The sequence below is a fragment of the Chryseobacterium sp. JV274 genome (assembly GCF_903969135.1).
In the GTDB taxonomy this organism is placed as follows: domain Bacteria; phylum Bacteroidota; class Bacteroidia; order Flavobacteriales; family Weeksellaceae; genus Chryseobacterium.
This window is the reverse complement of the sequence record NZ_LR824569.1, coordinates 2,131,873-2,189,543: the sequence shown is the minus strand read 5'-3', so window position 1 is coordinate 2,189,543 and position 57,671 is coordinate 2,131,873. Positions and strand designations below refer to the sequence as shown.

Sequence of the window (57,671 nt, the reverse complement as noted above, 5' to 3'; positions counted from 1 at the left end):
TTTCGAAAATATAGGTTCACCAATTCCTACGGGAACATTTTTAATCACACAAGTGATTGTTCCTCCGATAGTGTTACCTTCTTTTTTGATTTCTTTGATTCTTGAAATCATCTTTTCAGCCGTTTCAGCATCAGGACAACGAACATCATTGCTTTCTGTTTGGGAAAAATCTAAAGCCTGATATGGTTTTTCACAGAAAATATCACCTACAGAAGAAACGTAAGCATTGATCTCAATGTTTGGTAAAAGCTGCTTGGCAAGTGCTCCGGCAACCACCCAGTTCATGGTTTCCCTTGCAGAAGATTTTCCGCCACCACGATGGTCTCTGAAACCAAATTTCTGGTCATAGGTAAAATCAGCATGGCTTGGACGATATGCCCCTGCGATGTGATCATAATCTTTCGATTTCTGATTTTCGTTTTCAATGATAAAACCAATTGGGGTACCTGTTGTTTTTCCATCAAAGATTCCTGAAAGAAACTTTACTGTGTCACTTTCTTTTCTTTGAGTAACAATTGCTGACTGGCCAGGTTTTCTTCGGTTCAGTTCGTATTGAACCTTATCGAGATCTACCGTTAAACCTGCCGGAAAATTATTGATGATACCGCCATAAGCCACTCCGTGACTTTCTCCAAATGTTGTAAGACTAAGAAGATTACCTAATGTGTTGAACATAGTACAAAATTACCTTTTTTTCTTCAGATAATAAAGTTTCTGGATTTGTTCTATTTATCACTGTTTTTGATATTATTGATAACCTTTTGGGCTTCTTTTTTTTCTTCCGAAGTCATTTTTTTCCATATAAATCCTTTTTTGACGTCATTTTTGTCTGAAAGCTGAGGGAAAATACCTGCTTTTACATCATCAAAAATATAGAATGGGGTAACGGCTGGAAGAGGAGTGTCAAAACTGTAAGGGTAATTGTGAGAAACATTAAATTTAAAATTGCCGATTTTAAATGTATTAAACTGATGGTATGCATAGCTTGAAGGCTTGTAAAGCTGTTCTGTTTTAAATCCTGTCATAAAGCTTCCTACCCTGAAACTCGGAATGTATTTTTGAATAAATGCCGGAAAGGATAACATTGAAATGAAAAATAAGCTTAAAACTGAAAAAACAATAATGGATTTCTTCTGATTAAAATATTCATGAAACAGAACAAAAAATACCACAAAGAAAACATCGATAAAAAATCTGTATTGAGCGGAAAACGCAAGGATCAATATACTTTTTACCAACAAAGAAATACAGATCAGCGTGATGAGTTTTTTCTTTTTTATCCAGGCAAATACAGAAAAAATAATTAAACTCAGGACAAAAAGAATATTAATCTTTGATTTGATTCCTTCCAGAGAAACCCAGTTTTTAATATGATCTGCTGTTGAAAATTTTTGAATTTCTTCATAGGTATACTGCATATCATAGGTCTTCATGATGGCAAACTGTGACGAAATTTTTAGTACTTCCGGATTGGGTTTCCAGGATACACCCAAATCACCCATTGCTACAGGAAAAACAGGAAAACCGAATGTCCATATATTTTTAATAAAGAACAGTAAAAGAATCAGAATTCCTAAAAGTAATTGTCTGAAATTGTTTTTGAAAATAAAAACAGAGCTTGAAAATACTAATAGGGGCAGCCATATCATGGTAGGTTTTATAGCAAAAACAAAAACTGAAAAGGCAAAAAGAAGAGTTGTATTTCTGTTTCCGGCTATGAGCTCATTTAAGATAATCAGTGAAAAAATAATAACAGGAAGGTCCGGGCTTGGAGATTGCGTAAACAATAATAAGACCGGCAGGAAACAAAGGTGTATCCAGTTTTTCCGTTCGATGATATAAAGGGTGTAAATAATCAGTAATACAGCATTGATTCTTAAAAACGGGTCAGAGAAATTGGAAAATCCAGCCTGGAAAATATGCCAGACAGACATTTGTCCCAGCGTGAGATCAACGTTTGAAATTCCTTTTACCAGCCCATATTCTGTAAGCCACTGAAGAGTTGGGATGTAATAGCCAAAATGATCTAGTATATAAGGATAATAAGAGCCTGCGAGTATGATAATAAGAGTTGCAGCACTCATTAATGTGAAATCTTTTTTTGAAAACTGATAAAACTCCCTGTAGAGTCTGTTTCTAAAGAAAAAGAATAATCCCAAAAGTATTGAAATTGTTTCTATATAAATATTTAAAGGGAAAAAAAATGAAATAAGTGTCCATATCAGGCTTATTCCCAAGATTCCGGATAGGATTTTTCCTGAGATTCCCTGGAATAAAACCCCTGAGATATTTTCCATGATTTTCCCCCAACCCATTAAGACAGGAATGATGAGAATTGAAGAAAACAGAATCAATAGCATAAAAAAAGATTGCTTAAAAATAAGCAATCTTTATATTTATTGTGAAAATATTTATTAACGGGGTTGTACCCTTCCGTCTTTTCTATCTTGCGATCTACCGATGGTATAACCTGTGGCACCACCTACAACACCACCAATTACAGCTCCGAGTCCTCTGTTTTTCTTAGCGATGAGTGCTCCTGCCGCAGCTCCACCTACAGTACCAATTACGGTTCCTTTGGCTGCTTTACTCCATCCTTTTTTCTGGGTAGTTCCCTGTGAAGCTCCACTTCCGTTATTGGCATAACTTCCGTTACTTCCTGATGAGCCGGAATTTGAGTTTCTGTCTCTATATATTGTTCTTGTTTCTCTGATTACCTGTGGTCTTGAATTATTTTCAGCAGCAGCTCTTGCTTTTTTGGTTTCAGATATGCTGTCTGCTTTTTTCTGAGCTTCATAGACCATCTTTTCTTTTTCAATAGCCAGTTTTTGTTTTTCTATTTCAAGTTGTCTGGCCTGAAATTCAAGTTTCTGTGCTTCCAGTGATTTCTCAGCAACGCTGTCATCTTTCTTGCAGGCCGTCATTAAAAAGACGGATAAAAAACCTGCTAATACTATCTTTCTCATAATTCAAATTTTAATAAGGTAAAGCCAAAATGACTTTGATTTAAATGTATTTTCAATTATGAAGCCAAAATTTAGTTAAGGAGTGTTAAAATTGATCAGAGAAAAGTGAATTAATTTTAAATACTGTTCACTTTTGTATTATTGATGGGGATTTTATGCGTTTACTATTGAAATTTTATTTTATGTTAAAAATTTCTTCAGAAAAGGGAAATTGATTCTTTAAGTAAATCTATCATTAGTATTTCAGACCGTTCCGGAATTTGGATTTGTAAATTTTAGTTCATTGATTGTTTTTACTCAATTCATATAAGTTGATTACTTTTGAGAACCAAATTACTTTTTAATATGAAAAAATCAATTTTTACAGTATCAGCATGTATCGGACTGCTGGCTGTTGCAACCTCATTTTCCTCTAATGAAATAACAGAGAACAATAAAAACTGTTCAGAAATAGCGGATACCACACCAAAGACCCAGACGTATAAGATCCGTTATGGTCTTCTTTCAAAAAGCGGGGCGAAAATTCTTTCCGGAAATTATGATGTAGGAAGTTTCCTTGCAGAAAACATGGTTACCGGAGAAGTTTATGATACCTATTACAGTGGTGGATTTCAGTCTGTGCCACAATATTATAATGGTCTTCCTGCAGGAACTTATACTTTTTCTGCTATGCAGGGACAAGGTGGTTGGGTAGGTTATGGAACGGTAATTGCTACGGTTTCGGACGCACAGGTAGATTCTGATGGATATATTACGGTGTATATTCCGATCATTTGGGAGGAGTAGACCTTGTGAGCAAGAAATTATTTAACTAAATTTACCCTTTTCGAAAATGAATGTTTTTTAATTATTTAAATAATTAATTGCATTTTTTATTTTGTTTTTATCAATTTTATATTGAATAAAAACTAATAAATTGCTATAATTGTGTAAAATATTATTAATACAATTTTCAGGATGCTGTTAGGTTTCTATAGAAGTATTCATTCTCTATTTCTATGTTGTATTATATTTTTCTGAAGAAATGTAATAGTAATAGTTGTATTGAACGATTCTACGATATTCTGTTTGGATTTTTCTAAATAGATTTTTTTCATCATTTGTGTTTTTTAGGCCTCCGTCAGGAGGCCGTTTCTATGTATTAAGTTTTATCAAAGCTTTATGATTCTGCTCATATAATAATTGGAAGGGAGATGGTATTTTTGAGTATAAGAATATTTTCATTCCATATTTTATCAAAAAGACTCTTCGAAACGAAGAGTCTTTTGTATTATATATTATCTAAGGTGACTTTTATTTTACTGATTAATCGGTGAATTTTTTTAGTCTGATACCCAATAAGGCTATAGATTTCCTGTGAACTGGTGAAAACCTCAGGAACAGTCTGGTTATTGATGGTTTTGATTCCCCGTCTTTTCATTGTATCATGTATTACTCTGGCAAACGATTCTTTTGCGCTTTGTTTTGCTTTGTCCTGGGAAATTCCATCAGAATGAAGCCTGTACAAGTATAAGGGTTCTTTGATAAATTTAGCTTCTCCCTGTTCCAGTATTTTTAAATACAGATCCTGATCTACTGCATTTTTCAAATTAGGATTAATTCCTGTTGTTCTTGAGTAAGTTTCTTTTTTAAATGCAAAGAAATGTGCAAACTGAATGGGACAGTTGAAAAAATGGCGGTTGTTGTAAATTTGCTTGGTGCCGGCATATACTCTTTCAGGAGTGAGATTTTCATCACATAGCATCATTTGGGAATAAACAGCTGCAAGATCATCTCTATCAACGAATTCCTGGGCTGTTTTTTCCAATGCTTCCGGATAAAGTGCATCATCAGGATCCAGGTAGGCACACAAATCTCCCTGGGCATATTTCATACAGGCAGCTTTTGTAAAGCCACAACCTTTATTTGTTGCATTACGATAGAGTTTGAAGCGGGAATCATCCTGGATAAGAGACTGTATAATTTCTACTGAATCATCTGTAGAGGCATCATCAACAATAATCACTTCCCAGTTTCTATAGGTTTGATTGATTAATGAATCATAGCATTCCTTGAAATACTTTCCATTATTATAGTTGGCTATAAGTATAGAAAAAATTATCACGTTATTTTGAATTAATTACGCGAAATTATAAAATAAGATATGTGAAGAATATTACTATGATCATAAGATATCTGATATTTTTTATTATATTTTGAAATCTATGCGTGTGAATTATATCTTAACTACTATTTTTTCAGTGAATCAGTTTTGGAATATTTGAGAATAGCCGAAGAATAGGAATTAAAACAGTATTGTTTATTGTCTTTTTTTGAGAAATATTGTGTGCTGGCTGGATAGCTTACTATTTAAAAGAAATAATAATTTTATGATTGTACTCATAAAATAAAAAAAAAGACTGGTATACCTTTGGTTAAGAATTAATAGATAAAATAATTTTTATCTCTGATATAAAATTTTTTTTCATCATTTGTGTTTTTTGAGGCCTCCATTTTTTTGGGGGCTTTTTTCATATAATAATCTCAAAATGTTTTAAAGATCAAAGAGTATTCTACCGTAAAAAGGAGTATCCCAAATGATGAATATTTTGTCATTTGATTTTTGCAGGGGAGCCTGAATGATTTCATAGTCTCCTTTTTCGGTTAATCTTTCTACAATGAGGTCAGAACCTTTGCCTATTTCATTTACGTTATACTCCAACTGATATTCTTTTTCATTTCTTTTCGTAAAATCTTCTTTACTAAAAATTATTTGTGCCATGACTATTTAAATTTATTGGATTGATTTATATGAAGAATAAATTATGCCAATTTGGTGTTGATTTAGGTTTTTTTTGATCTCTGACTAAATATTTGACAATTTTATTTCCTGAATATGAATTGTATTTTATCAAAATGTAAATTATTTTATTTTTAATGTTTTTATCGGCATGCTGGATTTATTTTAATTAATTATAATTAATTATGAAGTGGTTTTTAAAACATTAGTAAAAACGGTCTAAAATGCTAAAATTTCAAAATGAATAATACCAGAGTAAAATGCTTTTTTTTCTCAAAACTGGCATTCTTGGCACGATTTTTCAATATAGAAATGTAACTCATGTTTAATTTGAGTTTTCATGGTTATTAGTTTTTATCCTCGGAATTTCCGAGGATTTTTTGTTCTAATATGATGATGCTCATAAACGTAAATTGATCAACCTTCTATTTTTGAGTAAGATAATTTTCTATCCATCATCTTTTTACATTATTTATCAAACTCTTCTTTGATCTGAAAGAGCTTATTTTCTATTGTTAAAAGGAAAAGTCTAATGCAATAAAAAGATATTCATTCAAAAAGATAAGAGCGAATGAAGTGAAGAATAAGTTACTGATGTTGATAAAGTAATTTTGATGATAAAAGAATGGAATATTTGAAAAGATTAAAGGTATAAAAACAAAAAAACCTCTAAATAGCTTAGAGGTTTTTTCTGAGGTACCTAGCGGATTCGAACCGCTGTAGATGGTGTTGCAGACCACTGCCTAGCCGCTCGGCCAAAGTACCATTTTTACCATTTTTGAGGTGTGCAAATATAGCAAAATTTCTTTATGAACAAAAGTTTTTAAGCAATTTCTTTCTTTCCAAGAGCGTCGATTTCGCTTTTTGCTTGAATTTCAGCCTGATAATTTTTGATGTTGATAACTCTTGTTTCACTCCATTTGTCATGCCAGCCGTTTTCTCCTAAAAAAGAAAGACCGTCAAAGGGAACGAACCTGGAAATATTCCGGATAAGATAATCATTGAAAGTAGGCTCTGTACCATCAATACAAATAACTTTAGTTCCTGTGATATACTTGCCAATAGATCTACCTTTTGTAAAATATTCTATGAGAAAAGTGTACATAAAATAGATTAAAGAGGTGATCAGTATATCCAGGAATTTATTTATTTCTGACATTTTATACACAATTTTGAGAAGAAAATCATTACTGGTAAGATTATATGTCAGGGCTGCAATAACTCCAAAAGCAAAAAAGATAATGGTGATAATAGCTCTGTCAATTATAAGATTAGCAAGTCTTATCCCCTTTTGGGCTCTGTTTCTGTCTACAACGACTAAATATTTTCTCATGAATCGGTTATTAGTTTTTAGTTTAGTTTTTTATTGAAATTTTAAAATCCGTTGACCAGTAATTTTAATGAGGCATTCGTGTCAATCACTGCTGTAATTCCGGTATTGTTGAGTAGAATTTTACTGGGTTTCAGATTGAAAACTTTCCCGTTCATCTTTAAACCTTTATAGTATTCTTTATTAAAAGCTTCTTCAATACTCTTTCTTGATGCTTCTTCCAGCTCCTGGGTTGGAATACCATATTCATCTTCAATCATTTTTACAATTTTTCCCTGGAAAAGGAGAGAAGCTGTTTTCTGAAGGATATTGGTAGTTTTCAGTTTAAATTTGGTCTCTGATAAAACAATTTTTCTTTTTGTATCATCATACACAGGAATTCCGGAAATAATGGCCGTACCTTTTATATAGCCGTCGGTCTGAGCTTCGATAACCACTCTGTTATCAACTCCATATACTCTGATATCAGTGACTTTCACTTTAGAGTCACGAATATCAAATTCCTTATTCAGGAATGTTTTTCTTGCCATACTGCTTGCCTCTGTAAAAGGGATATTGGCTGTAGTCTGTAAAATAAACTTATCCGCAACAGTAGGAGTGGAGTTAAAATTGGCAACACTGGTTACCGGTGAAGAAGCTGCAGGTTTATTTCCTGTAAAAGTTTCGGAATAAATATCAACACCAAGCGTAGCATTGATCTGGTTACCATAAAATTTCAAAGGAGTAATATTGACTCCCACCGGGCTAACCTTCAGCCATGTATTATATTCTTCGGAGATATTGAAAGGCTGCAGAAATGTATTCCAGGCCATTAAGGCATATTGTTGGAAATTCAGCTGTGTAGCCATTTGCTGATCTATCGTCTTACAGAATTTTTCCTGCTGTTCTTTTAAGCTTTTTTCAACAATAGAGGTAATGGGAATCTGTATTCTTCCGTAATCAAGAACGGGTTTTGTTACCCACCTGAATCCATTGGGCTGTGTATTGGTAGTAATGGTCCAGTTATTCTTAAAAGTAACGGTTGTATTGAATGACATTACCGTTTCAAAAGTTGTATTCTGATATGTGTATACTCCCAAAGTTCCGATTCCTTTTTCTGCCCATATTTTTAAAGGAACTTCAATCAGTAAATTCTGACTGGTTCCGCCAACAAGACGAATAGGCCTGGTTTTCCATACTTTTACTTTAAACTGATCATTGTTATTGTCAGTATAAGAGTCATCCTGGTAAACAAGCTCTTTCACAGAAGCATTGATCATATTGCTCAGTTCCGAAAGAGGAATTGTCACAGGCATCGTAATACTGGACTTTATCTTTGGAAAATTATAAGCTGCCAACTGATTATCAACGCCGGCCTGACCAAAAACGCTGATACCTGCTACTAAAAATAATATTTTAACGAATTTCAATTTGTATGTTTTTTTAATGAACGAAAATAAGAATTTTAATTTTCCGGTTTAAAGCTTTTTTCCAGCTCAATGCTGGCACCTGTCATTTCTCCCTGCATAGGGGGAGCTGTTTTGGTAATTTTTAATTTAATATAATCAACCTGTGGAAAGCTGTTGTGGATGGTTGAGATTATTCTTCCGGCTACATGTTCCAGTAATCTGGATTTTATTTTCATTTCCTTGTGAAGAATATCATTGATATCCGCATAGCTTATGGTATCATGCAAATCGTCAGATGCTGCTGCTTTCCACAGATCAGTATGAAGTTCTACATTCAGAATATAATACGTCCCGATAATGTTTTCCTCAGGAAGTACGCCATGGTACGCATATATTCGTACATCTTCAAGATATATTTTGCTCATTGCCTCATATTTTATGAAGCAAAAATCGTCTTAATTCTTCAAAATCTGAATTTATTTCTACAGTTTTTTTCTCCTTTTTCATCAGTTCACTCAATGACTCAGGAGTTTCAATCTGAGTATGGATTGCTTTTTCCACAGCATCGGGGAATTTTACAGGGTGTGCAGTTCCGATGATAAACCCTTTTTGACCAGGATTTTTTTGCAGATACTGTTCCATAGCAGCAAATGCTACGGCACTGTGAGGCTCCAGAATATAGGCGTATTTCTTATACACTTCTGTGATGATATTCATTGTTTTATCATCATCAATGGAATATGCAGATATTTTATTTTTTAAAACATCAAACCGATGTCCGAAAAGCTCTAAAATCCTTACAAAATTGCTCGGATCTCCCACATCCATGGCATTAGATAAAGTAGCAACTGCTTTTTGTGGCTGGTAGTTCTGAGTTTTAAAATAATCAGGAATTACCTGATTAGCATTACAGGCTGCAATAAAATGACTGGCAGGAAGACCTCTGAAATGAGCAAGAAGCCCGGCGCAGATATTTCCGAAATTTCCACTCGGAACACAGATTACCGGTTCTTCTTTATGATGTTGGATCCATTGTTTTAAAGCTATTAAATAATAAATCTGCTGAGGAAGCCATCTCGCAACGTTAATAGAATTGGCTGAGGTCAGAAATAACTGATTATTAATTTCTTCATCAGAAAAAGCCTGCTTGACAAGATTCTGACAGTCATCGAAACTGCCATTTACTTCCAATGCTGAAATATTTTCTCCTAGTGCTGTCAATTGTTTCTCCTGAACCGGGCTTACTCTGTTTTTAGGGTACAGTATGACCACATTGATTTGTGGAATCTTATAAAACCCATGGGCAACAGCACCTCCTGTATCTCCAGAAGTTGCCACAAGAACAGTAACTTTTTTCTGCTGATCTTTCAGGAAATAAGACAGACAACGACTCATAAATCTCGCACCGATATCTTTAAAGGCAAGAGTGGGACCATGAAACAATTCCAAAATAGAGATCTGCTCATTGATCTTTACCAGAGGAATTTCAAAACTGACCGTTTCTGCCACAATTTCTTTCAGGACTTCTGAAGGAATTTCATCTCCCACAAAATCTTTCATGCATTGATAAGCAATTTCTTCATTAGAATACTGATGAAGATTTTGAATAAATCTGTCGTCAAACTGAGGAATACTTTCAGGGAAAAACAATCCTTTTTCTTTTCCCTGACCTTTTATTGTTGCTTCTCTGAAGTTAATTTTTTCCAGAGTATCTTTTAAGTTATAATATTTCATTTCTGTTTTTTAGGTTAAACTTCTTCAACGATTTGAATGCCTGTTGGATTTATTTTTGAAACATATATAAGATTTTCTATTTCAATCTCATCATATACTGATTTCATCATCTGAGCAATTTTTTCTGCCGTTTCTTTTTGTTCAGACAGCATAAAAATAGAAGGTCCTGATCCGGAAATTCCTCCTCCCAGAGCTCCCAATTGCAAGCTTTTGGCTTTAATTTCGCCAAATTTCGGAATCAGAATACTACGGATTGGTTCTATAATGACATCGTGAAGACTCCTGCCAATCAATGGAAAATCATTTTTCTGAATTCCTGCTACAAGACCAGCTATATTTCCCCATTGTTCTACAGCGCTTTTTAAACTGATATTTTTCTTTAATATCTGCCTTGCATCTGAAGTTTTGACTTCCACCTGCGGATGTACTGCCGTTACAAATAAATCTGGACTGTTCAGCGGAATGATATCAATGGGATTGGTAGATTTTACCAGAGTAATTCCCCCATAGATACACGGAGCAATATTATCTGCATGACGTACTCCTGAAGCCAGTTCTTCTCCAAACATGGCAAAATGAATCATCTCTTCTTGTGACAATTTGTTTCCTAATAATGAATTAGCTCCAAAGGCGGCTCCGGCGGCACTTGCCGCACTGGAGCCGAGCCCGCTTCCAGGTTTTATATGTTTACGGATAATCACCTCAAAACCATTCTTCAGATTAAAATATTCCTGAATTTTTAAAAGGACAATACCCGCAACATTACTGGAAGGTTCTTCGGGAAGTCCAAAAGAATCGGTATGTTTTATAATGATTTCAGGAGTTTCCAACAATCTGAATTCCATCTCATCATATGGATCATGGACAGCCATTCCCAGAATATCAAATCCGCAAACCAGATTGGCAACAGTAGCCGGGACTTTTAGTTTTACTTTTTTCATAATTGTATTTTAAATAGAACGGATAATATCTGCAAAAACTCCGCTTGCCGTTACATCAGCTCCGGCACCGGCTCCTTTTACGACCAAAGGCTGCTCGGAATATCTAAGGGTTTTAAAAATGACAATATTGTCTTTGCCATAAAGATGAAACAGATCACTGTCCGAAGCGATATGCTGTAAACCTACTTTTGCTTTTCCCTCTTCAAACTTTGCAACGTATTTTAATATTTTGCCTTCGTTTTTAGCTTCGTTAAATAAGTTTTTAAAGTGATTTTCATACACTGAGAGTTTTTCGTAAAAACTGTCAACGCTTCCCTGCATGCATTCTTCAGGCAGAAAACCGATGTTTTCAATTTCGTCAAACTGAAGGGGATATCCGGCTTCTCTTGCCAGAATTAAAATTTTTCTTGCTACATCAGTTCCCGACAAATCGAGTCTCGGATCCGGTTCTGTATATCCTTCTTTCTGAGCCTGAGCTACTACTTCAGAGAATGTTCTGCTGCCATCATATTCATTAAAGACAAAATTCAATGTTCCACTCAGAACGGCCTGGATGGATTGGATTTTATCTCCGCTTTTGATGAGGTCGTTAATCGTTCCTATCACAGGAAGCCCAGCTCCTACATTGGTTTCAAAATAGAAATTACAGCTGTGGTTTCTCGCCGTATTTTTTAAGGTTTTATACTTTTTATAATCTGAAGAAGCCGCAATTTTATTACATGCAACGATATTCACACTTCTTTTCAATAGGCTTTCATACACTTCAGGAACGTCAGGGCTTGCAGTTATATCAACAAAAACGGAATTTCTAAGGTTTCTGTGGATAATTTCATTTGCAAATTCATTGGCAGAGGCTTTTTCTCCCTGTTGATTCCAGTTAAGGTAGTTTTCCTTTGATATTCCCTGATCTGAAAACAGCATATAACGGCTATTGGAAATCCCTGCAATTCTCAAGTTGATCAAAAAGTTTTCCTTTAAATATTCGTTTTGTTCATAAATCTGCTGAATCAGTTTTGAGCCTACATTTCCTGTTCCACAGATATAGATGTGGATCTGTTTTATTTCAGACTCAAAAAATTCTTCATGAAGTACATTCACAGCTTTCTTACTGTCCTTTTCTGAAATAACAATACTGATATTTCTTTCCGAAGAACCCTGTGCGATCGCTCTTATATTGATTCCGTTATTTCCCAGGCATCCGAACATTTTTGCACTTACACCGCTTCTGCTTTTCATGCTTTCTCCTACAAGTGCTACAATGGAAAGTCCTGTTTCAATTTTTACGGCATAAACCCTTTTAAGATTGATATCATCTTCGAAAGAAGAATTGATCGCGTGTTCAGCACGTAAAGCTTCTTTTTCTTCAATAGCTATGGTGATAGAATGTTCTGATGATCCTTGTGTAATAAGGATTACATTTATTTTTTCGTTACTTAAACACTGGAAAAGTTTTGCAGAAATACCCGGAATTCCTACCATACCGCTTCCTTCCAATGTAAGCAGAGCAATATTATTCATATTTGAAATACCTACTGCAATCTGTTTTTCATTGTCTGAAGATTTCTGTTGATGAGAAATTAAAGTTCCCGGTGATTCAGGATCAAAAGTGTTCTTGATGATCAGGTCTATATTTTTTATCATTACAGGCTGAATGGAAGGTGGATAAAGTACTTTTGCCCCAAAATGAGAAAGTTCCATGGCTTCATGATAAGATATTTCTGAAATAGGTTTAGCATTGGAAGCAAGACGAGGGTCAGCAGTCATCATTCCGCTTACATCGGTCCAGATCTGGAGTTCTTCTGCATGAGCGGAAGCAGCAATAATAGAAGCAGTATAATCCGAACCGCCTCTTCCTAATGTTGTTGGGTTGTTCTTTTCATCATGAGCTACAAACCCCGGACCTATAATAATACGGTTTTGATTTTCATTCAGAAAATGAATAATATTTTTTTCGGTAGCGTCGAAATTTACTTTTGCATGGGTGAAATTGCTGTCTGTTCTGATCAGTTCCGCGGAATTCATCCACACAGAGTCCAATTCTTTATGTTGAAGTCTTGCTGCAATAATTTTTGAAGACAGAAGCTCTCCATAAGAAGCTATTCTATCTTTTATTCTGTTTGTCAGCTCACCAAGAACGGCAATTCCGTTGCAAAGATCTTCAATATCATTGAAATGCTTTTTTACAAAGCTTAGCCATGAACTTTGTTCTGTGATTGGAAAAAGATCTTTGACCAGACTGATATGTTTTTCTTCCAGATTCTGAATAATCTGAACATAGTTTTCATCTTTCACAGAAGCATATTCTGCTGCCCTGATCAGTTGGTCGGTAACGCCATGAAGTGCTGATACAATAACAACTATTTTGTTTTTTAAAGATTCATCTTTTATGATTTTTTCCACCAGTAGAATATTCTGAGAATGGGCGACTGATGTTCCGCCGAATTTTAAAACTTTCATCAATTATTTTTTTAAAGTTGGGTAAAAAGAAATGGTTACTCTTTAAAAAAAGAGTACGGTGACGGAAATAATATGTGAAAATTTACCCCGTTATGGGGTAGTTGTTGTAGTTGTGAATGTAGAAACGGAAGATATGCCTGAAATAGGTAATCTCAGGTCAGAAATATCAGATATGTTTCTTAACAAATTCATTGTAACAGAACAAATGTACAAATTATTTTGAAACAGCCAAGTTTTTAATATAATAAAATATATTTCCTTTTTTAGAGATATATTTGTTGTAATTGATTAAAAATGTTATATTTATAAGATTAACTAATAACGACATAACCATGAAAAATTTAAAGAAAATTTCTCGGAAAGGGTTAGGGCAAATCAGTGGAGCGGCATTCAGATGTGACGGATGTCCTACAGGTGGAGGATACGGCCCAGGCCCTGAATTTGCACATTCCTGTGAAGAATATGATGCATTACCGGGACGCTGCAAATCCTGTGTATTCGTAAGTTCATTATGTATCTATCCTGAAATCTAATCAAAAAAATAAATATGAAAAATTTAAAGAAAATCAATCGAAATGATTTAAAATCTGTCAACGGTGGAATAGGCCCTTGTAATGCGAACTGTCCTGCCGGACCCTACGGACCAGGTGAACCAAGGTCATGTGCTGATTATCATGCCTTACCAGAATGTTGTAAAGGAAGAGTATTAGTGAGTTTTGAATGCTTTGGTCCTTATTAATTTTTAATGACAAAAAGTTTGTTGTTTTTTATTACAGAATACTAAAATTATTACAATATGAAAACAATTAAGAAATTATCACGCGAAGAAAAGAAAAACATCGCTGGAGGATTTACCGATATCCAGATTGAAGCCTGTGGTGGTGAACAATTTGTATGTTTCCGAGGAGGGGGGAAATGGGGATGCTGGCTGAAACCGGGAGGAACCTGTTATGCACCAATGCTGTAAGTATTGCTGCTTATACAATCCAATGAAAAAAATTAAAACTTAATTTTAAAATTAAACTACCATGAAAAATTCAAAAAAATTAAACAGAGAAAGCTTAAGAGCTATTATTGGAGGTGGAGGAGATACCTGTGCTGTAGATCTTGATTGCGGACCGAAAGGTTGTGCGGTATGTACAGATTTTAGAGGGCGTAAAGTTTGTCTTTATCTTTTCCCTTATGATCCATCTATTCCAGGAAGCTGTATGGTTCTGGAGGGTTAGAAAATATATTATTTAAAAACCATCAATTTGTTGTAAAACATATAATCAACATTTAATTTAAAACTACTATGAAAAATTTAAAGAAATTAAACAGAAAAGAGCTTGGACAATTAAATGGAGCAGCAGGCCCTTCAAGATGTGCAGGATGCCCACAACATGCTACATTCGGAGATGGTCCTGAATATCAGTATCCATGTTCTGCTTATCAGGGGCTTCCCGACTACTGCAAGATGTGTGTTCTGGTAAGTATGGAATGTGTGGACGGAGGAGTTTCTTAAAAGATAATCAGACTTTTATGAAAGATTTAAAGAAATTGAACAGAAGAGATTTGGAACAGATGATAGGGGCTGGTGTATCAAAATGTGACGGCTGTCCTACCCATCTGGTTTTTGGCCCAGGCTCTTCCAGTGATCCTTCATGCGAGGCATATTGGAGATTGTCTGAGAATTGCAGAATGTGCGTTGTTGTAAGTGCAGATTGTTTTGTTGCAATTACTGCGGACTAAAAATAAAAAGGGCTGTCTCAAAAGTAAATTCTTTCAGAGACAGCCTCTTTGTTTATTTTATGCTTTTTGAAAGATCAAGCATTGCTTCAATAGGTTTCAATGCTTTTAATCTTAATTCTTCGTCGATAAGAATTTCCGGAAGTTCATACTTCATACATAAGTACAATTTTTCCATTGTATTACGTTTCATATAGAAACATTCCGAGCAGTTACAGCTTTCATCAAAAACCAATGCTGGAATCAGTTCCTTGTGAGGAGCACGTTTTCTCATTTCGTGAAGAATACCTTCTTCTGTAGCAATGATGAATTTCTGACAGTCATCTTTTTCCACATAATTCAACAGGGCAGAAGTAGAACCGATAAAGTGAGCCAGTTTCAAAACAGCTTCTTCACTTTCAGGGTGTGCAATCAGCTTGGCATCTGGATTATCTGCCAGCTGCTGGGCAATTCTTTCCATTGAAAATGCTTCGTGTACTATACAGCTTCCATCCCAAAGGATCATATCACGACCTGTTTTCTTAGATAAATATCTTCCCAGATTTTTGTCTGGTGCGAAAATAATAGGTCTGTCTTTCGGAAGTGCTTCTATTACGGTTTCAGCATTTGAACTGGTTACGATGATATCACTTTCTGCTTTAGTTTCTGCGTTACAGTTGATGTAAGTTGCAATTAAAGCATTCGGGTGCTGTTCACGCATTTTTCTTAACCCTTCTCCAGAACAACCGTCTGCCAGAGAGCATCCGGCCATGGTATCAGGAAGAACTACTTTTTTAGTTGGGTTCAGAATTTTAGCCGCTTCCGCCATGAAATGTACACCGCAGAATACAATCATGTCTGCATTCGTGTCTTTTGCCTGTCTTGCCAGTTGTAAGGAATCTCCCAGGAAATCAGCGATATCCTGAATCTCTCCCGGCTGGTAGTAATGGGCAAGAATAACAGCATTTTTCTCCTCTTTAAGTTTAAGAATGGCTTTTACCAACTCTTCTCCCTGAGGAATAGCTATATCTTTTATATCCAGAAATCCTCTGACAGGAATTGCAGATTTAGCTTTTTCTAATGTTTCGGTACTCATATCAACCTCAATTTTTTAGTATCAGAAGTTAGAGGTTAGAAATTGGAAGTTAGATTTTGAGAGTATTTCGGTTGCTCCCATCTTCCTGCTTCCATCTTTCAGCCATTAATTACTGATAAAACTTTTTATTAAACTTTCTATTTCTTTTTTAGCTACATCAAGATCGGTATTAATCACGATCTTATCAAACTCGCTGGCGTAGGACATTTCTTCTTCTGCCTTTGCTATGCGGGTTTTTATGGTTTCTGCATCATCTGTATTTCTTGAAATCAATCTTCGTTCCAATTCTTCAATGGAAGGCGGTTCTATAAAAATAGACAGGGCTTTTTCACCGAAATATTTTTTTAATGAAATACCTCCTTTTACATCTACATCAAAAATAACTACTTTTCCCTGATTCCAGATTTTTTCTACTTCAGATTTTAAAGTACCGTAATATTTGTCAGTATATACTTCTTCATATTCTACAAAAGCACCTTCAGAAATTTTCTGTCTGAATTCATCAGGCGTCAGAAAATGATAATCCACCTGATGAACTTCGCTTCCTCTCGGCTGTCTTGTGGTACATGAGATTGAAAAATTCAGTTCCGGAAATGTTTCCAGAGAATGTTTTACCAATGTAGTTTTTCCGCTCCCTGATGGTGCTGAAAATATAATTACTTTATCCATTTTTTACAATTTCGGGTTACGGGTTTTGAGTTCCGGGGCATTCTTACAAGTAATAACCACAATCTCATACCTCGTACCTACAATACGTTTAACGTTTGTTCTTTAATTTTTTCCAGATCATCTTTCATCATCACTACCAGTTTCTGGATTTCTGCGTGATTAGCTTTAGAACCTAATGTATTGATCTCTCTTCCGATTTCCTGAGAAATAAAGCCCAGTTTTTTCCCGTTGAAAGATTCATTGTCCATTACTTCTTTATAATATTTCAAGTGCTGGGTAAGTCTTACCTTTTCTTCAGAGATATCAAGCTTTTCAGTAAAATAGGCCATTTCCTGGTAAAAACGTGTTTCATCAACATTTTCAAATTCTTTCAAAGATTTCTGATAACGTTCTTTCACGCTTACAATTCTTTCTTCTTCAAAAGGAATCACTTCTCCAAGATATTTGTCAATATTCTGAATATTCCTGTTTAATTCTTCATGGAGAATGCTGCCTTCAGTTCTTCTGAATTCTTCAAATCTGTCTACGGCATTATTGACAATTTTTGCCAATGATTCCCATTCACCTTCTGTAAGTTCATCAGGTCTTGATGAGATGGCATCAGGAAGTCTTACCGCCATTTTAAGGTATTCGAAATCGGGACCGTCAGAAGCTATGCCTTTAAGTTCTTTGATATAAGCGTCAATTAAATTTTTATTAATCTTTACATCATTTGACTCTTCAAGGTTCTCAATATTAACGTAGCAGTCTACTTTTCCACGGATAATTCTATCATTAAGAATTTTTCTGATTTCAAATTCTTTTTCTTTATAGCGTAAAGGAATTTTGATATTCAAATCAAAGCTCTTGCTGTTCAATGATTTAATATCTATTGTAATTTTTTTTCCTTCAAAAACATCTTCGGCTCTACCGAATCCGGTCATTGATAAAATCATAGTTTTTTATTGTTCTACAAAGATAAACATTTAAGTGTATAATGTAATAAGATGAAACTTTAACGTAAACAATCTGATTATTCATTCTAAATTTATTTTTGAACCATTAAGAAGATTTAAGCCGTTCCGTTTAATTAAAAAAAAATCTAATAGATTTTGATAAGCGTTATACTAAAAGCGAAGCTCATCTTAATATTCTTAACTTCTTCATAAAATCTTAATGGTTCAAAATAACAGCAGCTTTCTTTTGCAGAATAAAAATTCAAATGAATGCATTTTCGTAAATTAGCGCGGTGAAAAAGAAAAATTTGATTTCTGTAGTAGGACCCACCGGAATTGGTAAAACGAGATTGGCAGTTGATTTGGCTCAACATTTCAGTACTGAGATTATTTCCTGTGATTCCCGCCAGTTTTTTAAGGAAATGAAAATAGGAACCGCTGCACCCTCAGAAGAAGAACTGGCTGGGGCACCTCATCATTTTATCGGAAATCTTTCAGTTGAAGAATATTATTCTATAGGGCAATACGAAGAAGATGTCCTTCAGAAACTCAATGAACTTTTTGCAACTCATGATACCGTTATTCTTGTCGGTGGAAGTATGATGTATGAAAAAGCAGTGATAGAAGGTTTGCATGATCTTCCTGAAGCCAATACTGAAAATCAGGAAAAGCTTCAGATGATTATGGAGCAGGAGGGGATAGAAAAACTTCAGGAAATTCTACAGAAACTCGATCCCGAATATTTCAATGTGGTGGATATTCACAACCACCGCAGGCTTCTACGGGCCATAGATGTGATCTGGCAAACGGAAACAAAATATTCTGAATTGATTGCAGTATCCCAGGATTCAAGGGATTTTAATGTCATCAGAATCGGAATAGAAGCTCCAAGAGAAGAACTGTATGACAGAATCAATCGTAGAGTAGACGTTATGATGGAGAACGGCTTGCTGGATGAGGTGAAAGGTCTTGAACAATTCAAAGAGCTGACTGCTTTAAATACAGTAGGCTATGCAGAATTATTCAAATATATTGATGGAGAATGGGATCTTGATTTTGCGGTTTCAGAAATTAAAAAGAACAGCCGCAGGTATGCCAAACGTCAGCTGACATGGTACAGAAAGGCGGATGATATTCATTATTTGCAGTTGGGGTATGCTCAAAATGATTTTGAAAATTTACTAAAATGGATTGCTGAGCAGTTTCAGAAATAAATACTTTTTAAATTATCAGACAGCCTTTCTTATACAAACTTAATAAGCTTTGAAAATATAGATTCCTACGGAATGACACAGTGTATGGATAAATTAAGCATCCAGTTTGTCATTCCGTAGGAATCTAAGTTTAAATTCATATTGTAATAAACAGAAACAATACAAAAAAATGCGGTTCTAAAAAGAACCGCATCTTAAAACAAATATAATTTAATTTACTACTTCCAACCGCCGCCTAAAGCTCTGTATAAATCTACAATGCTGCTTAATCTCTGTCTTTTAATGGAAGCCAGATTCAACTCTGCCTGTAGGGAATTTCCCTGTGCTGTAATCACTTCCAGGTAATTGGCTGAACCTCCTTTGTAAAGAAGCTGTGCACTTTTTATTCCGTCTTTCAAAGTCGTTGCCTGTTCAGTAGCTTTTTGTTCCTGAGCTTTTAAGTTTTCATTGGATACCAAAGCATCTGAAACCTCACCTACAGCATTTAATACTGACTGACGGAATGCCAGAACATTTTTCTCTCTTTGAATTTTAGCTACTTCCAAATCTGTTTTCAACTGTCTTTTCTGAAAAATAGGCTGGGTAAGTCCTCCTAAAACTGATCCGAATAAAGAAGCCGGAATTTGGAACCAGTTATCAAACTTGAATGAATTTACTCCTCCATTAGCTGTAATTTTCAGTGCCGGATACATATTGGCCTGAGCAATTCCTACGGTAGCATTCGATTCCAGTAAAACAAGTTCCTGCTGGCGTACATCAGGTCTACGGCTTACCATAGCTGCCGGAAGTCCTGCAGTAATATTCTGAGGTAAAGAAGTATCAGACATTTCAATTGTTCTGTTTACTTTATTAGGCAGTTCTCCCACCAAAATGCTCAATGCATTTTCCTGAATAGCAATATTCTGTTCCAGTTGAGTAATCAGAAGTTCTGTTGCCTGTTTCTGTGCTGCGGCCTGCTGTACGCCTAAAGAGGTATTATCACCACTTTCCCACATTTTTTGTGTGATCATTAGGGTATTGCTGCTTAGCTCCAGATTCGATTTTGCAATAGCTAGTTGTCTGTCAAGCATCAACAGGTTATAATATCCCTGAGCAATAGCTGCTACTACCTGAGTCTGAACTGCTTTTGATCCTTCATAAGTCTGAAGATACTGCATTCTTGAAACTTCCTGCTGGTTTTTAATTTTCCCCCAGATGTCAGCTTCCCATGAAAGGTTGAAGGCTGCATTGTAATCTTCAACATGGTTTTGTCCTAAAAATGAATTTAAGCTTTTTCCGTTCATGCTGTTTTCTGAAGGTTTTGAAATTTGTGCAGAAACAGCGAATCCTACATCGGGATATTGCAGATATTTTGCCTGTTTCAGTTTTTCCTGTGAAGAGGCAACCTGTTTTAATGCAATCTGAAGGTCATAATTATTTTTGATTCCTTTTTCAATCAATCCCTGTAAAATAGGATCGCTGAAGAACTGTTTCCACTCCAGATTGGCTATGCTGGCAGTATCTGCAGTTGCGGTGTACTGAAATTTTTCCGGAAGTGGAAGCTCCGGCTCCGTGTATGCCAGTTTTGACACACACGAAACAGAGCCTATGGCCACCGCAAATGTTAGAATAATATTTTTTACTCTTTTCATAGTTTTTTAACTTTTAATTGAATACAAAACTTAGAGAGGTTTTCTGTTATGCAAAAATTGTCTTTAGTAGGAGAAAATATTTAGCTTTCCAAACCATTAAGAACAAATAAGAGACTCGTTAATCTTTTGTGATCTTAAAGTTTTCTCTAAGTTTTTGTAATTCATTTTTTTATTAGTGAGTAGCAGTTAAAAGTTCTTCCTCCATTTGTTTTTTCAGAAGTCTTTTCTGTTTTCTGCTTGGCATTTTTTCATGCAGGTACTGGAAGATCACATACATTACCGGAATAATAAAAATTCCGAATACTACTCCTGTAAGCATTCCTCCTACGGTACTGTACCCGATAGAGTGATTTCCTTTTGAAGAGGCACCTTGTGTCCATACCAGCGGAAGCATCCCCACGATGAAGGCAAAAGAGGTCATTAAGATTGGTCTTAAACGTAATCTTGATGCCTGAAGGGCAGATTCAATTAATGTTTTCCCTGCTTTTCTTCTCTGTACGGCAAATTCTACAATCAGGATGGCATTTTTCGCCAATAATCCTACCAACATGATTAATCCTACCTGAACGTAGATGTTGTTATCAATTCCTGCCAGTCCTGTGAAGGCAAATACTCCGAAAATACCTGTAGGAATCGTAAGAATAATAGCAAATGGAAGAATATAACTTTCATACTGAGCTGCGAGTAAGAAATAGACAAACAAAATACTTAAGAAGAAAATAAATGCAGTCTGCCCGCTTGTTTTGATCTCCTCACGGGTAATCCCTGTCCATTCGTATCCATAACCTCTTGGTAATGATTGCTGTGCAACTTCTTCTACCGCTTTGATGGCATCTCCGGTACTGTAGCCAGGTTTTGGAGTTCCGTTAATTGTTACTGCGTTGAAAAGGTTATTTCTTGTTACTGTTTCAGGACCGAAAGATCTTTTTAACGTTACCAGTGTTTTTGCAGGTACCATTTCTCCCGATTTATTTTTTACATAAATCTCCTCCAGAGAGTTGACGTCAGTACGATAAGGAATATCTGCCTGTGCCATTACTCTGTAATACTTTCCGAATCTGTTGAAATCTGATACAAAGCTACTTCCGAAATAGATCTGCATCGTCTGCATCAGCTCTGTTACAGAAACACCCAGCTGATTGGCTTTATCAGTATCTACATCAATGGTATACTGAGGGTTTCCTGCAGCATATGTCGTAAAGGCAAATGCAATTTCAGGTCTTTTCATCAATTCACCAATGAACTGCTGGGTGGTTGTTCCAAGCTGTTCAAAGGAACCATTTGTTTTATCCTGAAGCATGAATTCAAATCCGGAAACGTTACCGAATCCCTGAACAGTAGGGAAGTTGAAGAAGAATGCATTGGCATCTTTCACCTGGCTTACCTTTCCTGTTAAAGTTCCTGCGATCTGATCAGGATCTTTCATTTCACCACGTTTGTCATAATCTTTAAGCTTAATGAAACCTGCAGAATATGGAGAAGCATTGGCATTACTGATGAAGTTCATCCCATCGGCTACCCAAAGGTGGTTGGTTGCTTTCTCACCATTGATAATTTTATCAATTTGTGCTGTCGCTCTGTGCGTTCTTTCCAGTGAACTTCCCGGAGGAGTATTTACTGCATACAATACGAATCCCTGGTCTTCCGTAGGAATAAATCCTGACGGTGCTTTTTTAATCAGGAATATACTTGCTGCTGTAATGACTACAAGTCCTCCTATCGCAACCCATTTATTTTTAATTAAAAACTTAAGGCTATAGATATATTTTCTGGTCATGTTGTTGAAGCTTGCATTGAATGCATTGAAAAATCTTGCTCCAAAACCTGTTTTATGACCGTGTTCTCCATGTTCTCCCTGAGGGTCATTTAAGAACATTGCACACAACGCCGGACTTAATGTCAATGCGTTTACTGCTGAAATTAAAATCGCAATTGCTAAGGTAAACGCAAACTGTCTGTAGAAAACTCCTGCAGGTCCCTGCATGAAACCAACCGGAATAAATACCGCACACATTACGAGTGTAATGGAGATAATAGCTCCTGAGATTTCACTCATCGAGTTCATTGTAGCATGTTCTACAGGCATTCCCGTTTGTTCCATTTTAGAATGGACGGCTTCCACCACTACAATGGCATCATCCACTACAATACCAATGGCCAGAACCAATGCAAACAGCGTAAGCATGTTGATGCTGAAACCAAAGAGCTGAAGGAAGAAGAATGTTCCGATGATCGCAACTGGTACTGCAATAGCCGGAATTAATGTAGACCTGAAATCCTGAAGGAAAATATATACTACAATAAATACCAGAATGAAGGCAATGACTAAAGTTTCCACAACCTGATGGATAGATGCATCCAGGAAGTCTTTGGAATTATACATGATAATTGGCTTTACTCCTTTTGGAAGGGTAGTTTCCATTACTTTCACCTGACTTTCAATTTCAGTAAGGATTTCATTCGCATTGGAACCTGCAGTCTGTAAAATTGCAAATCCGGCAACCGGTTTCCCGTCTACTCTGTTTGTTGCCGTATAAGTATAAGAACCGAATTCTACTCTTGCTACGTCTTTTAATCTTAAGAATGAACCGTCACTATTGGCTTTAATAGCAATATTTTCATAGTCTTCATTCTTATTCAATTTTCCTTTGTATTTAAGGATATACTCATAAGTTTCCTTACTTCCCTGTCCCAAACGGCCCGGAGCGGCTTCAAGATTGTGATCTTTGATAGCTCCAAGAACTTCCTGAGGAGAAAGGTTGTTGGCAGCCAGTCTGTCCGGTTTCAGCCAGATTCTCATCGAGTAATCTCTTGTACCGAATACCTGAGCCTGTGCTACCCCTGGAATACGCTGTATCTGAGGAATAACATTAATCTTCAGGTAGTTTTGAAGGAATAGTTCGTCATATTGTTTTTCATTTTCACTGGTCAAACCCATGAACATGATCATACTGTTCTGTACTTTCTGGGTAGAAATCCCGGCCTGTACTACCTCCTGAGGTAATTGGCTCATCGCTTTCGATACACGGTTTTGTACGTTTACAGCTGCATTATCAGCGTCAGCACCCTGCTTGAAGAAGACACTCAGTGTCATTGTACCGTCGTTACTGGAATTTGAGGTCATATACGTCATGTTCTCAACTCCGTTCACGGCTTCCTCAATTGGGGTAGCAACCGAACGTGCTACAACCTCCGCGTTGGCTCCCGGATAGAATGCAGTTACCTGTACACTTGGTGGGGCGATGTCCGGAAAGAGGGCAATCGGTAAATTAAAGAGAGACAAGGCTCCCAATAATAAGAGTATTATGGAGATGACCGTTGAAAGGACCGGTCTTTCTATAAATTGTTTTAACATAAGAAGTTTATTTTTTAAAGTCTTCTGTATTCGGAATGGACTATAATGGTTTTGCTTTTAGTAAGCTGTCAGAAGAAATATTTTTCGGTCTGATAGATGCCCCGTCTTTCAAGCTTCCAATTCCTGTGAATACGATTTTTTCTCCAGGTGCAAGCCCTTCAGAAATAAAATAATAGCTATCTGTTTTTCCAGATATTTTGATAGGTCTTCCGGTTACTTTCTTGTCTTTACCCATTACATACACATATGTTTTATCCTGAATTTCGAAAGTAGATTCCTGTGGAATCACTACAGCATTCGAGATCAGTTGCGGCATGCGTACTCTTCCCGTGTTTCCGGTTCTTAAAGCTCCGTTGGCATTAGGGAAAACGGCACGTACACTGATGGCTCCGGTAGTTTTATCAAACTGCCCGTCTACGATACTCAGTTTTCCTTTTTCAGGATATGTACTGTTATCAGCGATCACCAATTCTACCATTGGCATATTTTTCAGTTTTTCTTCCAAAGTAGCGCCAGGATATTTATTCTGAAAAGCAATAAAGTCCAGTTCACTCAAAGAGAAATAAGCATAAATTTCACTGATGTCAGATAATAATGTCAATGGACTTGCATCTGTTCTGGAGATCAGACTTCCTTTTTTGAAAGGGATTCTTCCGATATAACCACTTACAGGAGCTGTAATGGTTGTAAATCCTACATTGATTCTTGCGCTCCCTACAGAAGCTTTAGCCTGTGAGGCAGCAGCAACAGCGGCTTCATAATTGGCTTTTGCTGTTTTTAGCTGTACATCAGAAACTACTTTAGCGGCAACCAATGGCTGAAGTCTGTCTACTTCTACTCTTGCCTTTTGGATGTTAGCATTGGCAACCTGTAGATTAGCTTGTGCCATATTCATTTGCTCACCATAGCTTCTGGAGTCTATTTTAAATAATGGCTGTCCGGCTCTTACGTAAGATCCTTCCTCTACATAGATTCTATCAAGATAGCCATCTACCTGAGATCTGATTTCAACATTATTTTTCCCTTCTAAGGCAGTAGGGAATTCCTGATATGTAGTAGCGGGTGATGTGAGAACGGTATAAACCGGAAGTTCTGGAGCTGGCGGCGCGGCATTGGATCCTTCTGCAGCCTTGGTACAGCTCTGTAAAAGAATTATACTTGCAATAAGTACAATAAACCTTGTTTTTCCAGGTATTTTCATTGTGGTTTAATTTTTTTAATGAAGTGTTAGATTTAAGTAAAGTTCTTTTTAATAAATGCTGTTTTTTTTCCTAACAGTGTTAATGATTAGTTCAAAAAAAATTACAGAATTTTTAATGTCCGATGAAGTCGATTGTTTCCATAATTGAAAATTGTTTTTAATGTATTTAAGTGTATAATGATGGTGTAAGGTGTGTTAATTTTACTAACAGTGTTAATTAATAAGCAAAAAAATGACTAATTTTAGCAGCTGAATACTATGAATTGCTTCATAAATGGTTTCATTTTTAATCAGGAATTACAGAATCATCTAAATTAATTAGGCGTTAAGTTTCCTAACGATGTTAATTTTAAATTCAAAAAAAATTTACAAAGACTTAATAAAAGCCGAAACAGTTTCGTCCAATGTCGTCTTGTTCATTGTGGAAGGGATATCAGCAGTACGCATCATCATAATAGAGATCATTCCGTGAACGGCAGAAAACAGAGCATGAGACATATGACATGCATTGTCAGGATTGGATCCGTTTTTCTTAATAATCTCATAGGTACATTCATAGATCAGTTCCTGGAATGATGAGAATTCTTTTTTCATCTGCCCTTTTCCACAGCATTGCATTCCAAGACCAAACATAAGCTGGTAATATTCCTTGTTTTTAAAAGCAAAGTTCCAGTATGCATCCACAATAGCAACCATTTGCTCTTCCGGAGTATCATGCTTCTGCTGAGCTTTTAATAATTCTATGTGTAACTTATGAAAGCCATCTAAAGAAATCTCAAATAGAATAGCTTCTTTATTTTCAAAATAATCATAGACTACAGGAGCACTATACTCAATAGCATCAGCTATCTTACGCATAGACAGTGAACCCCAGCCTTCAGTTTTAGCCAAAGTAAAAGCAGCCTGCAAAATATTTGCACGGATGGATTCTTTTTCTCGTTGACGGCGTTCATGTAGACCCATGATATTTATTTACTAACAGCGTTAGCAAAACTACAAACTTTTTAATATAACTTCCAAAGGATATTATACATTTAACTTCAAAAGAGGACGTATTGAAGATTTCATTCAATGGCTGGAAGCTGGAAGAATGGGAGCTGGAAGTTGATTTGTGGTAAAAAAAAATATTAATAGAATTTGACTATAACTATTTTTGAGACCTTAAAATCTTCCCTCCTCCAGCTTCAATCTTCTTTACTAAAGTTAAAATAGAAATGTCTTCTTCATAATTAATAAAAGAAATATCTATCTTTGCCGGTAAAGAAAAAGGATATGAATACTCCATCAAATATGCTGGCATTAGGAACAAAGGCTCCGTTTTTTGAACTTCCTAACCCGTCAAAAACGAACGAACTTCAGTCTTTGGAAGAACTGAAAGGAGAAAATGGTACTTTGGTGATCTTTATGTGCAACCACTGTCCATTTGTTCTTCATGTGATTGATAAGATCAATGAATTATACGAAGATTATAACGAGCGAGGAATAGAATTCATCGCTATCAATGCTAATAATATTGAGAAATATCCGGCAGATTCTCCTGAGAAAATGATCGAATTTCAGATTGAAAGAAATTTTGATTTCCCTTATTTATTTGATGAAAGCCAGGCGGTAGCAAAAGCTTACGATGCGGCTTGTACCCCGGATTTTTATTTCTTTGATGATAAACTGGATCTTGTGTACAGAGGTCAGATGGATGATTCAAGACCGGGAAATAATAAAGATGTTACAGGTGAGGATCTGATTATTGCTTTTGAAAATCTTTTGGCTGGAGAAGCGCAGGAAGAAATTCAAAGACCAAGTATGGGATGCAATATTAAATGGAAATAAGTAATGATCAGTTGCTGGTTATTCAGTTACTGGTTCTTATTCATACTAATATAAAGCTGCTCTTTTTGAGTGGCTTTTTTTGTTTCTTGTTTATTTATAGATCTGGTCTTTCCTTCGTGGATTTGGCAGATGTTTAATTCATAGCATATTTCTTCATCCACTTTGTCACTCCGTAGAAGTCTCAGAAAAGTTTGTTGACAGAGGAATTTCAACATGTCATTATCAAAAACTTACCTTAGCTTTAGTCTCTTTTTCAACTTTCAAATCTACATTGATGTTGTTGTGAGAATAATTCTTAATAAATTCTGAAGGCGTTTTCCCGGTATATTTTTTAAACATCCTATTGAAATAGGTCACATTATTGAAGCCGCAATGATAGCTGCATTCTGAAATCGACTTATCCTGTGCCATCAGCAGGCAAGCTTTATTGATTCTGTATCTATTGACAAATTCTGTAAAAGTGATCTGGGTTGCTTTCTTAAAGAAATTACAGAAAGCTGGCAATGTCAGGTTGGCGAGTCTGGCGACTTCTTCAATTTCAATTTCCCTGTCATAATGATGTTCTACATACGTGAAGATATTTTCAAGACGGGTTTTATTTTTGGAAATAATGGTGTAGGGCATGATTTCTTTGTTCAAAAGATCATAATCTTCACATTTTGAAAGCTCGAAAAGAATCTCAAGCAATAGCAAATACCTTTTGTAACCTTCCGATTCCAGCATAAGCTTCAATTTTGGAAGCATTACTTTTTTTACTTTATGATGAAAATGAATCCCGTATTTTGAAAGTTCCAACAGATTTTTGATAGATCTGGCTTCTACTTCCTGTTGGGGAAACTGCAGAATTTCTTCTTTGAATTGAAGTACAATTTCTTCATGAGGATCAATAGAATTCAGTCCAAATCCGGAGTGCGGAATATTGGACCCGATTAATACCAGATCTCCATTGGTGTAATTACTTTTATGATAACCCACATGGCGGGTTCCGTTCCCGGAAATGACACATACCAGTTCAATTTCGGGATGATAATGATACTCCCATTTGAATTCTGAAATAGGAGAGTTGTTATGAATCGTGCGGAACGAGCTCTTTTCATTAGGGATTACCCTTTCAAAAGTAACTTTCATTTAATTAATCATATTTAATTACTAAAAATACTAATTATATTAATATAGTTCAAATATTGATTTACTGTGTTAAATTATCGTTAACACAAATGCTTCTATCTTAGCCGACAAGAAATAACCTGAATGAAAAATATTAACATCAAGGCCGTTTTATTTTTAAATTATTTTGTCTTTGCCATTCTTCTGAATTCTGTAGGAACAGTCATTCTACAGGTACAGCAGAATTTTGGGATTTCAAAATCTTCGGCCAGTGTTTTGGAAGGGTTCAAAGATCTTCCCATTGCAATATGTTCATTCATTCTTGCTTCATTTCTTCCCAAAATAGGAATCAAAAAATCCATGTTGATTGCTTTATTTCTGGTAAGCTGTATGTGTTTTATAATGCCGTTTACCAATACCTTTTGGGTTTTCAAACTATTATTTGCAACAGTAGGAGTTTCCTTTGCTTTAATTAAAATCTCGGTTTTTACCTCTATTGGATTGGTAACGGAAACAGATAAAGAACATTCCAGTTTTATGGGATTTCTGGAAGGATTTTTCATGATTGGAGTTCTGGCAGGAAATGTATTATTCAGTTTATATATTGATGATCATAACCCGGAATCTACAAGATGGCTGGATGTCTATTGGATTCTGGGCGGGCTTTCCACTTTATCTTTTTTATTCCTGTTCTTTTCAAAACTGAATGAGCAGGAAGCCAAAAGTGAGAAAACAGACTTATTGGGAGATTTAAGAAATAGCGTCAGCCTGTTCAGTTATAAAAAAGTATTGTTCTTTTTATTATGTGCTTTCCTTTTTGTACTGGTAGAGCAGAGTTTTCAAACATGGACACCTACTTTTTATAAAGAAATTTTAAAAGTGCCTACCTCAATGAGTATTCAGGCGGGAGCCGTTTTGGCGGGAGCTTTTGCGTTGGGAAGATTTTTGTCGGGATTCTTTTCTAAGAAGTTCAACTGGATCTATGTAGTTTCTTTTTGTGTGATAGGCTTTGCTATCAGTTTATTGTTGGTTTTACCCCTTACCCATAATATTCATATAGATACAAATACCAGTTGGATGAATGCACCTTTGGTCGTTTATTTATTTCCTTTGATGGGAGGTTTGCTGGCACCGATTTATCCAAGCATTAATTCTGTAATTCTGGCATCTATCCCGAAATATTTGCACAGTGCAATGTCAGGTTTAATTGTTGTTTTCTCAGCAATTGGAGGAACGATAGGTTCTATTATTACCGGTTTTGTATTTCAGGAATTCAGCGGTCAGCAGGCATTTTATCTTTCCCTGATTCCGCTTTCATTACTGATCACTTCGGCAGTTTTCATGAATAAATTAAAAATTAATCCTAAAAAATAACAATGAGTAATCAGCTTTACATAAACGAAATTCAAACTCTTTTTGATGATGTACAGAGGTCTGAAATTTTTGAAGATCAGAAAATGATGACGGATGCAGTTCCATTATTTCCCATTGCAAAAATCAATGAGAAGTATGAAAAAGCAAAAGATATCCCTGGTTTTGATCTTAAAGATTTTGTGATGACCCATTTTGATTTTTTAGGGGCCAGAGTTTCTGTTCAGAGAAAAGAGCACCTTCCTATCAAAGAGCATATTGAAAAATTATGGGATGAATTGACCCGTACAGCTTCTGAAGAAAAAGGAACCCTTTTAAAATTACCAAAACCTTATATCGTTCCGGGAGGTCGTTTTAATGAATTTTTCTATTGGGACAGCTATTTTATTATGCTGGGATTAAAAGCTTCCGGCAGAATAGAAATGATGGAAAATATTATTGAAAACTGTTCTTACCTGATTCAGAATGTAGGATTTGTTCCAAATGCCAGCAGAACTCATTTCCTGAGCAGATCGCAGCCTCCTTATTTTTCATTAATGCTGGACCTGCTTTTTGAAACGACGAATGACGAAGGAATTTATACACAATATCACGACACTCTGGAAAAAGAATATGCTTTCTGGATGAATGGCGAAGAATGGCTGGGAAATAATTCCAGTGTAAAAAGAGTGGTTAAAACAATAGACGGAGATATTCTGAACCGTTACTACGATGCAGAAAATGCACCACGCCCTGAAAGTTATCTGATCGACATTGAAGATCATGAAAAAACTTCAGGAGATGAATTTTACAGAAATATAAGAAGTGCCTGTGAATCAGGCTGGGATTTTTCCAGCAGATGGTTTGCAGATGGAGAAAATATACAGACGATAGAAACACTGAATCTTGCCCAAATAGACCTGAATTGCCTTTTGTGGCATCTGGAAACGACTTTGGCAAAATCTTCAGCGCTTCAGAATCTGAGTGAAAAAGAAAATTATTTTTCAGAAAGAGCAGCAAGCCGAAGACAGATGATCAATAAATATTTCTGGGATAGAAATACTAACAATTATAAAGATTATCACACAAAAAAAAACACAAAAACACCGTCTGAACATATTGCTGCTCTTTACCCTTTATTCCTTGGAATTGCAGATCAGGAACAAGCGGAGGCTGTTGCTAAAGCTGTTGCCGAAAAATTTCTTTATAAAGGCGGGTTGGTTACCACCACTAAAAACTCAGGCCAGCAGTGGGATCTTCCCAATGCATGGGCCCCTTATCAGTGGCTGGGCTTTAAAGCAATGAAAAATTATGGCTTTGATGAACTGGCTGAGAAGATAAAAAACAATTGGTGTTCCAATGTAGAAAGAGTCTACAAGAATACCGGAAAACTAATGGAAAAATACAATGCATTAGACACAGAAACAATAGCAGGCGGCGGGGAATACCCTAATCAGGATGGGTTCGGTTGGACCAATGGAGTGTATTTACAATTACAACAAAACTGAAACTAACAATAAAAATAAGGCTATGAAAAAAAAATCAATCTTTTTAATCGCCGCAACAGCTACGTTATATTTTAATAATGCTTATGCCCAGGAAACTCCGCAGGATTCTGCAAAAATTTCCTCTATCGATCAGATTGTCATCACAGGAAATTCAAATCCAAAGAAAAAAATAGAATCCAGTACAGCGATTTCCACATTTAGTTCCAAAGAAATTCAAAAGCAGAATCCAATCAGTGCAGCTGCTTTATTACAAAGAGTTCCCGGGTTTGCGGTAGAAACTTCAGGAGGTGAAGTAGGAAACAACCTTTTTGCAAGAGGGATTCCTTCTGCTGGAGCTTATGAGTTTGTGCAGGTACAGGAAGATGGTCTTCCGGTTTTTGAAGACGGTGCCCTTCAGTTTGCCAATGCAGACAACTTTTTTCGTGTAGATAATTCGGTAAACCGTATGGAAGCTTTGAGAGGAGGTTCCGGATCTATTTTTGCAACCAATTCTCCCGGTGGTTTAATCAACTTTATTACCAGAGAAGGAACCAATGATTTCAGAGGTACAGCAAAACTGGAAACAAGTACATATGGATTAATGCGTACTGATGTGAATGTGGGTGGAGCTTTGGTTCAGGATAAACTATTTTTTAATGTAGGAGGTTTTTACAGAACTGATGACGGAATCAGAAAAACAGGTTTCAAAGCCAATAATGGCGGACAAATCAGAATGAATCTGAAATATGTATTTGATAAAGGCTATGTAAAAGTATATTATAAAAAACTGGATGACAGAAATACATTTTTCCTTCCTATTCCTTTGGTTCAAAATGGCAATAAGCTGAAAGGATTCCAGAATTTTGATCCTAATTACGGAACATACAGTTACAGAGCAATCAGCCAGCTGAATATACCACAGGCAGGAGGTGGATTTTTCAACAGAAATCTTGAAGACGGGATTCATCCGAAAGTAGATGCACTGGGAGCAGAGTTTAAATATGATCTTGGAAATAATTTCAGTGTTTTAAACAAGACCAGATACACCAATATCAACATGAATTATACAGGGATTTTCCCTGCAGGAGGTCCACAGACGATGGGGGAATTTGCTAAGAGCAACGGAATTGCCGGCAGCAATTATCAATATTCATTGGTGAGCAACGGAGCTGTGGTTAATCCTGAATATGTACAGAAACTGGGATTCTGGGCAATTGACAAACAAATGAATAACTTCGTTAATGATCTGCAGTTCAATTATAAATTTGACCAGGGAAATGTTACGGCAGGTTTTTATAAATCCAACTGGAAATCGCACCAATACTGGAACTGGAGTAATATCCTCACTACAGCCACAGACAGACCAGAATTATTGAATCTCGTAGATACTTCCCTTAGTCCATCAGATACCGGATATTCTAAAACTTATAATGGAGTTACCAATATGACGTTTTTACAGAGAGATACTCAAACTCAGGGAAGTTTAAACGATCTTTATGTAAACCTTGATTATAATATTACTGATGCTTTAAGTGTGAATGGAGGTCTTCGCTACAGCCATGATTATTACAAAGGGAATTTTGCCAATACAACCTCTTCCAATTTAAATAATTCAGGGTTAACAACTGATGGAACTCATGGTTTCAACACGACTACAGCCGATGATAATATGAGTGTACTTGGAAATAAATATACCTACTGGAATTATAATGTAGATAAGGTATCTTTCACATTAGCTACAAATTATAAGATCAATAGAGAGAATGCAGTGTATGCCCGTTTTTCCAATGGTTTCAGATCACCGAATGAAGAAGCATATTACAATTATTTCTCCAATCCGAACCCTGATAAACCTTTAAAATCAGTAACAACCAATCAGCTGGAAGTAGGATATAAATATTACTCGCGTACGTTTGATATAGCAGTAATTCCGTTCTATTCTACTTTGAAGAACCTGTCATTTACAGATGTTTTCTCTGATGGTAAATCCGAAAATACCTTCGCCAATACACAAAACTATGGAGTTGAATTAGAAGGTTTCGCCCGTTTATTCAATAATATTTTAGAAGTAACATTCAACGGGACAATCCAAAGTCCTAAATATAAAAACCTTGAGGCTGGAAGTGTTCTCGAAGGAAATGTGGTCAGAAGAATGCCTAAATTTTTCTTCAATATTTCTCCGGCAGTCAATATTACAAAAGCATGGAGAACCTATGTAAGTATGAATTACTATGGAAAGCGTTTCCAGGATGAGAAGAATGTACAGACTTTACCTTCTTTCACCGAATTTGGAGCCGGAATGTCTTATCAATTGGGGAGAATACGCTTTGCTGTGGATGGAACGAATATCTTTAATACAATCGGAATCACAGAAGGTGATCCAAGAGCGGGTTCTCCAAACGGAGATGGAATCATTATGGCCAGACCTATTATGGGAGCTGCCGCCAGAGCTTCAATCACGCTGGATTTCTAAATTCTATTTCTTTATAACAACAAAACCGTCGAACATACTGACGGTTTTGTATTTTTATGTTCTCCCAAAAGCAAATTTCACCAATTTAATGCTAAGTGTTACTCTCTGTTTAATCTGCGGGAGTTTTTATTTTTACTTATTTCAAGAACGGATTATACTGTTTCTCAAAACCAATCGAGGTAGGGTTTCCATGTCCTGAGAAAACCTGAGTATCATTATCTAAAATGAAAAGTTTCGATTTAATACCATCAATCAGCTGTTCATAATTACCTTTATATAAATCTGTTCTTCCGATACTGCCTTCAAAAAGGACATCTCCTGAAATCATGAATTTCTGATTTTCATGGTGATACACTACACTGCCCGGAGAATGCCCTGGAACATGGTAAATTTTAAACTTTTCACCATCCAGATCCAGTTCATCCCCTTCTTTTATATATTCCACATCTACTTTTACAGGATCTACCTGCATTCCGAATCTCATTCCGCTTGCCTGAAGCATATCCAGAACCTCCTGATCTTCCTGGTGCATCGTTACAGGTACTTTGAACGTATCAAAAGCCCATTGAAGCCCCAATACATGATCAATATGTGCGTGGGTAAGAAGAATTCTCTGAATCTTCAGTCCGTTTTCTGAAATGAAACTGTCAATAGCCTGAGTTTCCTGCCCTTTCATATTTCCCGGATCAATTAACCAAGCGTTTTTATTCTCGTTATAAATGATGTAAGTATTTTCGCTTGCAAAGTTGAATACGAAACCTTGAATCTGAAGCATATCTGAATATTTTTTATTCAAAAATACAATATTATTAAGAAAATGGCTATTTTTCGTTATCTTCGTCATAATGAAAACTTTGCGAATACTCTTACTTACTTTGAGCGGACTGGTTTTTGGACAAAATATCCAAAGTGTTCAGTTGTTCAACCCTCAGACCAATGATGAAACTCCGGTAATTAGAATTGGCGAACAGCTGGTTCTGGGCTTTGACGATCTTACAAACGGCAGCCAGATCTACAGATATACATTCAAGCATTATGACAGAAACTGGAATGATGATAATCTTTTTTTTACAGAATTTGCTGCGGGAAGTATGAATGCGCTTTTGGATCAGTTTCAGTATTCATTCAATACCTTACAGGCTTATACTCACTATAAACTTGTTTTTCCCAATGATAAAATCCAGCTGAAGATTTCAGGGAATTATGAACTGATTGTTTACAAAGATTCTGCAGATCAGCCTCTTTTCAAAAAAAGATTTTATCTGGTTGAAGATGCAACATCTGTGGGTTTAAATATTTCAAGATTTGCAGATGCAAAAAATCCTAACCTTAACCAGAGGGTAGAGGTGAATGTTTCTCCGAAAGGAGGAGATATTTCTTCCAATGTCAATTCAATCACAATGAATGTGATGCAGAATAACAACCCGAATATGGTGATTGCTAATCTGAAGCCAAGCAGTGTTTTAGGAAACCAGGTGCTTTTCCAGCAGATGAATCTTACGTTTCCGGGAGACAATGAGTTTTATTATTTCGATAATAAAAATATGAATATGGCAGCAGATATGGTGCGTACAACCGAAATAAAAGAAGATGTCAACCAGACCTATCTTCATCCGGTATGGGCGTTTCCTTTAAATTATCAATATCAGCCGGATGTCAACGGAGCATGGTATTACAGAAGAAATGATTTGGGTAGAGAAAGAGATGCAGAAAGAGAAGCTGACTATTCATGGGTGCATTTTTACCTTGAATCGGATCCGGTAGATAAAGAGATTTATGTTTTGGGTGGATTTAATAATTATAAACCAAGCAAAGAAAATCAGATGCAGTATGATGCAGCTACCAAACAGTATGTGGCTAAAATATTCCTTAAACAAGGTTTCTATAATTACGTTTTGGTGACCAAAGAAGGAAATGGAACATTGAATTTCGGTGAAGTAAACGGTAATTTCTGGCAGACGGAAAACCTTTACCAGGCATTTCTTTATTATGCACCTTTCGGAAGAAATTATGATGGTTTGATGGGATATGGTGAATTCAGGACACCAATTGCCAATAAACGATAAATCATGACCTGATATAATTTTACATAAAAATATACCCTATAATTTTGGACTGTCTTTTAAGATAGTCCTTATTTTTTGCCATTTTAAAAATATCAGACCTTAAAATATCAGATTAGAATTATTTTTTTTTGATTATAATGCACTATTTGGTGAAAAAAAATAATTCACAAAATTTTGATTTTAATTAAATATTTTAATTCAAAAATTATATTGCAAAAAAATTATATTTAAATATTTTTCTTTTTTTTAAAATCATTATTGTGTTTTATTTATTGATCTATAATATCTATTGAATTTTATTTATAATTTATGATGTTTTATTGAGAAAAGTTTATAAATTCGTCAACACAATCAACCAAATATTATTATGAATACGAAATTTATTTTAGTGGCAAGTGTTGCTGCCTGCTCTTTTGTTTTTGGACAAAACACACCATCAAAACTAAATCCGGGTAAAAGTGGATTACACGCAGACTTTATGCGATTCGAAAAAAATGCACCTGCTTTTCAGGGAAGTCCTGTTTTATTTGACGAAGCTACAGAGAGACTTTCTCAGGGGCAAGGGCTCAAGTTAGGACTGGAAAGAGATGCTTTAGGTTTTGAAACTCACAGATTTCAACAGACTGTAAATGGTATTCCGGTAGAATACGGAATGATGGCTGTACAGACAAAAGGAGGAAAAATTGTGGGACAGTCAGGAAAATGGGTTCTTAATATTCCAAAAGGAGCTGAAAAGAAAGCCAATATTTCTGAGACTATCGCTCTTCAGAGTGCTTTATCATTCGTAGGGGCAGAATCCTATAAATGGCAGAATAAAGAAGAGGAAGATTTTATCAAAAGAGACTCCAATGATGCCAATGCAAGTTTTGCTCCTAAAGGTGAATTAGTGTATTATTCAGATCCTACGGATGAAAAAATGAATGATTTAACGCTGGCTTATAAATTCGATATTTACTCAGACAAACCATTAAGCAGACAATATGTTTTTGTAGATGCTAAAAACGGGAAAGTACTAGGAGTAGATGCAATTATTCATGAAGTAAATACTCCGGGAACGGCTACAACCGTTTACAGTGGAAGTCAAAACATAGTAACTGATTCTTATAACGGAAGTTACAGACTGAGAGAAACGGGAAGAAATGCAGGAACATCTGTAGAGACCTATAATCTTAAGAAAACGACCAATTTTGCATCTGCTGTTGATTTTACAGATACAGATAATGCCTGGAATAATGTAAATACCAATAAAGATCAATATGCTACAGATGCTCATTGGGGTGCTGAAAAAACCTTAGATTATTATTATACAAAATACGGAAGAAAAAGTATTGATAATAATAATTTTACCATAAAATCATATGTTCATTATGGAAACAATATCTTCAATGCTTATTGGGATGGCTCGAGAATGCTTTATGGTGACGGAAGTTCTACAACAAATGGTGGTAAACCTTTAACAGCTATAGATGTCTGCGGACACGAAATTACCCATGGGCTTACTTCCAAAACGGCTAACCTTGTGTATCAGAGAGAGCCGGGAGCATTGAACGAAGGGTTTTCTGATATTTTCGGAAATTCAATAGAACGTTGGGCAAGACCAACCAAAGCAAGCTGGACTTTGGGAGAAGATTTCAATTATGTCATCAGAGATATGGCAAACCCTAATGCCTACCGCCAACCGGATACTTATAAAGGTACATACTGGAAAGATGCAACTACCACAGGATGTGCAGTGCCGGGCCAAAATACTAATGACTATTGTGGAGTTCATACCAATTCAGGAGTCCTTAATTTCTGGTATTATTTATTGGTAACAGGAGGTTCTGGTACGAATGATAACGGTTTCGCTTATAATGTTTCCGGAATTGGACTGGATAAAGCAGGAGCTATTGCTTACAGAACATTAACTACTTACCTGACTTCATCATCCAACTATGCAAATACAAGAACCTATTCTCTTCAGGCGGCAGCAGACCTATATGGAGCTGGCAGTAATGAAGTGACACAGGTTACCAATGCATGGAATGCAGTAGGTGTAGGAGGAGGAACTTCTTCTGCGGGACTTGTTGCAGCAGCTTCAAATGTTTCAGCTTATACAATCAGCCCGAATCCTGCAACTGACAGATTCACTGTGAACTTTGAAGGTAAAGCCGGAAAAGGAATTGTAGAAGTGGTAAGTCTTACAGGTAAGAAAGAAATTTCTGAAAAAGTTGAAATTACAGAAGGTGCAAATAAACTGAATGTTCAGCTTCCTTCCAATATGCTTCCTGGAGTATATATTGTAACGGTAAACGGACAGAAAGCAGGAAACCTGATTAAAAAATAGACCAAATCAAATTTTAATATATTCAACGAAAAGGCTGCAAGTTAATTCTTGCAGCCTTTTTTATATTTTGAGTAAAGTGATTATACCAGATAGAAATCATTCAGCTTTTCTTCGCAAAGTGTTTTTACGACATCAATCCATCGGTCTTCATCATTCAGACAGGGAATATAATGGAAATTCTCTCCACCTCCGTGCATAAACTGTTCTTTTCCTTCTACAGAAATTTCCTCCAAAGTCTCAAGACAGTCAGAGACAAATGCAGGACAAACTATGGCCAGATTTTTTATTCCCTTTTTACCAATGGTTTCCAGTGTTTCATCAGTATAAGGCTCGATCCACTTGTCTTTTCCTAATCGTGACTGGAAAGAAACAATAGTTTTTTCTTTTGGTAAATCCAGTTTTTCAATAACACGCTGTGTCGTTTTATAACATTGGTGACGATAGCAGAACTGATGGCTTGGATTGTCATCTCTGGAACAGCAGTCATTAAGATTACAGGTTTTTGTAGGATCTGTCTTATAAATATGTCTTTCCGGAACTCCATGATAAGAAAACTGAAGGGCATCAAAATTTTCTGGAAGTTTCTCTCTAATGCTTTCTGCCAGACAGTTGATATAAATATCTCTGTTGTAAAAAGGTTGAATATAATTGATCTTTACCTTTGGAAACTTCTTTTTTCTTACTTCTTCAGCCTTTTCAATTACCGTTTCCGTAGTACTCATGGCATATTGAGGATATAAAGGGAAAAGAACGATTTCAGTGATTCCCTGGTCTACCAGTTTCTGAATACCCGTTTCAATACTTGGTTGTGCATATCTCATTCCTATTTCCACAGGAACGTCTACCACTTTCTGAAGTTTTTTCTGAATTTGTTCAGTAATGACAATCAGTGGAGAACCTTTATCTGTCCACACCGTTTTATAGGCTTCAGCAGATTTGGCAGGTCTTGTTTTCAGGATAATTCCCTGTACAAGCAGAGCACGAAAGATCCAACGGTAATCAATCACTCTTTCATCCATCAAAAATTCGTCAAGATATTCCTTTACGTCGCTTACAGAGGTTGATCTCGGTGATCCAAGATTGACCAGTAAAATTCCTTTATTATTCAATATTCTAATTTTTAATTATGAAACAGACGTTGTAAAATCTGCTACTAATTTTGATACTTTAGCAAAGGTATTACTTTCCAGTAAGCCATTGCTGTCAAATTTGCCTTTTATCCCCTTTATTAATGCCTGATGTTTATCATCTGTTACCGCTCCAAGAGTCTTTAAAATCATTAATAACTCTTCGTGGCCTTTTTCTCCACTGGCTGATGCGGTAATTACTGACACTGGCTTTTCAGAAAAGATTGTTGTGGAAACACACCATTCCAACAAATTTTTTAATCTGCCGGGAATACTGAAAATATATTCCGGAGTGGAAAATATAACACCTGCTGAGTTTTTAATATCCTTTCTGATCTTCTGAACTTCATCAGGAATATTGTCATCCGTTATTGCAGTATCAAAATGAGGAAGAACAGAAAGATTATCATACATCTGAAAATCTGTATTTCCTATCTTTTCCAGGACCTGTTCCATAAGTTTCTGGTTGCTGGAATTCTCCGACGCACTTCCAATGATAACCACAATTTTCTTTTCGGGAGGCATTTTCAAACTGAATTATCCGTTTACAGCTTCTACTTTTTCTACCAGATCCGGAACGAATTGTTTTAAAATATTTTCAATTCCGTTTTTCAAAGTAGCCGTAGAACTTGGGCAGCCTGAACAAGCTCCCTGTAGAAGCATTTTTGCAGTTTTGCTCTCCTGGTCATATTCCATCAATGAAATCTTTCCACCATCATTTTCTACTGCAGGAGCCACATATTCATTTAAAATGTCAGAAATTTTCTGCTCATCTTCCGTATAATCTCTGTTGATGATCTTTTCAACAGGGTTTTCGTGTTTCTGAGGCTCTACTTTAGAAATCTCACCTCCATTTTGAAGATACTCGGCAATAAGTGCACGAACAGTCATCATCACCTGATGCCATTCTACAGAATTGTCTCTGGTAACAGCTACAAAATTGTCAGAAATGAAAACTTCTTTTGTAAATTCAAATTCTTTAAAGATTGCCTGTGCCAAAGGAACTTCTTCAGCGGCTTCAATAGATTTTACTTCCACAAAACCATCCATCAGTAATTTGCTTGAAACAAATTTCATTACATTAGGATTTGGAGTCATTTCAGCATAGATCTGATACATTTCTTTTTTCTTTTGAAGGTAAATTCTTGGGTTGGCCAATAATTCATCCTCAATCACATTTTTCAGACTTTCAGCTACATGTTCCCATTCTATGGTATCCTGTTTAGCCACAGCTACAAAATTAGCCGTTATGAAAATTCTTTCTACAAACGGATAATTGAAAAGTTCCTGTGCCATAGGAATTTCTGAAATATCTGAATTTCTGTCCAACTCTAAAGACCCTGGAATGAGATTGTAATCTGCTACAAATTTCATTACTTTCGGGTTTTCGGTAGGTTCTATAAGTACGGTACGCATTTTTTCGTTAAATTTGAGATACAAAAATACGCATTAGAAGTTAGACGCTGAAAATTGAGAGTTAGATTTTTGCTATCACTGTAATTTAGAAGTTAGATACCAGAGACTATAAGCAGAAGATCATTATTTTCAATTGGCATATTTTCAAATTTTCAAATTAATATTATGGCACTTATAAAAGAACTTTTAGGAAAAGCACCACAGATCGGAGAAAATACTTTTTTAGCAGAAACCGCTACTATTATTGGTGATGTTACAATGGGAAGAGACTGCAGCGTTTGGTATAATGCTGTGATCAGAGGCGATGTTCACTATATAAAAATGGGTGACAAGGTAAATGTTCAGGATAATGCAATGCTGCATTGTACCTATCAGAAACATCCGCTGAATATCGGAAATAACGTTTCTATCGGACATAATGCAATTGTTCATGGGTGTACCATTAAAGATAATGTCCTGATTGGGATGGGAGCTATTGTAATGGATGACTGCTTGGTGGAAGAAAATTCTATTGTAGGGGCAGGTTCTGTAGTAACTCAGGGCACTCATATAAAATCCGGAGAAGTTTGGGGTGGAGTTCCTGCAAAAAAAATCAAAGATATTAATGCTCAGCTATTAGAAGGAGAAGTTAACAGAATCGCTGATAACTATGTAAAATACTCATCGTGGTATAAAGAAAACGTGAAAGATCATCAATTCTAATTTACCTTTGAATGGTCAACATTCAACATTGACCCTATAAATATAAAAGCTCCGTCCTGAGACAGAGCTTTTTTCGATTTGATATAGAACCTTTGTTTTATTGTTAGTTATTGTCCGGAGTGATCAGTCTGATTTTTCCATGAATACATTTCAAAGATGTAGGAGGTGTGATTACTACACAGTCAGACATGATATTATATTTTTCATTAAAAGTTTTTACTTTATCCGTGTAATCATTTACTCTCAGTAAGAAAGCAGTTTCTATTTTCTTGGGATAAGCAATGTATTGCTGAGGTCCGCCACAGGATTTTGCTCCCATAGGCGCAAATGCCCATTCACTGGGATCCGTACATTTTTCTCCGGACACTTCAGATTCAATAGAAGCTTTTAATCTATCGAGTTGTGCCTGCTCATACTTCTGACTGTCTTCGTCAACAGGTCTGTCTGCGATATCAACAGGAAGATTGGTATTGGCATTTTTTGATGTGTTACAGGAAACCATAGTTAATGTAGTACATAATACTATCACCGGGAAATGGAAGAATATTTTTTTCACAATAAACTTTTTTCTTTTTAAGAATTTTCAAAACTTATGCCAAGGTAAGAAATTCAAATTCATTTCCGTATTTTTGACAACGATGAACAATCATTTTTTTGACTTAATAGAATATACGAATAGAAGTGTTTTTCTGACTGGGAAAGCCGGAACAGGTAAAACGACATTTCTCAATGATTTTGTAAGACGTACAAAGAAAAAGCATATTGTAGTAGCACCCACAGGAATTGCTGCAATCAATGCGGGCGGCGTTACAATTCATTCCATGTTTGGACTGCCGTTGAGAACTTTTCTTCCTACGACAGAAAGAATAGACACCAGTTTGGCTAATAATATTGCCGATCTGATGCCCCATTTCAAATACCGTAAAGATAAACTGAAGCTTCTGAGAGAAGTTGAGATCATTATCATTGATGAGGTTTCCATGTTGAGAGCTGATGTTCTTGATATGATGGATTTTTCTTTGAGGTTTATCAGAAGGAATAATCAAAGGTTTGGGGGAGTACAGATGCTGTTTATTGGAGATTTGTTTCAGCTTCCGCCTGTGGTGAGGGATGAGCATATTCTTAAAATGTATTACAATTCACCCTTCTTTTTTGACAGTCATGCCATTAAGGAAATTCCGATTGTTACCATTGAACTGACAAAAGTTTACAGACAGTCTGATCAGGGATTTCTGGCGATTCTGAATGCTATCCGTGACGGTGATGTGGATAATATAGATTTTAACCACCTCAATGAAAGATACGATCCCAATTTTGACATGGGGAAAGAATCTTACGTATACCTGTGCTCTCACAATAGAATGGCTGATGAAATCAACCTGGAAAAACTGGCGGAGATAAAGGTAGATCCTCAAACTTATGAAGCTAAACTTGTAGGTGATTTTAAAGAAAATCAGTTTCCAAACGAACAGTTTTTAGAATTGAAAATTGGCGCTCAGATCATGTTTATCCGAAATGATATTTCCGGAGAAAAGAAATATTTCAACGGGAAATTAGGCGAGATCATTGGATTGGATGAAAATGAAATTCGTGTTGTTCTGGATGAAAGCGAAAATGAAATTGTAGTTAAAAGAGAAACCTGGGAACAGAAAAAATATTTCCTTGACACTGATAAAAATATCCAGGAAGAAGTATTAGGAAGTTTTGAACAATTTCCGATAAAACTGGCCTGGGCTGTTACTATTCATAAAAGCCAGGGACTGACGTTTGATAAGGTAATTATTGATGCCGGAAAAAGTTTCACGGCAGGTCAGGTATATGTGGCTTTATCCCGTTGCAGAACATTGGAAGGAATTGTTTTAAAATCAAAAATTACCCCTGAAGTTATTTTCAAGGATAACAGGATTTTGCATTTCCATACGGATACTATTGCCAATGATCATGTGGAGGCTATTCTGAATCAGGAAAAATATGACTACAGCATCAGGAAAGTACTTCGTACGCTTGACTGCACATGGTTTTTAAAAGAAGTAGAGGAATGGAATAACCTGTCTATTGTGACCAAGAATATAGATCATGCCAAGACTAAACAGCTTTATCTTCAGTTGAAACATGAAGCAGTAAATCTTGGAAAAATCTTTGAAAAACTGGAACGAATCATTTTCCAGAAAGTCAATAATTTTATTGAACAAAAAGAAGACTGGTCTGAGATTGAAAGCAAATCGAAAGGAGCCGTTAATTTCTTCTTTATAGAAACCAGAAATAAAATTTTCGATCCTTTGAAAGAGTTTTATGCTGAAATAAAAGGAGCGAAGGGTTTAAAACAATATAACGAGGAATTCAAAAACTGGCTGGAAGATATTGAAGAATACCTGAACAGTTTAAGAGAAATTTATCTTCTGGAAACTAAACTTTTAGATGAAAAGAATGATAAAGAAATCAATCTGAAAATAGCTAAAGTTCCGTCTCAGGTTTTAACCTTTCAGTTATTTGAACAGGGAAAAACTATCGGAGAAATTGCTTTGGAAAGAGGTTTGGTAAAAGAAACGGTTATTGGCCATCTTGCCAAATTTGCAGAACAGGGATTGCTGGATATCTCCAGAGTAATCACCTCAGATAAGATCAGGGCTTTTGAAGATGAATTCTACAAAAATCCACACGAAACATTGACTGAGTGGAAGAGTGCATTACCAAGTCACTTTGAATTCAATGAAATCAGGATTTTGATTAATCATTATAATTATAAAAAAGGGAAGAATTCATAAGAATTCTTCTCTTTTTTGATGGTCACAAAAAATTCTTTAAAATTAAGGGTACATAGCATTAATGGTATTGATATCCCCGGTTGTAAAACCTGTTCTATTATATGTAAAGCTTGAATTATCTGCTCTTGTAATAGTTGGAAGCCCGTTTTTAGAATAAGAAGTCGGCCAGTACATCATCACTGAATTGATATTGAATGGTCCTATATCTGTCCCCGAGCTATAAATATTGAAATTATATGACTGCCCACTTTGGATATTATTCCAAAGAATTTTTACATATTGATCTCTGTCTTTGCGGGTGTGTTCATGATAAAGCCCTATCGTATGTCCCATCTCATGAATTACCGATCCTACAGAAATATATTGATCCAAAGAAACAGTTTGTTTTCCTCCCTGATATCCAATATGAGCCCAGCCGTCTGATCCTGATGAACTTCCAAAAATAAATTCTACATAATTTGTTTGGTTGGTACGTGGAATCCACTGAGTATTTGTTTTTGTATTGTACTCATTCACGGCAGAAGTAATTTTATTAGCATTGATAGATCCCATATTACTGGCAACAGTATAATAAATTTTACTGCTTGGCCATCTTGAATAGCTTGCACCGCCCTTATTGAGTTCACTGCCTTCTGCCAGCTGTTTGTCGGAGAGAACAATGTCTCCCTGGAAAAAATTCATTCCGTTTTTTCTTTCATAACTAATTTCCTGGCCATTCAATTGCCCTTTTTTGACATTTTCAGTAGTAAAAGCATTAGTTTGAGCTTCGGAGGTTATTTCTTCATTGTTTTTACTACAAGATGTTAATACTGCAGCAATAACAAGGCTCATAAAGACAGTTCTTCCTGTCAGAATCTGCCGGGAAAACAGATTGTTTGGTTTTTTGTTCATGTTAAAGTTTTTAAAGATTTGGTATACGAATATAATTAATATTTCTCTTTTTATTGAATTATTAATGTTAAAAAAACTTTTATATGATAATTATTGAATGTGAGAATTCGCTTGAGTAAAATAAAAAAAAGTTTTGAAAATACTCAAACCCTTTTTCATTTTATTCGTTTAATAAATCCTGATTAACTCTGTAACTCTGAGATAAAGAGTTAATAAATATTTTTCATTTAAATATTAATATCGAAGATTAATTTTCTTTTATTGTTGTCATAGAAAGTAGCCCGATAGCTTCTGTCTCTGAATTCAGTTTCGGTATTTTCTATTTCCCTAAATCTATTTTTATCTGTTCCGGAGAACTCAATAATTTCAAAATACTTTTCATCAATATGGTTAAAATCTACCAGTTTCAAATATTCATCAATTGAATTTCTATCAATCATAATTTTTCCACCACCAAATTGATGTCTGTTCTGACCATTTTGCTTAATACCGGATATCCAGTATTCTTCTCCTGTTTCTATATCAAAATGATTGGCATTGATTCCTGGCTTTTTAAGTTTTTTGAGAGCCTTGTTATCAAAATAAACAGTTTGCCCGGATTTTGAAAATTCTACAAAACCAATCCATGCCGGACCGTGATGACCGAAGGATTTGTTTTCGATATACATTACCTTTGTTTTCATGTTCTTGAATGATGTTGCAATTTACTCAAAATTGTATAACTAAAATCAGGTAAAGAAAATTTGAATTCCAATAGTTTTTCCCTGAATTAACTGATCGGTTTTATTAATTACAAAAAGTAACTAATGCAGTTTTTATGTTTTAAATTTGTATGGTTTTTTTCGAGACCAAAGAAAAATTAACATCTCAATATGAAAAATTTTGAAATTTCTGTTTTAGATCTTGCACCAGTAAAGCAAGGTAAAAGCATTCACGATACTTTTCAGGACAGCTTATCATTAGCCAATCACGCTGAAAATTTAGACTATAAAAGATTCTGGCTTGCAGAACATCACAATATGGAAAGTATTGCCAGTTCGGCAACTTCTGTTTTGATTGGGTTTATTGCCAATGGGACCAAAAAAATCAGAGTAGGTTCTGGAGGAATTATGCTTCCCAACCATAGTTCTCTGATTATTGCAGAACAGTTCGGTACTTTGGAGTCTCTTTTTCCCGGAAGAATAGATCTTGGAGTTGGGAGAGCACCCGGAACGGACGGATTGACGGCTCAGGCTTTAGGAAGAAATCCTGCAATTATTAATGAACAGTTTCCAAGACAGATTCTGGAACTTCAAAGATATTTTTCTAAGGAAAATTCAGATGCTATGGTTCGTGCTATTCCCGGAGAAGGGCTGGATATACCAATTTATATTCTGGGATCAAGTACAGACAGTGCTTGGCTGGCGGCGGAACTTGGTTTGCCGTATGCATTTGCAGGACATTTTGCTCCGGAGCAGATGGAAATGGCTTTTAAAATATACAGAGAACATTTTGAACCTTCAAAATATCTGGATAAACCTTATATCATTGCCTGTGTAAACGGTGTAGCAGCAGAAACTTCAGAGGAAGCTCATAAAATCTCCACCACTTTATTTCAGGCCTTCATCAATATTGTAAGAAATGACAGAAAACCTTTCGCTCCGCCTGTTGATGATATGGACGAAATCTGGTCTCCAATGGAAAAATCCATGGTTTTACAGAAGTTGAGATATACTTTTATTGGTGATCAGGCTGAAGTTCAGGAAGAGCTTAAAAGTTTCCAGGAAAAATTCCAGGTTGATGAACTGATCATCAATTCGCATATTTATGATCATCAGAAAAGATTGAGATCTTATGAGATTTTCAGAGAGGCAGCTAACTCTATCCAAAGCGTAATAAACCATTCATAATTAGTTGGCAGATGCTTATTTTTATGAGTATCTTTGCAAAAATAAAAAGTAAAAATGTCCGATATTAAATTAAATACTATTCCAGAGGCTATTGAAGACCTTAAAAATGGTAAAATAATCATAGTAGTAGATGACGAAGACAGAGAAAATGAAGGAGATTTTCTTTGTGCAGCAGAGTTGACAACACCGGAAATTATCAATTTTATGGCTCTTCACGGAAGAGGGCTTATTTGTATGCCGCTTCCTGAAAAAAGATGTGATGAACTTGGGCTTGAAGTGATGGTAAGCAGAAGCAGTGATCCTAAAGAAACGGCTTTTACTGTATCGGTTGACCTTTTAGGAAACGGAACATCTACCGGAATTTCTGCAGGAGACAGAGCCAAAACAATTTTAGCACTGATGGATGAGAAATCCAAGCCTACAGACTTTATGAGACCTGGCCACATTTTCCCGCTTCGTGCAAGAAAAGGAGGAGTATTGAAAAGAGCCGGACATACTGAAGCTGCCATTGATCTTACTAACTTATCAGGTTTGAAAGAAGGCGGTGTGATCTGTGAGATTATGAATGAAGATGGTACAATGTCCCGTCTGCCTGAACTTCATGCATTCGCTCAGAAGCACGATATGAAGATCGTTTCTATTGAAGATCTTATTCATTACCAACTTAAAAAAGGAAACCTGGTAGAAAGACTTGAGGAGAAAAAAGTAAAAACGCACTACGGTGAGTTTGATTTTTATGCTTTCAGAGAAACTTCCAATGACCAGATCCACTTTGCACTGACAAAAGGAACATGGACTGTAGATGAGCCGGTTTTGGTGAGAGTACAGTCTTCAGATTCTTATTTTGATGTATTGACAAGATTAAACAACGGTGAGAAGCCATTATTGGAAAAAGTAACAGGTATGGTAAATGAAGCTGGAAAAGGTGCAATCATTTTCATCAATAATGTTTCTAACTCTGAAAATACATTGAGAAAACTTCAGCAGTTCCTGAACTATCAGGACGGGCAGGAGCAGCATCCTACTTTAGCATACAATTACAGAGATTATGGAATTGGAACGCAGATCTTAAAGAATTTAGGAATCAACAAGTTCAAAGTAATCACTCAAAACCCTAATATCAAGCCTCAGGTTGGAGGATATGATGTAGAGGTTACTGAGATGGTACAACTATAATAAAACGGATAGTCAACTTTGACTGTTTATCATAAAAAAGGTTTAGAAAAATTCTAAACCTTTTTTATGTTGATGAACTGAATGTAGTCCTTTATGTTAATGAGATTCCATCAAAATTTCTGAAACCATTTAAGAAATCTTTTACAGTCATTCTTTTTTTACCTTCCAACTGAAGTTCCAGAGGATAATAAATTCCGTCCTGAGTATAGATTTTAAATTCATTTTTGGAAATATCTAAAGTTCCTGCCGGTTTTTCATGATCAGAAAGTTCAAATTTACCGCCGAATATTTTTAATCCTTTTTCTTCGTTTTCAATTTTTAAAGTAGTGAAAGCTGCAGGATAAGGCGACATTCCCAGAATAAACTGATGAACAGTTTTTGAAGATTGATCCCACTTGATTCTTGTATCTTCCTTGAAAATTTTATAAGCATTCTTAGGATGTTCTACCTGTGGCTGAGGTTTTTCTTCAATGGCATTTTCAGCCAGACCATCTAGTGTTTTAACGACTAGTCCTGAACCCATTTCCATGAGTCTGTCGTGAAGGCTTCCTGCATTTTCGTCAGGTAAAATTTCTATTTCCTGTTGAAGAAGAATATTACCTTCATCAATTTTTTCATTAATAAAGAAAGTCGTTGCTCCTGATTTTTTTTCACCGTTAATTACTGCATAATTGATGGGAGCAGCTCCTCTGTAATCCGGCAGTAAAGATGCATGAAGATTGAAGGTACCCATTTTAGGCATTTCAAAAAGAACTTTGGGCATCATTCTGAAAGCCACTACTACAAAAACATCGGCATCCAGGTTTCTAAGTTCTTCCAAAAACTCAGGATTTCTCAACTTTTCCGGCTGAAAGACAGGAATATTATTTTCTTCAGCATAAACTTTTACAGGGGATTGGTGTATTTTCTGCCCACGTCCACTTGCTTTATCAGCTACAGTTACAACACCTACCACCTGATGGTGAGATTGATGGATTGCCTCCAAAGAAGTTTTTGCAAACTCAGGAGTCCCTAAAAAAACGACTTTCAATGATTTCATGCTGCAAAGATAAGTTTTTGATCTGAGAGTCGGAAGATATTGAAGTTCGAGGGTGAGAGAGTTTTAGAGAAGAGAATAGCTTACTAAAGTGTTTTTGCGCCTTTATTGCACTACATTATCATTACTGATTCAGTTCGTAAGTCCTGAAGTTCAGCATTCTTACTTTTCCGGAATCTAAAAGGAAAATAAGATTTTCTAAGATATTCTCTTTAGAATGATAACTCAGCTGTATAGAAAGCTCTTCAATCGTTGCCGGCTTTTTAGTTAATAAATTGATGATCTGCTGAGAAATATTCTTGCCAAACATTGACTGTTTATTTTTTTCACAAACAGAACACTGGCCACAGTTTTTTGAATTTTTTTCGCCAAAATAGGCTAGGATGAGTTTCATTTTACAGTATTTATTATTTTCTGCGTAAAACTTCATCTCTTCCCATTTCTGGATTTTGTTTCTCTGAATATGTTCAAATACCTTCCAATAAGCACTATTTACCGCTCTTTCATCACGGGGTTTAAGGAATTTAATACTGGAAAGCGCACCGTCAATATATTCAAGATAATTCTTTTGCTGCAGTTCCTTAAGACGTTCTTTGATCAAAGGGACACCGACATTGATTTTATTGCTTACCTGCTGTTCACTGAACATTACTTTGTGAGTAGTGATGCCAGATACAGTACGGAAAAGAAGCTCTATGAAATGAGCATCTTTTTGTGGCAATTGATCTATCTCATCAGCTTTGATAAACAGTTCAAGTGAGGACAGACTTTTATTTTCATTATAGTAAATAATCTCCTGGTTGTGAAGAAAATTGAGTATGTTGTTGATTTTTGCTTTCGACAGTTTGGTAAAATTCTGTATACCCAGAGTATTCAGCTGAAATGTTTTTTCAGGAAGTTCAAATTCTGCTACCTGAAAAATAGAGTAGAGGTAGCTGATGATCTTTAAAAATTCTGCTTTGTTGGGCGTTTGATTTTTTAAGATCTGATCAAAATTCAGGAGTTCCTGTTTATTCCAAAGCATGAAGGCAAAACTGTCTTTTCCATCCCTTCCGGCCCTTCCGATTTCCTGATAATAGTTTTCCAGCGAGGCGGCAGGAGAATAGTGAATTACAAAACGTACATTATCTTTGTCAATACCCATCCCAAAGGCATTGGTAGAAATAAGAACATGGTTGTCACTGTTGTTCCAAAGATTCTGTCTGGTGTTTTTTTCTCTGGTCGTTAAGCCTGCGTGAAAATAATCTACATTTTTCAGTTGATTTTTTTTCAAAAATTCTGCCAGCAGTTCAGCTTCTTTTCTGGTTCTTACATATACAATTCCAGAATCGTTGCTGTATTTTAAAATATCAAAAACACGTTGGAATTTATCAGATACTTCATCTGAAAATATTTTGATATTATCTCTCTTAAAACTTTTTTGGAAAACAAAAGGTTTCTTCAGTTCTAATTTATTTTTGATTTCTTCCAGAACTTTTGGAGTTGCCGTTGCGGTCAGGGCAAGGCAGGGGATCTCAGGATTGTTGCTTCTGAACCCTTTAATATTCTGATAGCTTGGTCTGAAATCCTGGCCCCATTCTGAAATACAGTGAGCTTCATCAACTGCAATAAAAGATAACTGGATTTCTTGCATGTTCTGAATAAACTGGCTATTGGTAAGTCTTTCAGGAGAAACATAGAGTAATTTTGTGAGGCCTTCTTTACAGCGATTGTAAATTGTTTCAACATCATATTCATCCAGTTCGGAAGAAAGATATTCTGCTTCAATGCCACGGGATTTAAGCTGATTTACCTGATCTTTCATCAATGCAAGTAAAGGAGAAACTACCAGGCAGGTTCCTTCTTTCAATAAAGCGGGCAACTGATAGCATAGCGATTTCCCTGCTCCTGTGGGTAACAGAACCAGCGTGTCTTTTTCATTAATGACGGCATTAATAATTTCTTCCTGAGCATCTCTGAATTCGGTGTAACCCCAGAAATACTTAAGGGTATCATATTTGAGCTTTTGAAAATCCTGCGGCGAAATCATGTTGTAAAAATAAGGAAAGTATTATGACAAAAAAAGTCACGCCTGGCGTGACTTTCATATAATATAAATAAGTTTATTATTTAGCTTCGAAGTATACTCTTCTGTTGGCTCTGTTTTTCCATTCAGGGCACTTTGTTGCTGGTTCACACTCAGGGTATTTAAGGTCTTTTTCACCTTTTCCTACTGCCTGTAATTTACCAGTTTGAACACCGTTTTTGATCAGATAGTTCTTAACGTTGTTTGCTCTTCTTTCAGATAGTTTTTGGTTGTAAGCATCAGTACCTCTTGTATCAGTAGCTCCGATTACACTATAAGAACCATTTGAAGAATTAATATAGTTTACAGCATTATTTAAGATTGGAGTGTTTGAAGGTAAAATTCTGTCAGAATTTAAATCAAATTCGATTCCTTCCAATTTAGTTTCTGTTTCTACTACAGGTCCTGTTGTTGCTACAGGACATCCATTGTTTTCAACAGGTCCAGGAACCGTTACACACTTGTCGTAAAGGTCAATTACACCATCAAGGTCAGTATCAAGCGCAACTCCGGCACCGTCCACTCTTGCTCCTGCAGGAGTGTCAAGCTGTCTGTCCCAATCGTCACATACCCCATCGTTATCAGCATCTCCTTTTTTACATACTTCGATATCCTGGTTTTTATTAGCCAGTACATCCAGTTTGTAATAGATTTCCTGAAGTGGGTCATGCCACATTAGATGAGACTCATGTTTTCCTAATTTTACAGAAAGACCTAAAGTTGCATTGAAGAAGTTGTCAGAAACCTGCTCAGAACGTTTGTTGATAGCACTGTAAGCATCACCGCCACCATCAAATTCGTCATCACCGGTTACCACATACATTAATCTACCTTCAATATCAATTCTTCTGTTCACTTTAAATTTCAGACCTGTACCAGCCTGCATGAACATAGAACCTAATTGGAAAGGTTTTACTTCTGTCATCAATGCCTGCTTTCCGTTACCTGCTTTCTGGTATGCTCTATAGGCAATAGTACCAATACCTGCATATCCATGAAGAGCCCATCTGTAAGGAGAATGATTATCAACTCTTCTTAATAAATTAGAAAAGTTAATGTCTCCTAAGATAGAGATCGCATCATACTGAGTTCTTGCTCCTACTGCTGTTGCATCTGGTGCTGCATTTTTAGTGTTGAACCATCCTTGTCTGGTTTCACCTTTGTCATACTGTAAATTGATTCCGAAAGCATGTGTAATTGCTTTGTCAATACTTAGATAGGCTGAATATCCAAAAAGGTTCTTACCGTTACCATTTTTGATTGAAGTCAAATCTGCTGACTGAAGAAGTGGAACTCCAACCCCTGCAGAGATAGACCAATCGTTAAATCTTTTAGATTGACTGGTGAATGGGGAAACATTAGCAGATCCCGAAGAAAATGTATTAGGATATTCTCCTTTTGAAACTGCCGTTGAGTCTTGTGCATAAGTGGCAGAAGGAATTGCCAAAGCAAATGCTACAATTGCTAAACTTAATTTCATAGTGTTATTTTTTTAAGTTAAGTTATTTTAAATGATTTTTTACGCCAAAAAGCGGTTTTATGTTATTTTTTTTCAAATCAAACTAGTTGATTTTTAATGTGTTTCATACCGTTGTCCTGAAAATAATGATAAAGGTATGTAAAATAATTCGTAGTAAAAAAAAAATAAACCGAAAAGAGTAATTCTTTTCGGTTTTGTGTATTATGAAAATTATTTCTTCTTTTTCTTAGCAGGTACTTTTTTTACTGCTTTTTTTACAGGCGCATCTTCATAGTCTTTCTTTTTGATAGAATCCCATTCTGATGTTTCTACAAATCTTACCGTAACTTTTCTATCCGCCATTCTTTCAGCATCAGAAGCTGATGCAGGGATAGTAGCTTCTGCAGAGCCTACTCCTCTTGATTTCAGTACATTTTCATTGATACCTCTGGTTTCCAGAGCTCCTACAACAGCAGCTGCTCTTTCTTTAGACAGTCTTAAGTTGTAAGCTGCATTTCCTTTGATATCAGTATGTCCTGTCAATAGATAGTTACCTCCGTTTTCCTTAATAATTGAAGCAGCCAGGTCTAGTTTTTCATTAGATTCAGGTCTGATAGTCGCTTTATTAAAATTGAAATAAATATCTTTAAGGGTTTTCTCTACTTCTACAGCAGTCTCCTTGTTGTCTTTTTTGATAGGACATCCATTGTTTTCAACAGGTCCAGGAACCGTTACACATTTGTCGTAAAGATCAATTACGCCATCCAGGTCAACATCAAGAGCAACTCCGGCACCATCTACTCTTGCTCCTGCAGGAGTGTCAAGCTGTCTGTCCCAATCGTCACATACCCCATCGTTATCAGCATCTCCTTTTTTACATACTTCGATATCCTGGTTTTTATTAGCCAATACATCCAGTTTGTAATAGATTTCCTGAAGTGGGTCATGCCACATTAGGTGAGACTCATGTTTTCCTAATTTGAAAGTAAGACCTAAAGTTGCATTGAAGAAGTTGTCAGAAACCTGCTCAGAACGCTTGTTGATAGCACTGTAAGCATCACCGCCACCATCAAATTCGTCATCACCGGTTACTACATACATTAATCTACCTTCAATATCAATTCTTCTGTTCACTTTAAACTTCAGACCTGTACCAGCCTGCATGAACATAGAACCTAACTGGAAAGGTTTAATTTCAGTCATCAATGTCTGTTTGTTATTCCCGTCTTTCTGGTATGCTCTGTAGGCAATAGTACCAATACCTGCATATCCATGAAGAGCCCATCTGTAAGGAGAATGGTTATCAACTCTTCTTAATAAATTAGAAAAGTTAATGTCTCCTAAGATAGAGATCGCATCATACTGAGTTCTTGCTCCTACTGCTGTTGCATCTGGTGCTGCGTTTTTAGTATTGAACCATCCTTGTCTGGTTTCACCTTTGTCATATTGTAGATTGATTCCGAAAGCATGTGTAATTGCTTTATCAATACTTACATAGGCTGAATATCCAAAAAGGTTTTTACCGTTACCATTTTTGATAGAGGTTAAATCTGCTGACTGAAGAAGTGGAACTCCAGCTCCTACTGAAACAGACCAATCGTTAAATCTCTTAGACTGGTTCGTGAATGGAGCAACATTGGCAGATCCCGAAGAAAATGTATTTGGGTATTTTCCACCTGAATCAGCAGTTGAGTCTTGTGCATAAGTGGCAGAAGGAATTGCCAAAGCAAATGCTACAATTGCTAAACTTAATTTCATCGTGTATTATTATTTGATTTCTTTTGAAAAAGAATTTTTAGATTTATTAATTATTTGATTGGACATCCGTTATTTTCAACAGGTCCTGGTACAGTTACACACTTGTCATAAAGGTCAATAACTCCGTCAAGATCCATGTCTAAAGCAACTCCGGCACCATCTACTCTTGCTCCTGCAGGAGTGTCAAGCTGTCTGTCCCAATCATCACATACTCCATCATTATCAGCATCTCCTTTTTCGCAAACAACAAGATCTGTTGATGCATTTTCAAGAACACTTGTTCTGTAGTAAGCTTCCTGAAGTGGGTCATGCCATGCAAGGTGAGATAACTGCTTTCCTAATTTGAAAGATACTCCTAAACTTACTGTCCAGGCATTATCTGATCTTCTAGGGTTTAGCATGTTATATTTTGAACCTGGTGTGGAAGGATCATAGTCATTAGGATCAGCCCATCCGCCACCATCAAATTCATCATCACCACTGATGATATACATGGTTCTTGCTTCAACATCAATAAGTTTTGAAACATTATATTTTATTCCTAGACCTCCCTGATAAAAGATAGAATTGATATCGATATCTTGTTTAATGAATAAAGGGGCTCTTCTTGGAGTATTACTCCATCTGAACTCATCATTATCATGTAATGACGTTCTGAATCCCTGAACTCCAATTCCCATATATCCATGGAATGCCCATCTGTAAGGGGAGTGGTTGTCTACTCTTCTGAATAAGTTCGAGAAGTTGATATCTCCTAATAAAGAGATGTTGTCAAACTGTGTTGTTGCAGTTGCTACTCCTGATTTTACTCCTGCAGCACCGGGAAGCTGTGCTGTCTGTTTCGTTTCTCCTCTCATATACATTACGCTTAGAGCGAATGCATGTGTGATTTGTTTGTCTACGCTTACATAGGCATTGTACCCCCAATTGGTCTTATCCTTACGGATAGATTTTAAATCGGAGTGAACCATAAATGCAGGACCACCTCCGACAGAAATAGACCAGTCTCTAAAGCGTCTGGCTTTATTGTCGAAAGTTTGTACATTAGCGGAGCCTGAGGAGAATGTATTAGGATACTCTGTGGAAGAGTTTACTGTAGTGCTGCTGTTCTGTGCGAAAGCTGCAATTGGCAATGTCGTAGCCAATAATAATAAACCTAATTTCATACAATATGTTTTATGTTTTAAATAAAATCTTTTAATAATACTCTGGAAAAATCCCTTTCAAAAAGATGCTTTTTATGAGGGATTTCTAATCTTTCTGATTGAAAATTTAATTCATTATACTTAATGATATCAATGTCTATTATCCTGTCAGTATAGCCTCCAGATACTTTTGAATCATTAATTCTTCCCATCTCAACTTCTATATTCTTAATACAATCAAGCAGTTGAATTGGTGAAAGAGGTGTGAATATTATTGCTGCAATATTACAAAAAATATTGGAACTGGCAAATTCTACAGGCTCAGACATTAAATATTCGCTGGTTTGTGAAATGTTATTTCCAGCATCTTTTAACCTCTTTAATGCAAGCTCTACATTTTTTTTTTGCTCTCCTAAGTTACTTCCTAGTAACAAAACGACCTTATGCTGCGACATATTAGAAAATTGATTGATTTATGAGAAGTTTCTTTAAAAATGTTTTGGCAAATATAGTGGCAATTGTCATACTTTGCGCTTTATTTTTCATCTTTTTCATCATGATGCTTGTGTTCAGTTCTATGGGAAATGATAAGTCGGTGGCGGTGAAAAAGAACTCGGTTCTTACGATTAATTTAAAAACAAATATAATCGATAGTCCTACTGAAGAGCAGATGGGATTGTTTGGTATAGGCGCCCAAAATAAAAGTGTCCTTTTATATGATGCACTGGAAGCTATTAATAAGGCTAAAACCGATGATAATATTAAAGGGATCAGTATTGAGGCAGATGATCTGAATGCAGGTCTGACTCAGATTGATGATCTTAGAAATGCTATTGAAGATTTTAAGAAGAGCGGAAAATTTGTGTATGCTTACGGAAACGGAGTGTCGCAATCAGCTTACTATTTAGGATCGGTAGCAGATAAATATTATCTTCATCCGGCAGGTGGTATTGAATTGAAAGGTCTTTCTACTGAAGTTACTTTCTTTAAGGATTTTGCTGATAAATACGGTATTGGAATTGAAGTGATTCGTCACGGTAAATTCAAATCTGCGGTAGAACCTTTTTTAAGGAATGATATTTCTCCGGAAAATAAAGAGCAGCTAAGCACTCTTCTGAATGACCTTTGGAAAAATACGTCCAACAAAATGGCAGCTTCAAGAAAAATTGATACCGCTCAGTTCAGAACAATTACAGATAGCTTATATGGAATGATTCCTGAACAAAGTTTAAAATATAAACTTGCAGATAAACTTATTCAGAAATCAGAATATGAAGATCTTCTTAAGACGAAGTTAAGTGTAAAAGATAAGGAAAAGCTTAATAAAATTTCTTTGACAAACTATATCAGTTCTTATGCTGATGAAGATAAATCTGGTGAAAAGATTGCTGTACTGTACGCTTCAGGATCTATTAACAATGGAGATGAGTATAACGATATTCATTCTGAGAAATATGTGAAGTATATTAAAAAACTTCAGGAAGATGATAAAGTGAAAGCAGTTGTTTTCAGAATCAACTCTCCTGGGGGAAGTGCCAATGCTTCGGATGAAATCTTATTTGAATTGCAGCAGCTGAAAAAGAAAAAGCCATTGGTGGTTTCTTTTGGTGATTATGCGGCTTCAGGAGGATATTATGTTGCCATGGCAGCTGATAAAATTTATTCAGAGCCTAATACACTTACCGGTTCTATCGGAGTATTTGGGGTAATGCCTTATTATAAAGATATTGCAAGCAAAAACGGAATCCGTGCGGATATTGTAGCTACCAATGCCAACTCTATGTATTATTCAGGCTTAAACGGAGTTACGCCTTATGGAGTAAATATGATGACGAGAAGTGTAGAAGGTACTTATAAGAGATTTGTACATTTTGTAACTCAGAACAGAAAGAAAACTTTTGAGCAGATTGACAATATAGGTGGTGGTAGAGTATGGAGTGGAGTTCGTGCCAAAGAGATTGGCTTAGTAGATGAGCTGGGTACTTTGAATGATGCGGTGAAATTTGCTGCACAAAAAGCAGGATTAAAATCTTATCAAATAGATGCTTTCCCTAAGAGAATGTCACCATTTGAACAAATCTTTAAAGATCTGAATGAAGAAGATGTTTCTGCCAGAATCATTAAAAATAAGATTGGTAAATCCAACTATGAGATTCTACAGCAGATTACAGATAAAAAACTACAGTCTGAGGTGAAAATGGAA

The 57,671-nt window shown here is 35.9% G+C and carries 50 protein-coding genes and 1 tRNA gene (2 of these 51 only partly in view); 18 read left to right on the top strand and 33 right to left on the bottom strand.

The window, feature by feature from the left end:
- From aroC to CHRYMOREF3P_RS10175, 3 genes are all read right to left on the bottom strand, one after another.
- Positions 1-675: the 5' portion of a chorismate synthase gene (gene aroC, locus CHRYMOREF3P_RS10185; protein WP_077419029.1), read on the bottom strand. Its footprint begins 396 nt before the window's first position; only the first 675 of its 1,071 coding nucleotides appear in the window; it begins with the start codon at positions 673-675; its stop codon lies beyond the left edge, outside the window.
- Positions 676-725: 50 nt separating this feature from the next.
- Entirely contained in the window at positions 726-2,297 is a 1,572-nt protein-coding gene (locus tag CHRYMOREF3P_RS10180; protein WP_232539000.1) for an LIC_10190 family membrane protein, read from the bottom strand.
- 117 nt (positions 2,298-2,414) lie between these two features.
- Complete coding sequence (locus CHRYMOREF3P_RS10175) at positions 2,415-2,966, bottom strand: YMGG-like glycine zipper-containing protein (RefSeq protein ID WP_180564536.1); 552 nt, start codon at positions 2,964-2,966, stop codon at positions 2,415-2,417.
- 345 nt (positions 2,967-3,311) lie between these two features.
- On the opposite strand from CHRYMOREF3P_RS10175, the gene CHRYMOREF3P_RS10170 reads away from it, so the two are divergent.
- Positions 3,312-3,752 (top strand): hypothetical protein, encoded by a 441-nt coding sequence (locus tag CHRYMOREF3P_RS10170; protein WP_077419032.1) that lies wholly within the window; start codon positions 3,312-3,314, stop codon positions 3,750-3,752.
- 484 nt (positions 3,753-4,236) lie between these two features.
- On the opposite strand, the gene CHRYMOREF3P_RS10165 is transcribed toward CHRYMOREF3P_RS10170, so the two are convergent.
- The 9 genes from CHRYMOREF3P_RS10165 to thrA form a co-directional block, all read right to left on the bottom strand.
- Positions 4,237-5,070: a glycosyltransferase family 2 protein gene (locus tag CHRYMOREF3P_RS10165; protein ID WP_077419033.1), complete on the bottom strand. Its 834-nt coding sequence runs from the start codon at positions 5,068-5,070 to the stop codon at positions 4,237-4,239.
- 429 nt (positions 5,071-5,499) lie between these two features.
- A complete protein-coding gene (locus CHRYMOREF3P_RS10160; RefSeq protein WP_077419034.1) occupies positions 5,500-5,727 on the bottom strand; it encodes a glutathione synthase in 228 nt (75 codons plus the stop codon).
- Between the two features lie 712 nt (positions 5,728-6,439).
- Positions 6,440-6,510 (bottom strand) — tRNA-Cys (locus tag CHRYMOREF3P_RS10155).
- Positions 6,511-6,568: 58 nt separating this feature from the next.
- Complete coding sequence (locus CHRYMOREF3P_RS10150) at positions 6,569-7,078, bottom strand: RDD family protein (protein ID WP_077419035.1); 510 nt, start codon at positions 7,076-7,078, stop codon at positions 6,569-6,571.
- Positions 7,079-7,119: 41 nt separating this feature from the next.
- Positions 7,120-8,484, bottom strand: coding sequence for a DUF4403 family protein (locus tag CHRYMOREF3P_RS10145; protein WP_077419036.1), 1,365 nt, complete (start codon positions 8,482-8,484; stop codon positions 7,120-7,122).
- Positions 8,485-8,519: 35 nt separating this feature from the next.
- Positions 8,520-8,888: a dihydroneopterin aldolase gene (folB, locus tag CHRYMOREF3P_RS10140; RefSeq protein WP_077419037.1), complete on the bottom strand. Its 369-nt coding sequence runs from the start codon at positions 8,886-8,888 to the stop codon at positions 8,520-8,522.
- Between the two features lie 4 nt (positions 8,889-8,892).
- Positions 8,893-10,197, bottom strand: a complete 1,305-nt coding sequence (thrC, locus tag CHRYMOREF3P_RS10135) for a threonine synthase (RefSeq protein WP_180564535.1) — start codon at positions 10,195-10,197, stop codon at positions 8,893-8,895.
- Between the two features lie 14 nt (positions 10,198-10,211).
- On the bottom strand, positions 10,212-11,138 hold the full coding sequence (locus CHRYMOREF3P_RS10130) for a homoserine kinase (RefSeq protein ID WP_180564534.1): 927 nt from the start codon (positions 11,136-11,138) through the stop codon (positions 10,212-10,214).
- Positions 11,139-11,147: 9 nt separating this feature from the next.
- Positions 11,148-13,595, bottom strand: a complete 2,448-nt coding sequence (gene thrA / locus CHRYMOREF3P_RS10125; protein ID WP_180564533.1) for a bifunctional aspartate kinase/homoserine dehydrogenase I — start codon at positions 13,593-13,595, stop codon at positions 11,148-11,150.
- A gap of 332 nt (positions 13,596-13,927) precedes the next feature.
- Between thrA and CHRYMOREF3P_RS10120 the strand changes: the two genes are divergently transcribed.
- The 5 genes from CHRYMOREF3P_RS10120 (at position 13,928) to CHRYMOREF3P_RS10105 (ending at position 15,099) form a co-directional block, all read left to right on the top strand.
- Entirely contained in the window at positions 13,928-14,128 is a 201-nt protein-coding gene (locus tag CHRYMOREF3P_RS10120; RefSeq protein WP_077419041.1) for a bacteriocin-like protein, read from the top strand.
- A 14-nt stretch (positions 14,129-14,142) separates the two neighbouring features.
- Positions 14,143-14,334, top strand: a complete 192-nt coding sequence (locus CHRYMOREF3P_RS24395) for a bacteriocin-like protein (RefSeq protein WP_219073213.1) — start codon at positions 14,143-14,145, stop codon at positions 14,332-14,334.
- A 57-nt stretch (positions 14,335-14,391) separates the two neighbouring features.
- Entirely contained in the window at positions 14,392-14,562 is a 171-nt protein-coding gene (locus CHRYMOREF3P_RS10115; protein ID WP_175627291.1) for a bacteriocin-like protein, read from the top strand.
- A 61-nt stretch (positions 14,563-14,623) separates the two neighbouring features.
- Positions 14,624-14,821, top strand: a complete 198-nt coding sequence (locus tag CHRYMOREF3P_RS10110) for a hypothetical protein (RefSeq protein ID WP_077419042.1) — start codon at positions 14,624-14,626, stop codon at positions 14,819-14,821.
- A gap of 68 nt (positions 14,822-14,889) precedes the next feature.
- A complete protein-coding gene (locus CHRYMOREF3P_RS10105) occupies positions 14,890-15,099 on the top strand; it encodes a bacteriocin-like protein (RefSeq protein ID WP_077419043.1) in 210 nt (69 codons plus the stop codon).
- Between the two features lie 279 nt (positions 15,100-15,378).
- Here the strand turns inward: CHRYMOREF3P_RS10105 and nadA are convergent, their stop codons facing one another.
- The 3 genes from nadA to CHRYMOREF3P_RS10090 all read right to left on the bottom strand — a co-directional run bounded on the left by nadA (position 15,379) and on the right by CHRYMOREF3P_RS10090 (position 18,002).
- Positions 15,379-16,398: a quinolinate synthase NadA gene (gene nadA, locus CHRYMOREF3P_RS10100; protein WP_077419045.1), complete on the bottom strand. Its 1,020-nt coding sequence runs from the start codon at positions 16,396-16,398 to the stop codon at positions 15,379-15,381.
- 105 nt (positions 16,399-16,503) lie between these two features.
- Positions 16,504-17,067: a guanylate kinase gene (gene gmk, locus CHRYMOREF3P_RS10095; RefSeq protein WP_180564532.1), complete on the bottom strand. Its 564-nt coding sequence runs from the start codon at positions 17,065-17,067 to the stop codon at positions 16,504-16,506.
- Positions 17,068-17,144: 77 nt separating this feature from the next.
- Positions 17,145-18,002: a YicC family protein gene (locus CHRYMOREF3P_RS10090; protein ID WP_077419047.1), complete on the bottom strand. Its 858-nt coding sequence runs from the start codon at positions 18,000-18,002 to the stop codon at positions 17,145-17,147.
- A 293-nt stretch (positions 18,003-18,295) separates the two neighbouring features.
- Here CHRYMOREF3P_RS10090 and miaA point away from each other — a divergent pair, with 293 nt between their 5' ends.
- Positions 18,296-19,216, top strand: a complete 921-nt coding sequence (miaA, locus tag CHRYMOREF3P_RS10085) for a tRNA (adenosine(37)-N6)-dimethylallyltransferase MiaA (RefSeq protein WP_180564531.1) — start codon at positions 18,296-18,298, stop codon at positions 19,214-19,216.
- 218 nt (positions 19,217-19,434) lie between these two features.
- Here the strand turns inward: miaA and CHRYMOREF3P_RS10080 are convergent, their stop codons facing one another.
- The 4 genes from CHRYMOREF3P_RS10080 to CHRYMOREF3P_RS10065 all read right to left on the bottom strand — a co-directional run bounded on the left by CHRYMOREF3P_RS10080 (position 19,435) and on the right by CHRYMOREF3P_RS10065 (position 26,366).
- Complete coding sequence (locus CHRYMOREF3P_RS10080) at positions 19,435-20,847, bottom strand: efflux transporter outer membrane subunit (RefSeq protein ID WP_180564530.1); 1,413 nt, start codon at positions 20,845-20,847, stop codon at positions 19,435-19,437.
- A 172-nt stretch (positions 20,848-21,019) separates the two neighbouring features.
- Positions 21,020-24,202 carry an efflux RND transporter permease subunit gene (locus CHRYMOREF3P_RS10075; protein WP_180564529.1) on the bottom strand — a complete coding sequence of 1,061 codons (3,183 nt, stop codon included), beginning with the start codon at positions 24,200-24,202 and terminating at the stop codon, positions 21,020-21,022.
- Between the two features lie 40 nt (positions 24,203-24,242).
- On the bottom strand, positions 24,243-25,403 hold the full coding sequence (locus CHRYMOREF3P_RS10070; RefSeq protein ID WP_077419051.1) for an efflux RND transporter periplasmic adaptor subunit: 1,161 nt from the start codon (positions 25,401-25,403) through the stop codon (positions 24,243-24,245).
- Positions 25,404-25,769: 366 nt separating this feature from the next.
- A complete protein-coding gene (locus CHRYMOREF3P_RS10065; RefSeq protein WP_047386447.1) occupies positions 25,770-26,366 on the bottom strand; it encodes a TetR/AcrR family transcriptional regulator in 597 nt (198 codons plus the stop codon).
- Positions 26,367-26,675: 309 nt separating this feature from the next.
- Between CHRYMOREF3P_RS10065 and CHRYMOREF3P_RS10060 the strand changes: the two genes are divergently transcribed.
- Complete coding sequence (locus CHRYMOREF3P_RS10060; protein ID WP_077419052.1) at positions 26,676-27,230, top strand: thioredoxin family protein; 555 nt, start codon at positions 26,676-26,678, stop codon at positions 27,228-27,230.
- A gap of 222 nt (positions 27,231-27,452) precedes the next feature.
- Here CHRYMOREF3P_RS10060 and CHRYMOREF3P_RS10055 read toward each other — a convergent pair whose 3' ends face one another.
- The gene (locus CHRYMOREF3P_RS10055) at positions 27,453-28,358 is read right to left on the bottom strand and encodes an AraC family transcriptional regulator (RefSeq protein ID WP_077419054.1); all 906 of its coding nucleotides are present in this window, start codon (positions 28,356-28,358) and stop codon (positions 27,453-27,455) included.
- A 123-nt stretch (positions 28,359-28,481) separates the two neighbouring features.
- Between CHRYMOREF3P_RS10055 and CHRYMOREF3P_RS10050 the strand changes: the two genes are divergently transcribed.
- From CHRYMOREF3P_RS10050 to CHRYMOREF3P_RS10040, 3 genes are read left to right on the top strand one after another with little or no spacing between them, the layout of a single operon-like run.
- A complete protein-coding gene (locus CHRYMOREF3P_RS10050; protein ID WP_180564528.1) occupies positions 28,482-29,711 on the top strand; it encodes an MFS transporter in 1,230 nt (409 codons plus the stop codon).
- 2 nt (positions 29,712-29,713) lie between these two features.
- A complete protein-coding gene (locus tag CHRYMOREF3P_RS10045; protein WP_180564527.1) occupies positions 29,714-31,195 on the top strand; it encodes a trehalase family glycosidase in 1,482 nt (493 codons plus the stop codon).
- 22 nt (positions 31,196-31,217) lie between these two features.
- A complete protein-coding gene (locus CHRYMOREF3P_RS10040; RefSeq protein WP_077419362.1) occupies positions 31,218-33,647 on the top strand; it encodes a TonB-dependent receptor in 2,430 nt (809 codons plus the stop codon).
- 136 nt (positions 33,648-33,783) lie between these two features.
- Here CHRYMOREF3P_RS10040 and CHRYMOREF3P_RS10035 read toward each other — a convergent pair whose 3' ends face one another.
- On the bottom strand, positions 33,784-34,422 hold the full coding sequence (locus CHRYMOREF3P_RS10035) for an MBL fold metallo-hydrolase (RefSeq protein WP_180564526.1): 639 nt from the start codon (positions 34,420-34,422) through the stop codon (positions 33,784-33,786).
- A gap of 70 nt (positions 34,423-34,492) precedes the next feature.
- Between CHRYMOREF3P_RS10035 and CHRYMOREF3P_RS10030 the strand changes: the two genes are divergently transcribed.
- On the top strand, positions 34,493-35,713 hold the full coding sequence (locus CHRYMOREF3P_RS10030) for a DUF5103 domain-containing protein (RefSeq protein ID WP_180564525.1): 1,221 nt from the start codon (positions 34,493-34,495) through the stop codon (positions 35,711-35,713).
- Between the two features lie 367 nt (positions 35,714-36,080).
- Positions 36,081-38,039, top strand: a complete 1,959-nt coding sequence (locus tag CHRYMOREF3P_RS10025; protein ID WP_180564524.1) for a M4 family metallopeptidase — start codon at positions 36,081-36,083, stop codon at positions 38,037-38,039.
- A gap of 80 nt (positions 38,040-38,119) precedes the next feature.
- On the opposite strand, the gene hemH is transcribed toward CHRYMOREF3P_RS10025, so the two are convergent.
- The 3 genes from hemH to CHRYMOREF3P_RS10010 are packed head-to-tail and all read right to left on the bottom strand — an operon-like array spanning position 38,120 to position 40,582.
- On the bottom strand, positions 38,120-39,148 hold the full coding sequence (hemH, locus tag CHRYMOREF3P_RS10020; RefSeq protein WP_077419059.1) for a ferrochelatase: 1,029 nt from the start codon (positions 39,146-39,148) through the stop codon (positions 38,120-38,122).
- A 15-nt stretch (positions 39,149-39,163) separates the two neighbouring features.
- The gene (locus CHRYMOREF3P_RS10015) at positions 39,164-39,691 is read right to left on the bottom strand and encodes an NADPH-dependent FMN reductase (RefSeq protein ID WP_180564523.1); all 528 of its coding nucleotides are present in this window, start codon (positions 39,689-39,691) and stop codon (positions 39,164-39,166) included.
- Between the two features lie 12 nt (positions 39,692-39,703).
- Positions 39,704-40,582: a NifU family protein gene (locus CHRYMOREF3P_RS10010; protein ID WP_077419061.1), complete on the bottom strand. Its 879-nt coding sequence runs from the start codon at positions 40,580-40,582 to the stop codon at positions 39,704-39,706.
- 165 nt (positions 40,583-40,747) lie between these two features.
- On the opposite strand from CHRYMOREF3P_RS10010, the gene CHRYMOREF3P_RS10005 reads away from it, so the two are divergent.
- Positions 40,748-41,284, top strand: a complete 537-nt coding sequence (locus tag CHRYMOREF3P_RS10005; protein ID WP_047378983.1) for a gamma carbonic anhydrase family protein — start codon at positions 40,748-40,750, stop codon at positions 41,282-41,284.
- 103 nt (positions 41,285-41,387) lie between these two features.
- On the opposite strand, the gene CHRYMOREF3P_RS10000 is transcribed toward CHRYMOREF3P_RS10005, so the two are convergent.
- Complete coding sequence (locus CHRYMOREF3P_RS10000) at positions 41,388-41,840, bottom strand: hypothetical protein (protein ID WP_180564522.1); 453 nt, start codon at positions 41,838-41,840, stop codon at positions 41,388-41,390.
- Between the two features lie 82 nt (positions 41,841-41,922).
- Here CHRYMOREF3P_RS10000 and CHRYMOREF3P_RS09995 point away from each other — a divergent pair, with 82 nt between their 5' ends.
- Positions 41,923-44,049 (top strand): helix-turn-helix domain-containing protein, encoded by a 2,127-nt coding sequence (locus CHRYMOREF3P_RS09995; RefSeq protein ID WP_180564521.1) that lies wholly within the window; start codon positions 41,923-41,925, stop codon positions 44,047-44,049.
- A gap of 42 nt (positions 44,050-44,091) precedes the next feature.
- Here CHRYMOREF3P_RS09995 and CHRYMOREF3P_RS09990 read toward each other — a convergent pair whose 3' ends face one another.
- Together CHRYMOREF3P_RS09990 and CHRYMOREF3P_RS09985 are read right to left on the bottom strand one after the other, a co-directional pair.
- The gene (locus CHRYMOREF3P_RS09990) at positions 44,092-44,940 is read right to left on the bottom strand and encodes a M12 family metallopeptidase (RefSeq protein WP_077419064.1); all 849 of its coding nucleotides are present in this window, start codon (positions 44,938-44,940) and stop codon (positions 44,092-44,094) included.
- A gap of 227 nt (positions 44,941-45,167) precedes the next feature.
- A complete protein-coding gene (locus CHRYMOREF3P_RS09985; protein ID WP_175627292.1) occupies positions 45,168-45,623 on the bottom strand; it encodes a hypothetical protein in 456 nt (151 codons plus the stop codon).
- Positions 45,624-45,812: 189 nt separating this feature from the next.
- On the opposite strand from CHRYMOREF3P_RS09985, the gene CHRYMOREF3P_RS09980 reads away from it, so the two are divergent.
- Positions 45,813-46,829 (top strand): LLM class flavin-dependent oxidoreductase, encoded by a 1,017-nt coding sequence (locus CHRYMOREF3P_RS09980; protein WP_077419065.1) that lies wholly within the window; start codon positions 45,813-45,815, stop codon positions 46,827-46,829.
- Between the two features lie 54 nt (positions 46,830-46,883).
- On the top strand, positions 46,884-48,005 hold the full coding sequence (gene ribB / locus CHRYMOREF3P_RS09975; protein WP_077419066.1) for a 3,4-dihydroxy-2-butanone-4-phosphate synthase: 1,122 nt from the start codon (positions 46,884-46,886) through the stop codon (positions 48,003-48,005).
- Positions 48,006-48,096: 91 nt separating this feature from the next.
- Here ribB and fmt read toward each other — a convergent pair whose 3' ends face one another.
- From fmt to folK, 6 genes are all read right to left on the bottom strand, one after another.
- On the bottom strand, positions 48,097-49,044 hold the full coding sequence (fmt, locus tag CHRYMOREF3P_RS09970; RefSeq protein ID WP_077419067.1) for a methionyl-tRNA formyltransferase: 948 nt from the start codon (positions 49,042-49,044) through the stop codon (positions 48,097-48,099).
- A 121-nt stretch (positions 49,045-49,165) separates the two neighbouring features.
- A complete protein-coding gene (locus CHRYMOREF3P_RS09965) occupies positions 49,166-51,070 on the bottom strand; it encodes an ATP-dependent DNA helicase RecQ (protein ID WP_077419068.1) in 1,905 nt (634 codons plus the stop codon).
- Positions 51,071-51,146: 76 nt separating this feature from the next.
- Positions 51,147-52,586, bottom strand: a complete 1,440-nt coding sequence (locus tag CHRYMOREF3P_RS09960; protein WP_077419069.1) for an OmpA family protein — start codon at positions 52,584-52,586, stop codon at positions 51,147-51,149.
- A 210-nt stretch (positions 52,587-52,796) separates the two neighbouring features.
- The gene (locus tag CHRYMOREF3P_RS09955; RefSeq protein WP_077419070.1) at positions 52,797-54,323 is read right to left on the bottom strand and encodes an OmpA family protein; all 1,527 of its coding nucleotides are present in this window, start codon (positions 54,321-54,323) and stop codon (positions 52,797-52,799) included.
- Positions 54,324-54,373: 50 nt separating this feature from the next.
- Positions 54,374-55,489, bottom strand: coding sequence for a flagellar motor protein MotB (locus tag CHRYMOREF3P_RS09950; protein ID WP_077419071.1), 1,116 nt, complete (start codon positions 55,487-55,489; stop codon positions 54,374-54,376).
- A 17-nt stretch (positions 55,490-55,506) separates the two neighbouring features.
- The gene (folK, locus tag CHRYMOREF3P_RS09945) at positions 55,507-55,923 is read right to left on the bottom strand and encodes a 2-amino-4-hydroxy-6-hydroxymethyldihydropteridine diphosphokinase (protein WP_077419072.1); all 417 of its coding nucleotides are present in this window, start codon (positions 55,921-55,923) and stop codon (positions 55,507-55,509) included.
- 20 nt (positions 55,924-55,943) lie between these two features.
- On the opposite strand from folK, the gene sppA reads away from it, so the two are divergent.
- On the top strand, positions 55,944-57,671 hold the 5' portion of the coding sequence (gene sppA, locus CHRYMOREF3P_RS09940) for a signal peptide peptidase SppA (protein ID WP_180564520.1). 30 nt of this gene lie beyond the right edge of the window; 1,728 of the gene's 1,758 nt are visible here — the first part of the coding sequence; the start codon lies at positions 55,944-55,946; the stop codon falls past the right edge of the window.

Coding starts and splice junctions, on each gene's coding strand:
- nadA (WP_077419045.1), bottom strand. CDS start 16,398: ATGAGTACCGAAACATTAGAAAAAGCTAAATCTGCAATTCCTGTCAGA.
- thrC (WP_180564535.1), bottom strand. CDS start 10,197: ATGAAATATTATAACTTAAAAGATACTCTGGAAAAAATTAACTTCAGA.
- CHRYMOREF3P_RS10105 (WP_077419043.1), top strand. CDS start 14,890: ATGAAAAATTTAAAGAAATTAAACAGAAAAGAGCTTGGACAATTAAAT.
- CHRYMOREF3P_RS10110 (WP_077419042.1), top strand. CDS start 14,624: ATGAAAAATTCAAAAAAATTAAACAGAGAAAGCTTAAGAGCTATTATT.
- CHRYMOREF3P_RS10050 (WP_180564528.1), top strand. CDS start 28,482: ATGAAAAATATTAACATCAAGGCCGTTTTATTTTTAAATTATTTTGTC.
- CHRYMOREF3P_RS10025 (WP_180564524.1), top strand. CDS start 36,081: ATGAATACGAAATTTATTTTAGTGGCAAGTGTTGCTGCCTGCTCTTTT.
- folB (WP_077419037.1), bottom strand. CDS start 8,888: ATGAGCAAAATATATCTTGAAGATGTACGAATATATGCGTACCATGGC.
- CHRYMOREF3P_RS10045 (WP_180564527.1), top strand. CDS start 29,714: ATGAGTAATCAGCTTTACATAAACGAAATTCAAACTCTTTTTGATGAT.
- CHRYMOREF3P_RS10005 (WP_047378983.1), top strand. CDS start 40,748: ATGGCACTTATAAAAGAACTTTTAGGAAAAGCACCACAGATCGGAGAA.
- CHRYMOREF3P_RS10090 (WP_077419047.1), bottom strand. CDS start 18,002: ATGATTTTATCAATGACCGGATTCGGTAGAGCCGAAGATGTTTTTGAA.
- ribB (WP_077419066.1), top strand. CDS start 46,884: ATGTCCGATATTAAATTAAATACTATTCCAGAGGCTATTGAAGACCTT.
- CHRYMOREF3P_RS10030 (WP_180564525.1), top strand. CDS start 34,493: ATGAAAACTTTGCGAATACTCTTACTTACTTTGAGCGGACTGGTTTTT.
- CHRYMOREF3P_RS10170 (WP_077419032.1), top strand. CDS start 3,312: ATGAAAAAATCAATTTTTACAGTATCAGCATGTATCGGACTGCTGGCT.
- CHRYMOREF3P_RS10175 (WP_180564536.1), bottom strand. CDS start 2,966: ATGAGAAAGATAGTATTAGCAGGTTTTTTATCCGTCTTTTTAATGACG.
- CHRYMOREF3P_RS10075 (WP_180564529.1), bottom strand. CDS start 24,202: ATGTTAAAACAATTTATAGAAAGACCGGTCCTTTCAACGGTCATCTCC.
- gmk (WP_180564532.1), bottom strand. CDS start 17,067: ATGGATAAAGTAATTATATTTTCAGCACCATCAGGGAGCGGAAAAACT.
- CHRYMOREF3P_RS10065 (WP_047386447.1), bottom strand. CDS start 26,366: ATGGGTCTACATGAACGCCGTCAACGAGAAAAAGAATCCATCCGTGCA.
- CHRYMOREF3P_RS10070 (WP_077419051.1), bottom strand. CDS start 25,403: ATGAAAATACCTGGAAAAACAAGGTTTATTGTACTTATTGCAAGTATA.
- CHRYMOREF3P_RS24395 (WP_219073213.1), top strand. CDS start 14,143: ATGAAAAATTTAAAGAAAATCAATCGAAATGATTTAAAATCTGTCAAC.
- CHRYMOREF3P_RS09960 (WP_077419069.1), bottom strand. CDS start 52,586: ATGAAATTAAGTTTAGCAATTGTAGCATTTGCTTTGGCAATTCCTTCT.
- CHRYMOREF3P_RS10040 (WP_077419362.1), top strand. CDS start 31,218: ATGAAAAAAAAATCAATCTTTTTAATCGCCGCAACAGCTACGTTATAT.
- CHRYMOREF3P_RS10150 (WP_077419035.1), bottom strand. CDS start 7,078: ATGAGAAAATATTTAGTCGTTGTAGACAGAAACAGAGCCCAAAAGGGG.
- CHRYMOREF3P_RS10130 (WP_180564534.1), bottom strand. CDS start 11,138: ATGAAAAAAGTAAAACTAAAAGTCCCGGCTACTGTTGCCAATCTGGTT.
- CHRYMOREF3P_RS10180 (WP_232539000.1), bottom strand. CDS start 2,297: ATGGAAAATATCTCAGGGGTTTTATTCCAGGGAATCTCAGGAAAAATC.
- CHRYMOREF3P_RS10115 (WP_175627291.1), top strand. CDS start 14,392: ATGAAAACAATTAAGAAATTATCACGCGAAGAAAAGAAAAACATCGCT.
- CHRYMOREF3P_RS10080 (WP_180564530.1), bottom strand. CDS start 20,847: ATGAAAAGAGTAAAAAATATTATTCTAACATTTGCGGTGGCCATAGGC.
- CHRYMOREF3P_RS10060 (WP_077419052.1), top strand. CDS start 26,676: ATGAATACTCCATCAAATATGCTGGCATTAGGAACAAAGGCTCCGTTT.
- CHRYMOREF3P_RS10120 (WP_077419041.1), top strand. CDS start 13,928: ATGAAAAATTTAAAGAAAATTTCTCGGAAAGGGTTAGGGCAAATCAGT.
- CHRYMOREF3P_RS09985 (WP_175627292.1), bottom strand. CDS start 45,623: ATGAAAACAAAGGTAATGTATATCGAAAACAAATCCTTCGGTCATCAC.
- CHRYMOREF3P_RS10055 (WP_077419054.1), bottom strand. CDS start 28,358: ATGAAAGTTACTTTTGAAAGGGTAATCCCTAATGAAAAGAGCTCGTTC.
- CHRYMOREF3P_RS09965 (WP_077419068.1), bottom strand. CDS start 51,070: ATGATTTCGCCGCAGGATTTTCAAAAGCTCAAATATGATACCCTTAAG.
- fmt (WP_077419067.1), bottom strand. CDS start 49,044: ATGAAATCATTGAAAGTCGTTTTTTTAGGGACTCCTGAGTTTGCAAAA.
- CHRYMOREF3P_RS09990 (WP_077419064.1), bottom strand. CDS start 44,940: ATGAACAAAAAACCAAACAATCTGTTTTCCCGGCAGATTCTGACAGGA.
- CHRYMOREF3P_RS10035 (WP_180564526.1), bottom strand. CDS start 34,422: ATGCTTCAGATTCAAGGTTTCGTATTCAACTTTGCAAGCGAAAATACT.
- CHRYMOREF3P_RS09955 (WP_077419070.1), bottom strand. CDS start 54,323: ATGAAATTAAGTTTAGCAATTGTAGCATTTGCTTTGGCAATTCCTTCT.
- CHRYMOREF3P_RS09995 (WP_180564521.1), top strand. CDS start 41,923: ATGAACAATCATTTTTTTGACTTAATAGAATATACGAATAGAAGTGTT.
- CHRYMOREF3P_RS09950 (WP_077419071.1), bottom strand. CDS start 55,489: ATGAAATTAGGTTTATTATTATTGGCTACGACATTGCCAATTGCAGCT.
- thrA (WP_180564533.1), bottom strand. CDS start 13,595: ATGAAAGTTTTAAAATTCGGCGGAACATCAGTCGCCCATTCTCAGAAT.
- CHRYMOREF3P_RS09980 (WP_077419065.1), top strand. CDS start 45,813: ATGAAAAATTTTGAAATTTCTGTTTTAGATCTTGCACCAGTAAAGCAA.
- CHRYMOREF3P_RS10010 (WP_077419061.1), bottom strand. CDS start 40,582: ATGCGTACCGTACTTATAGAACCTACCGAAAACCCGAAAGTAATGAAA.
- CHRYMOREF3P_RS10015 (WP_180564523.1), bottom strand. CDS start 39,691: ATGCCTCCCGAAAAGAAAATTGTGGTTATCATTGGAAGTGCGTCGGAG.
- folK (WP_077419072.1), bottom strand. CDS start 55,923: ATGTCGCAGCATAAGGTCGTTTTGTTACTAGGAAGTAACTTAGGAGAG.
- CHRYMOREF3P_RS10160 (WP_077419034.1), bottom strand. CDS start 5,727: ATGGCACAAATAATTTTTAGTAAAGAAGATTTTACGAAAAGAAATGAA.